48 protein-coding genes (1 of these 48 only partly in view) are annotated in these 57,671 nt (G+C 42.5%); 21 read left to right on the forward strand and 27 right to left on the reverse strand.

Going from position 1 to position 57,671, the window contains the following annotated elements; all coding sequences use genetic code 11:
* On the reverse strand, positions 1-1,239 hold the 5' portion of the coding sequence (locus tag AC1MCB_RS01390) for a glycosyltransferase family 4 protein (protein ID WP_479966954.1). 1,047 nt of this gene lie to the left of the window's left edge; only the first 1,239 of its 2,286 coding nucleotides appear in the window; the start codon lies at positions 1,237-1,239; the stop codon falls past the left edge of the window.
* A 296-nt stretch (positions 1,240-1,535) separates the two neighbouring features.
* Between AC1MCB_RS01390 and AC1MCB_RS01395 the strand changes: the two genes are divergently transcribed.
* Positions 1,536-2,459, forward strand: coding sequence for a DUF58 domain-containing protein (locus AC1MCB_RS01395; protein WP_479966955.1), 924 nt, complete (start codon positions 1,536-1,538; stop codon positions 2,457-2,459).
* 90 nt (positions 2,460-2,549) lie between these two features.
* Here the strand turns inward: AC1MCB_RS01395 and AC1MCB_RS01400 are convergent, their stop codons facing one another.
* Positions 2,550-5,999 (reverse strand): ThuA domain-containing protein, encoded by a 3,450-nt coding sequence (locus AC1MCB_RS01400; protein WP_479966956.1) that lies wholly within the window; start codon positions 5,997-5,999, stop codon positions 2,550-2,552.
* A gap of 174 nt (positions 6,000-6,173) precedes the next feature.
* Here AC1MCB_RS01400 and AC1MCB_RS01405 point away from each other — a divergent pair, with 174 nt between their 5' ends.
* Positions 6,174-7,040: an alpha/beta hydrolase gene (locus AC1MCB_RS01405; RefSeq protein ID WP_479966957.1), complete on the forward strand. Its 867-nt coding sequence runs from the start codon at positions 6,174-6,176 to the stop codon at positions 7,038-7,040.
* Between the two features lie 185 nt (positions 7,041-7,225).
* Positions 7,226-7,765 (forward strand): hypothetical protein, encoded by a 540-nt coding sequence (locus AC1MCB_RS01410; protein WP_479966958.1) that lies wholly within the window; start codon positions 7,226-7,228, stop codon positions 7,763-7,765.
* Between the two features lie 117 nt (positions 7,766-7,882).
* On the opposite strand, the gene AC1MCB_RS01415 is transcribed toward AC1MCB_RS01410, so the two are convergent.
* The 4 genes from AC1MCB_RS01415 to xseA form a co-directional block, all read right to left on the reverse strand.
* Positions 7,883-9,157: a DEAD/DEAH box helicase gene (locus AC1MCB_RS01415; protein WP_479966959.1), complete on the reverse strand. Its 1,275-nt coding sequence runs from the start codon at positions 9,155-9,157 to the stop codon at positions 7,883-7,885.
* Positions 9,158-9,405: 248 nt separating this feature from the next.
* Positions 9,406-14,196, reverse strand: coding sequence for a DUF4082 domain-containing protein (locus AC1MCB_RS01420; RefSeq protein ID WP_479966960.1), 4,791 nt, complete (start codon positions 14,194-14,196; stop codon positions 9,406-9,408).
* Between the two features lie 510 nt (positions 14,197-14,706).
* A complete protein-coding gene (gene xseB / locus AC1MCB_RS01425) occupies positions 14,707-14,922 on the reverse strand; it encodes an exodeoxyribonuclease VII small subunit (protein ID WP_479966961.1) in 216 nt (71 codons plus the stop codon).
* The gene (gene xseA, locus AC1MCB_RS01430; protein ID WP_479966962.1) at positions 14,922-16,319 is read right to left on the reverse strand and encodes an exodeoxyribonuclease VII large subunit; all 1,398 of its coding nucleotides are present in this window, start codon (positions 16,317-16,319) and stop codon (positions 14,922-14,924) included. The genes xseB and xseA overlap by 1 nt, the downstream gene beginning before the upstream one ends.
* Before the next feature lie 180 nt (positions 16,320-16,499).
* On the opposite strand from xseA, the gene AC1MCB_RS01435 reads away from it, so the two are divergent.
* Positions 16,500-16,901, forward strand: coding sequence for a GlcG/HbpS family heme-binding protein (locus AC1MCB_RS01435; protein WP_479966963.1), 402 nt, complete (start codon positions 16,500-16,502; stop codon positions 16,899-16,901).
* Positions 16,902-16,959: 58 nt separating this feature from the next.
* Positions 16,960-17,397, forward strand: a complete 438-nt coding sequence (locus AC1MCB_RS01440; protein WP_479966964.1) for a DUF1810 domain-containing protein — start codon at positions 16,960-16,962, stop codon at positions 17,395-17,397.
* Here AC1MCB_RS01440 and AC1MCB_RS01445 read toward each other — a convergent pair.
* The 6 genes from AC1MCB_RS01445 to AC1MCB_RS01470 all read right to left on the reverse strand — a co-directional run bounded on the left by AC1MCB_RS01445 (position 17,388) and on the right by AC1MCB_RS01470 (position 23,511).
* Positions 17,388-17,888: a hypothetical protein gene (locus tag AC1MCB_RS01445; RefSeq protein WP_479966965.1), complete on the reverse strand. Its 501-nt coding sequence runs from the start codon at positions 17,886-17,888 to the stop codon at positions 17,388-17,390. The genes AC1MCB_RS01440 and AC1MCB_RS01445 overlap by 10 nt on opposite strands.
* A 238-nt stretch (positions 17,889-18,126) precedes the next feature.
* On the reverse strand, positions 18,127-18,831 hold the full coding sequence (locus AC1MCB_RS01450; protein ID WP_479966966.1) for a hypothetical protein: 705 nt from the start codon (positions 18,829-18,831) through the stop codon (positions 18,127-18,129).
* Positions 18,832-18,839: 8 nt separating this feature from the next.
* Entirely contained in the window at positions 18,840-19,853 is a 1,014-nt protein-coding gene (locus AC1MCB_RS01455) for a hypothetical protein (RefSeq protein ID WP_479966967.1), read from the reverse strand.
* 36 nt (positions 19,854-19,889) lie between these two features.
* Positions 19,890-21,398, reverse strand: a complete 1,509-nt coding sequence (locus AC1MCB_RS01460) for a protein kinase domain-containing protein (protein WP_479966968.1) — start codon at positions 21,396-21,398, stop codon at positions 19,890-19,892.
* Positions 21,399-21,436: 38 nt separating this feature from the next.
* Positions 21,437-22,852 (reverse strand): PP2C family serine/threonine-protein phosphatase, encoded by a 1,416-nt coding sequence (locus tag AC1MCB_RS01465; protein WP_479966969.1) that lies wholly within the window; start codon positions 22,850-22,852, stop codon positions 21,437-21,439.
* 20 nt (positions 22,853-22,872) lie between these two features.
* A complete protein-coding gene (locus AC1MCB_RS01470; RefSeq protein ID WP_479966970.1) occupies positions 22,873-23,511 on the reverse strand; it encodes a vWA domain-containing protein in 639 nt (212 codons plus the stop codon).
* A gap of 459 nt (positions 23,512-23,970) precedes the next feature.
* Here AC1MCB_RS01470 and AC1MCB_RS01475 point away from each other — a divergent pair, with 459 nt between their 5' ends.
* The 3 genes from AC1MCB_RS01475 (at position 23,971) to AC1MCB_RS01485 (ending at position 27,693) form a co-directional block, all read left to right on the forward strand.
* Positions 23,971-25,206: a GAF domain-containing sensor histidine kinase gene (locus AC1MCB_RS01475; RefSeq protein ID WP_479966971.1), complete on the forward strand. Its 1,236-nt coding sequence runs from the start codon at positions 23,971-23,973 to the stop codon at positions 25,204-25,206.
* 201 nt (positions 25,207-25,407) lie between these two features.
* Positions 25,408-27,024 carry a peptide chain release factor 3 gene (locus AC1MCB_RS01480; RefSeq protein WP_479966972.1) on the forward strand — a complete coding sequence of 539 codons (1,617 nt, stop codon included), beginning with the start codon at positions 25,408-25,410 and terminating at the stop codon, positions 27,022-27,024.
* A gap of 90 nt (positions 27,025-27,114) precedes the next feature.
* Positions 27,115-27,693, forward strand: coding sequence for a hypothetical protein (locus AC1MCB_RS01485; protein ID WP_479966973.1), 579 nt, complete (start codon positions 27,115-27,117; stop codon positions 27,691-27,693).
* A gap of 52 nt (positions 27,694-27,745) precedes the next feature.
* Here the strand turns inward: AC1MCB_RS01485 and AC1MCB_RS01490 are convergent, their stop codons facing one another.
* The 6 genes from AC1MCB_RS01490 to AC1MCB_RS01515 form a co-directional block, all read right to left on the reverse strand.
* Positions 27,746-28,945 (reverse strand): aspartate aminotransferase family protein, encoded by a 1,200-nt coding sequence (locus AC1MCB_RS01490; protein ID WP_479966974.1) that lies wholly within the window; start codon positions 28,943-28,945, stop codon positions 27,746-27,748.
* Positions 28,946-29,007: 62 nt separating this feature from the next.
* Positions 29,008-29,424: a hypothetical protein gene (locus tag AC1MCB_RS01495; RefSeq protein WP_479966975.1), complete on the reverse strand. Its 417-nt coding sequence runs from the start codon at positions 29,422-29,424 to the stop codon at positions 29,008-29,010.
* 17 nt (positions 29,425-29,441) lie between these two features.
* On the reverse strand, positions 29,442-30,071 hold the full coding sequence (locus AC1MCB_RS01500) for a hypothetical protein (protein WP_479966976.1): 630 nt from the start codon (positions 30,069-30,071) through the stop codon (positions 29,442-29,444).
* A 30-nt stretch (positions 30,072-30,101) separates the two neighbouring features.
* Complete coding sequence (locus AC1MCB_RS01505) at positions 30,102-30,650, reverse strand: RNA polymerase sigma factor (RefSeq protein ID WP_479966977.1); 549 nt, start codon at positions 30,648-30,650, stop codon at positions 30,102-30,104.
* Positions 30,651-30,768: 118 nt separating this feature from the next.
* Positions 30,769-31,725, reverse strand: coding sequence for a transketolase family protein (locus AC1MCB_RS01510; protein ID WP_479966978.1), 957 nt, complete (start codon positions 31,723-31,725; stop codon positions 30,769-30,771).
* A gap of 74 nt (positions 31,726-31,799) precedes the next feature.
* Positions 31,800-32,645, reverse strand: coding sequence for a transketolase (locus AC1MCB_RS01515; RefSeq protein WP_479966979.1), 846 nt, complete (start codon positions 32,643-32,645; stop codon positions 31,800-31,802).
* Positions 32,646-32,829: 184 nt separating this feature from the next.
* Here AC1MCB_RS01515 and AC1MCB_RS01520 point away from each other — a divergent pair, with 184 nt between their 5' ends.
* Genes AC1MCB_RS01520 through AC1MCB_RS01535 form a run of 4 tightly spaced genes read left to right on the forward strand, consistent with a single transcriptional unit; the run spans position 32,830 to position 38,350 of the window.
* The gene (locus AC1MCB_RS01520) at positions 32,830-34,176 is read left to right on the forward strand and encodes a hypothetical protein (protein ID WP_479966980.1); all 1,347 of its coding nucleotides are present in this window, start codon (positions 32,830-32,832) and stop codon (positions 34,174-34,176) included.
* Between the two features lies 1 nt (position 34,177).
* On the forward strand, positions 34,178-35,377 hold the full coding sequence (locus AC1MCB_RS01525) for a T9SS type B sorting domain-containing protein (RefSeq protein WP_479966981.1): 1,200 nt from the start codon (positions 34,178-34,180) through the stop codon (positions 35,375-35,377).
* Position 35,378: 1 nt separating this feature from the next.
* Positions 35,379-36,359 (forward strand): PorP/SprF family type IX secretion system membrane protein, encoded by a 981-nt coding sequence (locus AC1MCB_RS01530; RefSeq protein ID WP_479966982.1) that lies wholly within the window; start codon positions 35,379-35,381, stop codon positions 36,357-36,359.
* A gap of 11 nt (positions 36,360-36,370) precedes the next feature.
* Positions 36,371-38,350 (forward strand): OmpA family protein, encoded by a 1,980-nt coding sequence (locus AC1MCB_RS01535; protein WP_479966983.1) that lies wholly within the window; start codon positions 36,371-36,373, stop codon positions 38,348-38,350.
* 27 nt (positions 38,351-38,377) lie between these two features.
* Here the strand turns inward: AC1MCB_RS01535 and bcp are convergent, their stop codons facing one another.
* The 4 genes from bcp to AC1MCB_RS01555 all read right to left on the reverse strand — a co-directional run bounded on the left by bcp (position 38,378) and on the right by AC1MCB_RS01555 (position 41,903).
* Positions 38,378-38,839, reverse strand: a complete 462-nt coding sequence (bcp, locus tag AC1MCB_RS01540) for a thioredoxin-dependent thiol peroxidase (RefSeq protein ID WP_479966984.1) — start codon at positions 38,837-38,839, stop codon at positions 38,378-38,380.
* A gap of 36 nt (positions 38,840-38,875) precedes the next feature.
* On the reverse strand, positions 38,876-40,591 hold the full coding sequence (locus tag AC1MCB_RS01545) for a M23 family metallopeptidase (protein WP_479966985.1): 1,716 nt from the start codon (positions 40,589-40,591) through the stop codon (positions 38,876-38,878).
* A gap of 25 nt (positions 40,592-40,616) precedes the next feature.
* Positions 40,617-41,228, reverse strand: coding sequence for a fumarylacetoacetate hydrolase family protein (locus AC1MCB_RS01550; protein ID WP_479966986.1), 612 nt, complete (start codon positions 41,226-41,228; stop codon positions 40,617-40,619).
* 126 nt (positions 41,229-41,354) lie between these two features.
* The gene (locus AC1MCB_RS01555) at positions 41,355-41,903 is read right to left on the reverse strand and encodes a T9SS type A sorting domain-containing protein (RefSeq protein ID WP_479966987.1); all 549 of its coding nucleotides are present in this window, start codon (positions 41,901-41,903) and stop codon (positions 41,355-41,357) included.
* A gap of 190 nt (positions 41,904-42,093) precedes the next feature.
* Here AC1MCB_RS01555 and AC1MCB_RS01560 point away from each other — a divergent pair, with 190 nt between their 5' ends.
* The 6 genes from AC1MCB_RS01560 (at position 42,094) to phoU (ending at position 48,374) form a co-directional block, all read left to right on the forward strand.
* Positions 42,094-44,049, forward strand: coding sequence for a KUP/HAK/KT family potassium transporter (locus AC1MCB_RS01560; protein ID WP_479966988.1), 1,956 nt, complete (start codon positions 42,094-42,096; stop codon positions 44,047-44,049).
* A 131-nt stretch (positions 44,050-44,180) separates the two neighbouring features.
* On the forward strand, positions 44,181-45,167 hold the full coding sequence (locus AC1MCB_RS01565) for a PstS family phosphate ABC transporter substrate-binding protein (protein ID WP_479966989.1): 987 nt from the start codon (positions 44,181-44,183) through the stop codon (positions 45,165-45,167).
* 9 nt (positions 45,168-45,176) lie between these two features.
* Positions 45,177-46,064, forward strand: coding sequence for a phosphate ABC transporter permease subunit PstC (pstC, locus tag AC1MCB_RS01570; protein ID WP_479966990.1), 888 nt, complete (start codon positions 45,177-45,179; stop codon positions 46,062-46,064).
* Entirely contained in the window at positions 46,057-46,920 is an 864-nt protein-coding gene (gene pstA, locus AC1MCB_RS01575) for a phosphate ABC transporter permease PstA (RefSeq protein ID WP_479966991.1), read from the forward strand. The genes pstC and pstA overlap by 8 nt, the downstream gene beginning before the upstream one ends.
* A complete protein-coding gene (gene pstB / locus AC1MCB_RS01580) occupies positions 46,920-47,690 on the forward strand; it encodes a phosphate ABC transporter ATP-binding protein PstB (RefSeq protein ID WP_479966992.1) in 771 nt (256 codons plus the stop codon). The genes pstA and pstB overlap by 1 nt, the downstream gene beginning before the upstream one ends.
* Before the next feature lie 30 nt (positions 47,691-47,720).
* Entirely contained in the window at positions 47,721-48,374 is a 654-nt protein-coding gene (phoU, locus tag AC1MCB_RS01585) for a phosphate signaling complex protein PhoU (protein WP_479966993.1), read from the forward strand.
* Between the two features lie 120 nt (positions 48,375-48,494).
* Here the strand turns inward: phoU and AC1MCB_RS01590 are convergent, their stop codons facing one another.
* Positions 48,495-50,204 carry an APC family permease gene (locus AC1MCB_RS01590; RefSeq protein WP_479966994.1) on the reverse strand — a complete coding sequence of 570 codons (1,710 nt, stop codon included), beginning with the start codon at positions 50,202-50,204 and terminating at the stop codon, positions 48,495-48,497.
* A 70-nt stretch (positions 50,205-50,274) separates the two neighbouring features.
* Between AC1MCB_RS01590 and AC1MCB_RS01595 the strand changes: the two genes are divergently transcribed.
* Positions 50,275-50,973 (forward strand): phosphatase PAP2 family protein, encoded by a 699-nt coding sequence (locus AC1MCB_RS01595; protein WP_479966995.1) that lies wholly within the window; start codon positions 50,275-50,277, stop codon positions 50,971-50,973.
* A gap of 23 nt (positions 50,974-50,996) precedes the next feature.
* Here the strand turns inward: AC1MCB_RS01595 and AC1MCB_RS01600 are convergent, their stop codons facing one another.
* The 4 genes from AC1MCB_RS01600 to yihA form a co-directional block, all read right to left on the reverse strand.
* Positions 50,997-51,647 carry a hypothetical protein gene (locus tag AC1MCB_RS01600; RefSeq protein ID WP_479966996.1) on the reverse strand — a complete coding sequence of 217 codons (651 nt, stop codon included), beginning with the start codon at positions 51,645-51,647 and terminating at the stop codon, positions 50,997-50,999.
* A 162-nt stretch (positions 51,648-51,809) separates the two neighbouring features.
* On the reverse strand, positions 51,810-53,513 hold the full coding sequence (locus tag AC1MCB_RS01605) for a M3 family oligoendopeptidase (RefSeq protein ID WP_479966997.1): 1,704 nt from the start codon (positions 53,511-53,513) through the stop codon (positions 51,810-51,812).
* A gap of 649 nt (positions 53,514-54,162) precedes the next feature.
* A complete protein-coding gene (locus AC1MCB_RS01610) occupies positions 54,163-55,023 on the reverse strand; it encodes a UbiA-like polyprenyltransferase (protein WP_479966998.1) in 861 nt (286 codons plus the stop codon).
* A gap of 122 nt (positions 55,024-55,145) precedes the next feature.
* Positions 55,146-55,760: a ribosome biogenesis GTP-binding protein YihA/YsxC gene (gene yihA, locus AC1MCB_RS01615; protein ID WP_479966999.1), complete on the reverse strand. Its 615-nt coding sequence runs from the start codon at positions 55,758-55,760 to the stop codon at positions 55,146-55,148.
* A gap of 441 nt (positions 55,761-56,201) precedes the next feature.
* On the opposite strand from yihA, the gene ubiE reads away from it, so the two are divergent.
* Positions 56,202-56,933, forward strand: a complete 732-nt coding sequence (gene ubiE, locus AC1MCB_RS01620; RefSeq protein WP_479967000.1) for a bifunctional demethylmenaquinone methyltransferase/2-methoxy-6-polyprenyl-1,4-benzoquinol methylase UbiE — start codon at positions 56,202-56,204, stop codon at positions 56,931-56,933.
* Positions 56,930-57,661: a type IX secretion/gliding motility protein PorT/SprT gene (gene porT, locus AC1MCB_RS01625; RefSeq protein WP_479967001.1), complete on the forward strand. Its 732-nt coding sequence runs from the start codon at positions 56,930-56,932 to the stop codon at positions 57,659-57,661. Before ubiE ends, porT begins: the two co-directional genes overlap by 4 nt.
* The last annotated feature ends 10 nt before the right edge of the window (positions 57,662-57,671 follow it).

The following is a 57,671-nucleotide window of genomic DNA, read 5'->3' on the forward strand; positions in this document are numbered from 1 at the left end:
CGTATCATCGGTAAGGCGTTTAACATGTGCAAGATTAAAGGCCGGGATGATTTCGGAATCGATGATCTCTTTCGGCTTTCTATGAAAATCAACCGGACTCTTCAGCGCCTGAGTCAGTATTTTAATATACTCCCTGCCAATCACCGGCCATCTTACATGAAGTCCATATTCATAAGCATTTTGTTTAATAGTATTTAATTTATCAGGATGATCCAGCAAGTCGAGAATCTGCAATGCTAATCCTTCTGAATCTCTGAAATCAAAGAGTCGACCTCTGTCATCCGCCAGAAGCTCAACAGCATGCCAGTAAGGAGTTGATATTACCGCAGCGCCTGCCCCGACTGCATAGGATAAAGTTCCACTGGTAATCTGCGCTTCGTTCAGGTATGGGGTAATGTAGATATCTGATGCAGTAAGGTAATTGAACAAATCTTCATCAGAAACAAATTTATTGATGAACTCCAGGTTTTTATCAACCTGCAATCTGCTGGCCAGCGATTTTAATCTTTCCCGATATTCTTCACCCGAACTCTTTTTCACGCCGGGATGGGTAGTACCCAGAACAACATATATAGTCTCAGGATGTCTGCAAGTCACTTGAGGAAGCGCCTTAATCACAGTCTCAATTCCTTTATTAGTACTAAGCAACCCAAACGTTAGCAAAACTTTTTTATCGCGGAATGGATACGAATTCTTAACCGGGTTAAATACTTTTGGCTCCATATCAGGAACACCATGCTCAATTATTTTGATCTTTTCCTCTGCCACTCCGTAGCTTTCTGTTAGAAACTCGATGGCTCTGCGGTTCATTACGACGATACTGGATGACTGGTTTGCAATTTCGCGAATGATTATGTGTTGTAAATAAGAAGGGGATCTCAGTACGGTGTGGAGAATTGTGATCAGAGGCTTTTGGAGATGGTTGAGCAGTGAGAGCACATAAACACCGTTCTGACCTCCAAATATTCCAAACTCATGTTGCAGGATGCAGACATCGGTATCACTTGAATTGATATAATTTGCGGCATTAATATAGTCTTCCTGATGCTCTTGCCGTATTGATAGATCCACCTCCGGGTACTTGTATCCATTGGCATCATCCGAATCAAGAATTTCAACCACATACCCTTCCTGAAGACCAATATCAAAGTGGCCGCTAATTGCTTTAAATAAATTATAATTAAAGGTAGCGATGCCACATCTTCTCGGCCTGCTAGTAGAAATATAAGCTATTTTCATCTGAATTCGGTTTAATAGAGATGAAGGTTCGCTTGCCTGAATTCGAAGGTCACGGTTGCAAATTGCGGGTCTTTAGGCTAAACAAGATTTTCAGAGCTGTAGATAGTATCTTAACTGTGGTTTATGAAACCCATCTCTATAGATTAAATAATGGTTCCCATCTTTGACATCTACATCGACTAAGAGGTATCGTGGTTGACCAACTGGATTGGCAGAAATACCAGATGCGGCCGCTAATCAAATGCCGAGTTTGCAGATGAAAACAAAATTGTATATAAATATAGTATTTTAGAACCATGCAACCCAACCTGAATAATTACAAAGAACTACAGGATTTCGGCAATCTTGAACTTCTGGCGCGGCAGGTGGTCGAAGGGTTCATCACCGGTTTGCACAAAAGCCCTTTTCACGGTTTCTCAGTGGAGTTTGCGGAGCACCGCGTTTATAATAATGGTGATTCTATTAAAAATATAGATTGGAAATTATATGGACGAACTGATAAGCTCTTTGTCAAGCGCTTTGAAGAAGAGACCAATCTGCGATGTCAGATCGTAATGGATGTTTCTTCGTCCATGTATTTTCCGGAAAAGGATTTTAATAAGATGCTGTTCTCGGTATATGCTGCGGCAGCATTAATATATCTTTTTAAAAAGCAGCGTGACGCTTTTGGACTAAGCTACTTCTCGGATTACGTAGAATTTTCTACACAGGCGAAATCAACAACGATACACCAAAAATACTTGTTTAGCGAGTTGGAAAGACTGGCGATGCAGCCTGCACGAGGGAAACAGACTGCGGTAGCATCTGCGCTGCATGATATTGCGGAACAGATCCATAAGCGCTCCCTGGTTATTATCTTCAGCGATATGCTTGAGGGAGGTAACTCAGATCAGCAGCTTAATGAGATCTTTTCTGCTCTTCAGCACCTTAAACATAATAAACATGAAGTGGTGATCTTTAATGTGTTGGACCACAAAAAGGAGCTGGAATTTGATTTTGCTAACAGGCCATATCATTTCATCGATATGGAAAGTGGAGAGGAGTTAAAATTACACCCGGCAAATGTTAAAGAAACCTATCTCCAGGCAATACAGAGCTATCATAAAGAGTTAAAGCTGCGCTGCGCACAATATCATATAGACCTGGTTGACGCAGATATACATGCAGGATTTTACCAGGTCCTGCATGCTTACCTGATTAAAAGAGGGAAGATGGTTTAAGATTTAATTTGTAATACTAAAGTACTCTGGACTTAATAGTCATGAAAAGATAAAAAGTTGCCCATTAATCTTTTCATGACCAAATCAAAGTTACTTTGTCCTGAACTGCGCCGACTGCAGCACTATACTATGGGGATCATCAGCTTTTAAAGCTTTGCTTACAAAATAAAGTGTATGAAGCTTCCCATCGATCACCGGTTGTAACTTAATGCTGATCGTCGTTCCGCCAAAGCCATTGACAGGTTTGGCAAGTGAGGCTGCAGCTAACGTCGCAGAGCCGACTTTTTTACCCGTACGGCTGTCAAGCCGAACTTCAAATGAATAATCCGATAGGGGAACTTTCTGCCACATGGCTGCCAGATCTATCGCTTGAATACCGGTAAGGTCAATCCTGTTTAACGCAAATGTTCCGCTCGCTTTAGGAACCATCAGAAAGTCCGTGTTATTGAAATTAACCTTTGTATATTCCTCCAAATCACGGGCTGCGCTAAGATTCACCTTGCTGTTTCGTAAAGAGACTGTTGATGAACCGGTCAGTGGTTTAATGCCAGCCCCGCCCTTATCCGTATAACTTGATGAGATAAGCAAAATTCCGTTTTCGGTTAACGTCTTATTGAGCGTCGGCTGAATGGAGCCTTGCACAGGTAGCGATTTTTTCAACTGGTCGCCTCCCGCCAATGTCTGTATCCATGCAACAATCTTGCGGGCATCTTCCTCTTTTAAATCAGGATGAGCAGCCATTGCCGTTTCACCCCAAACTCCGGATCCGCCTTTCTTAATTTTGTTGACTAGATAGGGCACCGCATTTTTGTCGTTTTTGTAGCGCTCAGACACCTGTAAATAGGAGGGCCCAATTGACTTCTGGGTTTCTTTATGACAGGCTTTGCAATCCAGGGAGAGTATCAGGCTTCTTCCTACCATTGCCTGCGAAATAACCTGATGGCCCTGCGAAGCTTCGGCTTTATCACTTCCTTCAACGTAATCCGCAGAAACAATGATCCCTGACTTATCATTGCTGGCAGAGGGATCATCTTTATCTGTCACACTGACACTATATTCTACCGGTGTATTGGCGAAATAGAAAACCTGGTTGCCATTGATTTTGATATTCACTAACGGTTGTTCATTGCCTGCATACAGAGAAACTGGTTGACTTACCATACTTGCACCATCTTCATCCCGAACTTCAACCGTTATATCGTAATCTCCTTTCTTGTTATAGGTATATTCCAGGCGGGGTTCGACTGTTTCTTTTTTAACACCATCGCCCAAATGCCACACATAACTTAGCTTATCATTCTCAGGATCGGTGGCTTCAACATTAGCGACAATCTTCATCGGCAAGGCACCTGATATCTTATCTGTCTTCAACTCAGTTATTTTTGGTGACCGGTTGCCTCCATTGAAGTCTATCCTTGATAAGCCGGCATCTGGATTCTTACTAAACCAACCGCTTCCATACTCTAGTAAATACAGTTTACCGTCCGGACCAACCTCCATATCAATCAGCCCGTTTAATTTCGTGTGCTCCATGAAAGGCTCCATCTTGTCGAAATCACCATTGGGTTGCATGGTTACCGCTTTGATCCAGCCCCGCATCCAGTCATAAATAAAAAGCTTGTTGTTATAGTAGTCCGGAAGTCTGGTTTCTTTATCAAACATATCGGTATAATAAACCGGGCCTGTCATTGCATTCCGTCCACCAGTACCGACCTGCGGAAAATCGGAGGAGGCCCCATATGGATACCAGATGAAAGCAGGTTGTGCAGGGGGCAGATTCTTTATACCGGTGTTATTTCTGGAATTATTGATCGGCTTAGAGGCGTCAAAGGTGGGACCTGATTTCCCCGTAGTATAATCATAATCGTGATAAGCGTAATTGTTCCCGACAAAAAAGGGCCAGCCGAAGAACCCGGCTTTCCGTGCCTGGTTCACCTCGTCGTATCCCCGTGGACCGCGAAGTTCGAGGCTGTCTGCATTCGCATCAGGCCCAACTTCTCCCCAATAGAGAAAATTGTTTTTCTGATCAATAGAAATACGGTAAGGATTTCGGTTTCCCTGCACATAAACCTCAGGTCTGCTTCCCTGTGCAGACTTGGGATATAGATTGCCATCGGGGATCTCATAACTACCATCTTCCTTAACGCGAATTCTCAGTATTTTTCCACGAAGGTCGTTCGCGTTGCCTGAAGTGCGCCGGGCATCATATTGTTCAAATCCAGGAGTCGTATTCAGGGGAGAATATCCGCTATTTACATAACGCTGTCCGGGTGCATTGAAAGGCGTAGAATTATCCCCTGTAGATAAATAAAGCAGTCCGTCTTTATCAAAAGCGATAGAGCCGCCGGTATGGCAGCAAATCTCCCGTTGAGAAAAAAACTGCAATACCACTTTCTCTGACTTCAGATCAAGCTGATCATTTTCATATTTAAATCTTGATAAGCGGTTAACCGATGTATCTGCAGGACTGTAAAAGATGTAGATGTAATGATTTTTAGCAAAGTTCGGGTCTGCTTTTATCCCTAAAATTCCTTCCTCGGCGTTCACATCAGGCGTGCTGGTTTTAAAGTAAACATTCAGAAATCCCGCTTTCTTTAAAATAGAATCACCTTTTTTGTAAAGCATGATTTCACCCCGGCGCTGTGCCACCAAAATATCCAGATTTGGGAGGACGGTCATTTCTGTCGGCTCAAAAAGCTGTCCGTTCACCAGGGCAGTTTTAGTGAAACGGTTTTCTTCGGGCACGCTTAACGTTTTTGCGTTGTCATAATCCAATTTGTCGTTGTCACCAATAGCATATTTTATACCTCCTAAAACATGTTTTAAAAACGCGTCGTCTGCATAGGATTCGCTTGTATGCCCTAATGCAGTATAAAAAGCTCGTCCGCCATCAAACTCATGGTACCACGCCATGGGATGTTCGCCCATCTTATGGCCGCCCTGATAGCTCTTCTCATCAAGCGTCATCAAGACCTTAACATCTTTATTAAGCTTTTTGTAACTGTAAAATTCATCTGTCTTCTTCCATTGCTTGGATAGATGACTGGTCGAAATATGACCGTTGTCAAGCACATTCAGGATGCCTGGCTGCACATTTGGAAATGTGTCATTTATGCCAGGATGGTCTAAAAAGTACCCCCCCGCCAGGCGTCCATACCAACCCCATTCATATTCCGTATCAGCCGCTGCATGAATGCCCGCGTAACCTCCCCCCGCCTGAATGTAACGCTCAAATTCCGCTTCCTGGTAATTATTTAAAACATCGCCGGTAGTACTCAGAAAGACCACTGCCGAATATTTTTCCAGACTATCCTGATTGAAATAGGAAGGATTAGTGGTAGTGTCAACATCGAAATTATTTTCCGCACCCAATTTTGTCAGGGCGGCCATACCATCGCTGATCGACTCATGGTGATAGCCAGCCGTTTTGCTGAACACCAGGATTCTGGCTTTGCCCGATCGACGTGTACATGAAGAAAAGATAAATAGAATAAGGAAGAAGGCAAGGATGGAGTTTGGGAAGGCTCTTGGGTAAGTCATTTAATTTAAGGCTGGTTTGGTTCGGGTGTGGTTGTGTATTGCAGACACAATATAGCACGTAATATCAACAACCTTAAGAAAATGGAAAATTATTTTTTGCCTGGCGGATTCCTTGTCGGCGGCTTGTTTACGGCGCGCGGATAGTCTATCTTTAATTTCTGTATTAAGCGGCATATGAAAAAAACTTTGCTAAAACTGACTATTTTCTTCCTTTTTACGCCGCTATTGCTGGCTGCTCAGACAGGTAAGGTCTTTGATAACCTTTCGCTTACCTCCAAAATCTTGAAGAGTGACAGGAAGTTTGCTGTTTATTTGCCGCCTGATTACGAAACTTCCAGCCGGAATTACCCAGTGCTTTATCTGTTACATGGCTCAGGAGATGATCAAACCGGTTGGATTCAGTTCGGCGAAGTGTTGAGTATTACGGACAAAGCGATCCGCGAGGGAAAAGCAACCCCAATGATCATCGTTATGCCGGATGCCGACACTGGTCGAAGGGGGTATTTTAATGACATCAGGGGGGACTGGAATTATGAAGATTTTTTCTTCCAGGAGCTGATGCCCTATATCGAAAAGAAATTCCAGGTAAAAAAGGATAAACGTTATCGTGCCGTGGCCGGTCTTTCTATGGGTGGCGGAGGATCGCTGATGTACGCTCTTCACCGGCCGGATCTGTTTTCGTCGGCCTGCCCGCTGAGTGCCTATGTTGGTCCCTTAAATCTGGGGGAGGCAAAAACACGGATGAAGAATAACGAGTTAAATCTTGCTGATTCGACAATTGAAAATTATTACCGCAAGCACAACGCCATCTCGCTTGTCCAGGCCCTTCCTGAAAAACAGAAAAAAGACATCAGGTGGTATATAGATTGCGGGGACGATGACTTTTTGTACGAAGGAAACAGCCTGCTTCACATTGCCATGCGTAAGAATGAAGTCCCTCACGAATTCCGCATCCGGGAAGGCGGCCATACCTGGACCTACTGGCGAACCGCACTCCCAGATGTTCTCGAGTTTGTTTCTCAGGGCTTTCATCAGTATTAAAAAGCAGTTTGCGTTTGTAAATCCACGGCTGTTAGTTTTAAATCAATAATTCTTATTCTAAACCCAACACCAGCTATTCTGTTATACTTCAACCTGCAGACCTGTACATATACAAAAACTGTTAATGTACTCCTGCACGTTTCAAGACCATTCGTGAAGATATTTTTAACGATAAAATAATCCCTATGGATAAGACACAAATAGTTCAACAGGCTTATGAAGCTTTTCATGTACTGGAAGATGACGGTACTTTTCCTAACAATAAAAATTACCCCCTGATGATCTATAAAGGAGCACTACTGCTTCAGCCGGGAGATGATGAGTCGGCCATCAAAAAAGTTTTTGAACAAAACGGATGGTCTAATGCCTGGGTCGATGGGGTATACAACTACCATCACTATCATAGCGTTACCCACGAAGTGCTTGGTGTATACTGCGGAGTTGCTGACCTAAAGCTTGGGGGACCTCATGGAGTTTGCGTAGAGTTGACCAGGGGAGATGTGATTATCATTCCGGCAGGTGTTGCCCACAAGTGTGAGAAAAGCTCTGAAGATTTTTCAGTAGTTGGTGCGTACCCCGATGGCAGAGACTACGATATGAACTATGGGAAAGATGGTGAGCGCCCAAAAGCCGATGATAATATACTGCACGTGCCTGCTCCCGATAAAGACCCTGTTTACGGTACAGATGGCCCTTTGAAACATAACTGGAAGCTCAGGGCCTAATTCAATCTGGAGCAAAATTCAGTAATAATAGAGGTAAGCAAGAAACCACTGCTGGAGATCCCGCAGTGGTTTTTAAAAATTCTAATTATAAGGAAGGCTAACGTGTAGATCGACTGCTTACCTGGCAGTATTACGACTTCCAAATCTTCTTTTACCTTCTTTGGTTCCTGACCCGCCCTGACTGCTGCGATGAGAGGCAGGTTTCTTAGCTGCGGCTTTCTTCTGCTTTGGCTGAGCCAAACGGAACTCGGCTCCTTTCATATGGTATGGCTGATCATCGATGACGGGGATAATTTGTCCGGTCAGTTTTTGAATATCCTTTAAGAAGTCCATTTCCTCATCATCACAAAACGAAAAAGCTTTGCCGCTGGCACCAGCACGACCGGTACGACCTATACGGTGAACATAGGTTTCGGGGACGTTTGGTAGCTCGTAGTTAATCACATGAGCCAAAGCGTCAATATCAATACCGCGGGCGGCAATGTCTGTGGCAATTAACGCTTTAGTTTTACCTGCTTTAAAATTGTTCAAAGCATTCTGACGGGCATTTTGTGACTTATTGCCATGGATGGCTTCAGCTTTAATACCTGCATTTACCAGATCTTTTACAATTTTATCGGCACCATGCTTGGTACGTGCAAAAACTAATGCCGTTTTAATCGACCGGTCATTCAAAATATGGATTAACAGTTTTTTCTTATCAGACTTTTCTACAAAATATATTCCCTGTTCAATGGTTTCAGCAGTTGAAGAAACTGGGGTAACTTCTACCTTCTGAGGATGATTTAAGATACTCTGAGATAACAGCTGGATCTCCGGTGGCATAGTAGCTGAAAAGAACAGTGTCTGGCGCTTTTGAGGGATCTTAGCGATCACTTTTCGCACATCATGAATAAAACCCATGTCAAGCATCCGGTCAGCTTCATCCAGAACAAATATCTTGATGTGGTGCAAAGAAACCAACTTCTGGTTCATCAGATCGAGTAAGCGGCCTGGTGTAGCGATCAAAATATCAACTCCGTGTTTCAACTTAAGAGCCTGTGGCCCCTGTGCAACGCCCCCAAAAATGACTGTATGCTTTAAGCTCAGATTTCTGCCGTAAGCTTTGAAACTTTCACCGATCTGGATAGCCAGTTCACGGGTAGGAGTTAAAATAAGGGTCTTGATTGTACGCGGATCTTTACCATAATAAGGATCAGCCTGCAGTATCTGAAGAATAGGTATTGCAAAAGCCGCAGTTTTTCCTGTTCCTGTTTGAGCGCAGCCCAGCAGGTCCTGACGGTCTAATATAATGGGGATGGCTTGTTCCTGAATAGGTGTTGGACTAGTATAACCTTCTGTAATCAGTGCTGATAAGATAGGTTTGATAATGTTTAATTTTTCGAATGACATTCTTTGCTTTTAATATTCCGGTTTCTATAAGCCGGTTTTGTTGGATGCAAAGGTAAGCCTTTAAAATTAAATCACTGTTTGTATAAATTGGAGTAAAATTATCATCTAAGTGATTAGATTTGATAACCTGCGAGACAAGAAAAAAGAAGTTGAGTTGATTTACCGATCTACAGGTAGCATTATAGGTAAGAAGCTGGTTGCAAAAATAGCCAAAACCCCCAGAGGGTTTTGGCTAGCACAATTGGTGATTACTCGGTCATGATCATCTTAAAGTTCTCTACATTTTTAGGCGTCGACAAACGTAGGAAATACATACCCGCTGAAAGATTCGAGCCATCGAACTGGAGTTCCATAGTTTGGTTTGCGAATGCTTTACCTTCATACAAACGCTTTAGCCTTGATCCTTTCAGGTCATATACATCCAGAATAATGTTCTGTTCATCGGTAGGCGTTGTGAAGGTGACGACAGCCTGTTTCCCAAATGGATTTGGATAGGCACTGAGTGTGATCTTTTCAACAGCCGGATACAATGCTTTTAATCCCTCATCGATCGCAGTCGGATTAATTTCCTGAGTTCGGGCCATTGCCGGAGGTGAGTTAATCACGCTAAAACTGATCTGTAAAAAATTGCCGGCTGTTCCACCAGTGGCTGTGGTATAAGGAGTTGCTTTTAAAGTATAATTTCCTACAGGGGTCGACCATATATTATAATTTCCGGCATTGTCCCCAAACAGAGAATAAGGCGCCCCTGTTTCTGTGACATTACGAACAACGGTTCCCGACAAAGCAAAAACCACCCGACCAACAGTTGCCGGACTGGTATTTGCCCGGATGTTTAGCTGGGTGCCGATGGTAGCTAAATTTAAGGTTTCGCCATTTACAATTGTCCGAATTGGTTGATCTGTTACCGCATTGATTAGTGTAAAGCTTGTTACCTGCTGTCCGATAGGGGCGGAATTAACGATCACGGTAACCTGATCGGGGCTGCTGGAGGCTAGCTGTTGATCTCTGGCAATTAACTGGAATACATAAGTTCCAGCTGAAAGGCCACTTACAGTTGGAGTTGCCGAAGTACTGTTGCTGAAAATCGCCGTGTTTGGTCCGCTTACCTGTGTCCATGCAAAGGTCACGTTGGTTCCGTTTTCCGGGTCAGAACCCGAGCCAGTTAGTTGTACGCTGCTGGTGGGCAATGTTATTGATTTATCCGTTCCTGCATTTGCAGTAGGAACCTGGTTAGTGCTCTCGTTAATCACGCTAAAACTGATCTGTAAAAAATTGCCTGCTGTTCCACCGGTGGCTGTGGTATAAGGAGTTGCTTTTAAAGTATAATTTCCTACAGGGGTCGACCATATATTATAATTTCCGGCATTGTCCCCAAACAGAGAATAAGGCGCCCCTGTTTCTGTGACATTACGAACAACGGTTCCCGACAAAGCAAAAACCACCCGACCAACAGTTGCCGGACTGGTATTTGCCCGGATGTTTAGCTGGGTGCCGATGGTAGCTAAATTTAAGGTTTCGCCATTTACAATTGTCCGAATTGGTTGATCTGTTACCGCATTGATTAGTGTAAAGCTTGTTACCTGCTGTCCGATAGGGGCGGGATTAACGATCACGGTAACCTGATCGGGGCTGCTGGAGGCTAGCTGTTGATCTCTGGCAATTAACTGGAATACATAAGTTCCAGCTGAAAGGCCACTTACAGTTGGAGTTGCCGAAGTACTGTTGCTGAAAATCGCCGTGTTTGGTCCGCTTACCTGTGTCCATGCAAAGGTCACGTTGGTTCCGTTTTCCGGGTCAGAACCCGAGCCAGTTAGTTGTACGCTGCTGGTGGGCAATGTTATTGATTTATCCGTTCCTGCATTTGCAGTAGGAACCTGGTTAGTGCTCTCGTTAATCACGCTAAAACTGATCTGTAAAAAATTGCCGGCTGTTCCACCGGTGGCTGTGGTATAAGGAGTTGCTTTTAAAGTATAATTTCCCACAGGCATCAACCAGTTATTATAATTTCCGGAATTATCTCCGAACAGAGAATAAGGCGCCCCTATTTCTGTGACATTACGAACAACGGTTCCCGACAAAGCAAAAACCACCCTACCAACAACTGCAGGACTAGTGTTGGCTCTAATATTAAACTGGGTTCCGCCTAAAGTCGCTAAATTTAGAGTCTCGCCATTAGCAATGGTTCTAATAGGCTGGTCGGTGGAAGCATTGATCAGCGTAAAACTGGTCACCTGTTGCCCCGGAGGAGCAGGATTAACTGTAATAACTGTCGTTTTGGTGGCTGCATTATAATTTACCGATGACGTAGCAGTCACACTTAAGGTATGTGTACCGGCTGTAAGCACCGTTCCGCTTGCAGGATTATAGGTCAACGCCCCCGGAGCCGAACCATTTGTTACACCTGTAACCGATGCATTCAATTGCGTAGCGCTTAGGGGTGTTCCGGTGGTAATGTCAGCAGGGTTTGCCCAAACGATAACCTGCTCGGCTTTGGCCACAGTGAAGGTTTGCGAAACCGGAGCTGCCGGATCAAAAGTATCGTTGCCTGTCTGGGAAGCTGTAACGGTTACTTCCCCGGCACCGGTAATCGTGATGGTATTCGCATTGATGGCTGCAGGACCTTCAACAGAAAAGCTAACCGGCAGATTCGAACTTGCGGTTGCAGACACCGTGAAAGGTTCATCACCATAGGTTTTGTTGCTCAAAGCAGCAAACGTGATCGTCTGGCTGTCCGATGTTACCACGATGCTTACCGTTTTAGTCGCCTCGTTATAGTTGTCGGTGGCAGCAGCTGTTACACTCAACGTATGTGTACCGGCAGGCAGGACTGTTCCTGCTACCGGACTGTAGGTGAGCGCACCCGGTGCTTCTGCGTTAAGTTGGGTAGCTGATAAAGGAGTTCCGGCGATGATGCCATTAGGGTTGGTCCAAACGATAACTTGCTCGGCTTTGGCCACAGTGAAGGTTCGTGAAACCGGAGCTGCCGGATCAAAAGTATCGTTACCTGCCTGGGAAGCTGTAACGGTTACTTCCCCGGCACCGGTAATCGTGATGGTATTCGCATTGATGGCTGCAGGACCTTCAACAGAAAAGCTAACCGGCAGATTCGAACTTGCGGTTGCAGACACCGTGAAAGGTTCATCACCATAGGTTTTGTTGCTCAGAGCAGCAAACGTGATCGTCTGGCTGTCCGATGTTACCACGATGCTTACCGTTTTAGTCGCCTCGTTATAGTTGTCGGTGGCAGCAGCTGTTACACTCAACGTATGTGTACCGGCAGGCAGGACTGTTCCTGCTACCGGACTGTAGGTGAGCGCACCCGGTGCTTCTGCGTTAAGTTGGGTAGCTGATAAAGGAGTTCCGGCGATGATGCCATTAGGGTTGGTCCAAACGATAACCTGCTCGGCTTTGGCCACAGTGAAGGTTTGCGAAACCGGAGCTGCCGGATCAAAAGTATCGTTACCTGCCTGGGAAGCTGTAACGGTTACTTCCCCGGCACCGGTAATCGTGATGGTATTTTGATTGATGGTCGCAGGACCGTCAACAGAAAAGCTAACCGGCAGATTAGAACTTGCGGTGGCAGACACCGTGAAAGGTTCATCACCATAGGTTTTGTTGCTCAAAGCAGCAAACGTGATCGTCTGGCTGTCCGATGTTACCACGATGCTTACCGTTTTAGTCGCCTCGTTATAGTTGTCGGTGGCAGCAGCTGTTACACTCAACGTATGTGTACCGGCAGGCAGGACTGTTCCTGCTACCGGACTGTAGGTGAGCGCACCCGGTGCTTGCGCATTGAGTTGGGTAGCTGATAAAGGAGTTCCGGCAATGATGCCATTAGGGTTGGTCCAAACGATAACCTGCTCGGCTTTGGCCACGGTGAAGCTTTGTGAAACCGGAGCTGCCGGATCAAAAGTATCGTTACCTGCCTGGGAAGCTGTTACGGTTACCTGCCCGGCACCGGTAATCGTGATGGTATTTTGATTGATGGTCGCAGGACCGTCTGTAATCACCAGCGTTACCGGCAAGCCTGACGAAGAGGTGGCAGAAACAGCAAATGGTTCATCACCAAATGTTTTGCTGCTCAGCGGATCAAAAGTTATGTTCTGAGTTGCTTTCACAACAGCTACTGTCGTAAATGACCAACTATAATCTGTTAGCAAGGAATTGCCTGCGGCATCACTGATGTGCGGAACTCCGGAACCGCCTTTAACGGTTACAGTATAAACGCTAGAATTAGCAAGAGCTTCGGATGGTGTTAATGTAGCGGTAAAGTCTTCCGGGTTATAACTGATTTCTGTTGCTACGGACTCATTTGCGGCATTCCTCATTTCTAAAGTTCCATCACTTATACTAGCCGGATCAATTGCCTCAGAAAATTTAACTGAAATTGATGCAGTTGTTGAAACATCTATAGCTGCATCAACCGGTGTGGTTGACAATACCGATGGCGCGGTTTCATCCGTCAACGCCGTTCTAAACACAACATCGACCCATACATTTCCTGAATTAAAGGCTGCTGCCGTAGGAAAGGTAGTAGAAGCCGATAGTGCATACACTCCATTAGGACCGTCGACGCCAGCAGCCAGGGCTTCCAGGTAAGGAGTGACAGTGGCACTATTGAAATAATTCGCATCAAATGAGTAATGTCCGGCAGTTGTATGATAGGATGCGACGTATGTAGTTCCGGCAGTGACGGCTACGGGAGCACTGAAAAGTACCTGTTGCCAGCCCGAGTTGGTTTCATCAGTAAAAGTAGCTCTGGCAAGATTGTCTCCGTTCAATGACCACAAGTTCCCAGTATGCAAACCAGTGTTTGTTTCGCTCTTGTAATAACGAATTCCAATGATATAGCCATCTATCAAAGGTCGGAATTTAACACCCAGCTCAATAGCTGAAGCATCCGGATCAGTAATGATTGCAGGTACCGTCGAGGCACTCCAGATTGTAAACGGACCATTGTCGGGTGTGCTTTGAGCCTGCAACCCTTTAGTACTTAAAATAAGCAATACGGCAAGAAATATCAGTTTTCTAATCATGATGTATTGATTTGCGAGCGTTGCACTCAGATTGTGGAGGAAATTTCTCTGTTGAATTAGCCGTCAAAAAGAAGGTAATCATACAGGGCATAGTCATGAAAATCTTGTGAGAATTAACCATCAGCGAAATTTTAAGCCTGACCAATTGGATAAGATCCAATTATCCTAATAATACATTAATTTACTTTGAAGATAGTGAAAGATACTTTTGAAGTGCCATAAATGTTAATAACTTTTTTAAAAAAGTTATTAATTCGATAACTGTGGAAATCATCTCCTGGTAGGAATTTTTACCCTTCAATTTGCTGGGAAACTCTGCGACTGAAATCAACAAAGACGGACTTGTTTTTCGGAATAATCCTCTATAACCGCCGATATGTTTGCTGCTACCGGTTACAAAACACAGACCGTCAAGTGCTAAGTAGAGGCTCTACACTGGGGGCTTCGGAATTCCTGCTTAATTACGCATCAGGCCGATGCCGCTGCCATCACAGGTTTTAGAAAAAATAGTTAATCCTCCTTTACCTCAGAATCCAATTCCTTCAATATTACATTTACATCTTCCTCCGTCGTGCTAAGCTTCGCTTTACAGATTTTAATCAGCAATGCAGCTCGCTTAACTTTCTCCGAAAGTTCATCAACAGAAATCTCACCCTGTTCGATTTCTGTTACAATGTGCTGTAATTCGGCAAAAGCTTCGGTATAGTTAGGAGTAGGGCCTTCCATTATTCAGGTTTTTGAGATGTTTTTACAATGCTAATTAAATTTCCTTCAAACAGCACGGTATCTACGGTATCTCCTTCGTTTACTTGTGCTGAAGTCCTTAGGGCACGACCATTAAAGCGGGTTATACTATAGCCCCTTTTAAGTACATTTTCCGGACTCATATTGTGCAAGTTTTTCTCTATCGCACTCAGTTGCTGATTCTGATTTTTCAGCATGGTAGAAGAATCCTTCCGGATGATGGTCGCCGAGTGGTTAAGGGTTAGGTACATGGTACCACAGTATTTGAAAACTGACTTCTTGATGTCTTCCCTTATTACTGATAAGTAGTCGCGTTGATTTTTAAAGAGGAAAATAGATTGTTGAAAGATCGAACGGGCATGGGTGCTGATGCGGGTTTTATTTTCTACCAATATCCGCTCGGTAACCGATTGGAATAACTTTAGTTCTGTCCGGAACCTTAATTTCTCATCTCTGATCAATCGTTTGGAATGGTCAACGATCTTATCCCGGGCTTTTTGTACCGGAACCGAAAAATTATGAAACTTCTGGATCAAGTCTTCAGCTATTTTGGTTGGGGTAATTGCATTGGTATGCGAGATCATTTCGACTACCGTCTCATTGGTTGCGTGGCCGATGCCGGTAATAACCGGAATTGGGAATAAGGCTATTTCTCTGGCCAGCTCATAATCATTGTAGCATGAAAGCCCGATATCGCCTCCGCCTCCCCTTATAATCGCAACTACATCAAAATGGCGGCGTACTTTTTTGATACGATGCAACTGCCCAATAATCGAAGCTGTAGCCTTTTCCCCCTGTAGTAGCGAGGGGAATAGAAAATGAAAGAATTTATAACCCCATGCATTATGATCAAGTACTTTCAAAAAGTCTGCATAGCCCTTGCTGGTTTCTACAGAAATGATGGCAAGTCGCTGCGGAAGTAAGGGGATAGGTAATAATTTATTTTTGCCAAAAATCCCTTCGGTATGAAGCCTTTTAATGGTTTGCTGCTTTTCTTTTTCAATATCGCCCAATGTATAACTCGGGTCTATATCCTGAATGATCAATGATAAACCGTGTGCCGGATCAAAAGTAATGGAAGCCAGGAAAAGTATTTTAATGCCGTCTTTCAAAGGTTCATTCAATACTTTCAAAAACCGGTAGTTAATGTTGCGATAGTCATCCCGCCAAAGGATCGACTTCATCTGGGCAATCACTTTCCCGTCTTTCTTTTCTACCAGTTCGGGATAACAATGGCCTGAGTGAGTGTAAAGGTTTAGCTTATTCATCTCGGCTTTAATCCAGTAACTGGTTTTATACCTCTCGGAAAGAGTTTTCTGAATACTTCGGGAGACCTCTAGTAACGTAAAGACAGTTTTATCAGTGAGTTTTTCAGGCATGAAGTTCCTTTCTAATACAGGTAAAGGTAATAACCAAGATCTAAATTAAGGGTTGACTCCAAAGATTGTGTTGTCAGGATAATTTGTCCTAAGCATCTATTCGGACATTTAAAAAACATTGAAGAAACTGATGTGTCTATATATCATCAATACCTTTTTTTATACCTTAAAAGTAATATCATGAGTATTAAACTGGCCGATGCCCGAACTATTATTTCTGCCGCTGAAAAGAAAGCTGAGGAAATAGGACAGCCAATGAATATTGCCGTAGTTGATGCTGGCGGAAATTTAGTTTCTCATGTGCGGATGGACGGTGCCTGGCTGGGCAGTATCAATATATCAATTAATAAGGCATTTACATCCAGAGCCTTCGATATTACAACGAAGGAACTAGGGGAAAATTCCCAGCCGGGACAGCAGTTCTTTGGGATCCATGCTTCTAACGACGGTAAGATTATGATCTTCGCGGGCGGCATTCCACTTAAAAGAGAGGGTAAAGTAATCGGGGCTATCGGTGTTAGTGGCGGCTCAGGTGAGCAGGATCATATGGTCGCAGAAGCAGGTGCGGTAGCCTGCTCTTAAACATTGATACCAGACTTGTCCGTTAATTTGCTGTCGCAGACTATAACATCAATCACTTATGTATGAAGAGCCAGCCAATTTGGATCGGTTTATCGATGCCCAGGAAAAGACATATGACGATGCCTTTGCTGAGATAAAAAACGGGCGAAAGCTAAGCCACTGGATGTGGTTTATCTTTCCCCAAATACACGGACTGGGATACAGTGAAATGTCTAAGAGGTATGCAATCAAAGACCTTCAGGAAGCGGAAGAATTTCTAAAACACCCAGTACTTGGAGAACGACTTATAAATATTTCTAACCTGCTGATCCGGTTTACCGATAGGACGGCGTACGATATCTTCGGCAGCCCGGATGATTTGAAACTAAAATCCTGCATGACACTCTTTAGTGCCATCAAAAAATCGCCGCCAGTTTTTAGACAAATTCTTGACCAATACTTTGACGGGTCACCGGATGAGGGGACCTTGAGAATAATAACCGGGAATCAGGTCTGATCCATAGGAGGCGGACCGACCGGATCGTTTTGATCCTCATTGAAGTTTTGAGGAACAACAGGTGCCGGAACTTTTGGCTGTTCCCTTCTTCGCATAGGGGTTTTTAAAGCAGCAGTAGCTTTAGAAGAGGGGGAACTAACCCTCGCACGGGCTGGCGCAGCGGTTCTTGATTTAGACATCCCCGACTGAATATTTCGTGCTGTCGCATTGCTTGCCATCGCAGGCGCACTACTCACCATTTCACGCCGAGGCTCTTGGTGATAGGCATTCTGCATAGTTTTTTTAATGACAGATTTGTCAACATTTGCCATTGGTGTCAACTTTTTGGCAAGGCTCTTTGAAGCTCGTGAAATTGCTTTTATGCTTTTCTTCGATTCATCCCCAAATTGATTAAAAACATCCTGAAGCTGAATGGCAAGTTGCCTGGATAATTCTTTTTTTATCCCTTTGCGTGCAGCCTTTTCTATTGACTTTTTTTTCTTACGACCCATAAGGAAAAGGTTAAAATAGTTTGTTCTCTATTATAAAAATACGCAAATAATCGTATAGGATTATTACCTGTTTTAATAAAATATTTATCTTCAAAACAAGCATAAAACTCGTCAAAAGTCTCTTTACTGCACTAAGGCGTTCCTGCAACATTCTTGCAGATTAAAAGATTATAAGAAAAAACGGTAAACGGTATTTAAAGAAAGCCGGATGGGTACGCGGTATACAAACCTAAAATTTCTAATCAAAATACTTTGATATTTTATCAAGTTCTGTCTGAATTTCCTTTTGCTTATTCTCTCCGGCAAGTAGAAAGGAGTTTTTAGTATTATTTAACTGATCTTTTGAATGATTGATTTCACCAGTAGCCTGGTTGATCTCGGCCTTCAAAATGTGGATTCTCTGTGAAAGCGCCTGCAGCTCCTCAACCTTTTTTTTCAAATCATGTTCTTTCTGTTGCAGATCTTTTTTATACTGCTGTGCATGGGCAGTTTGAAAAGCATTCAGATCCCGCCCGATAAGATTTAAATATTCCTGACCGGTAGCGAGTAATCTATCCTTATTTAATCCCGAGCTTTTTAAAATATTGAACGCAGTGGTGTACTTCAGATTTTCGTCAGTGATATCATCAATATCCACCTTAGCATCTATAAATTCCTTATAGTCGAGCCCTATAAACATCGGGTTCTCCTTATTTGCTTTGTCAATTAGCTTTTCAAAATAGTGAATATGCTCAGGCAAAGGCCCGTCACCAACTTTCATTACCGGATAATCAGGGGCATCAGGTTGCGGTTCCGGATTTGTTTGTTCATCAGTGATCAGCGGATGAGAGATCACTTCGGGTGGTTTAACAGCCGGCACTGCCGGAATCGCTTTTACCGCTTCCGGTTTCTTATTCTCATCAAATTCAATAAACGGATTTAACAACTGCTTTAAAAAACTCATATAAGGGGTTATTTCTTCAAACTCAGAAGGAAACCGATAGTGAAGTTTGCGTCCCAGTCAAAAACAAAGGTGTCAGTATTAGTGCCATCTACAACGGCCTTGTAAATGTTTAAACCCGATGCCATTTTCTTATCTGCAGCTTTGTATGCATTAGGTGCCTTCAGTACAGTATATCTTTCTTCACCTTTGCGATGTTGTTTGGCTAAGGTAAAAGGTACACCACCGATAATAAAGGCAACGTTCCGCTTGTCTTCCGGAATTTTGCTGATCGCATTTTTGACCGTAGTATACACTTCTTCATCCGCAGTTCCCTTTTCGTAATATTTGGCTCCTGGCAACTCAATGCTCTGCAAACTTCCATTTTCATCCCATGATATCTTAGTATTACCCGAACCAATATCAATCATAAACGAATTTTCTAAAAAAGAAGCTGGAACTGTCGATCGCAGGGCAAGCTTAGCTTCCTGGTCGGGGGTCACATTATTCACCACATAGCCCATTTTTTTCAGCTCGTTGCCAATCATCTTTGTTTTAGGCTCCTTCTGCGCTCCGGACGAGATTACAAAATGAATATCGTTTTTACCCACTCCTTTATCAAACATGCCGGCAATGTATCTCTTAAGTCCGGCTCTGATATCCTCGGTAGTTGCTAAACCTTCATAAGCCAATGATTCGCCAAAATCTTTCGATACAATCTCCCAGCGCTTCTGGCTATCCATATTAATAACGAAGGAATTAAAGCCAGTTGCGCCCAGTTCTACCACTCCGTTTAGTTTTCCGTCTACAGGCTTTTCGGGGACATAGTGAAACTCCCTGCCCTCTGTTTTTTCCGCTGTCCCGCTGGATGCCGCTGAGCCTGATTCTGATGGGGTAACAGGTGCATTCCTTAAACTTCCGGGACCGTTCGCACTTTCTGTCCGGCTGACGTCTGTAGCGTCATTTCCGGTATTCCGCACAGCGAAGTAACCCAGAGCGGCAATTAAGGCAACGATGATAAATATTCCTGCTGGTTTAAGTCTCATGGCAAAAGTTTTAGTGTTTTATTTAGATAGGTATACTTATTTGTTGGTCATCGTAACTATTACAACCCGGCCGCCTTCTTCGTTTGACAACAACAATCTTTTTCCGTCTGTAATATCTACCATCGCACCCGTAGGTATGTCTTTATTGTCAGTCAGGTCTCTTAAAGAGCCCAGCTTTTGATTCACAAGCACCCACTTACCATTATAATATGTAAAATATCCCACCGGTACTTTTTGTTCTTCCGTCAGCCTTTCATTTCTCACCACCTGCCTGTTTACATGCCATTGAAACAAGTATTGGTTGCTATAAACCATCAAACGGTGGTTTTCGGGCTTCCAGATGTCGGGTTTAAATTCGTAGTACAGATCAAGTATCGGTAGCGTACCCTTGATCTTTGTTCCGCAAAACGGACATTTTGGTGAGCTGGTATTGTCAAACACGAACCATTGCTGATCACAATCTTTATTAGAGCAGGGCTGCATCAGGTCTGTCGTTTTTAAAAGCGCGTGTTCCCAGGTATCTGCATTGGGTCTCGATTGCGGGTCATGAAGTCCCTTAAGAAATGCCTGCTCAAATAGAGCCTTCAAATATGGACCAGTAATTTGATAGGGTAATTTGCTGACATCAGCCCAAGGCAACGCCCACTTAGATACCTGGTCTAATTTAGGTCGGTTTGAAAGATCAGTAGGATGTTCAATAAACAATGCCTTTTCACCCATTGATAGAAGATCGTCCTGCTCGGTATCCAGCGAATTGATTTTACCGCCCTTTAGCGGATGTCTGTACAAAAGGTACATATAGATCATCACTGCCAGCGCATGCAGATCAGTGAGGCGGTTTGCATGTTTCCGGTTAGCATCACGCATGTCGAGGTGTTTCGTGCTTAATACCTCGGGAGCAATAAAATCTGCGGTGCCAATAACGTCAGGCGGATAAAGGCCGGGTACTACTAAGCCGTCAATATCAATGATGGTTGCATCTCTGCTAACCGGATCTACCAGCACATTTTTATACGAGAGATCCGAATGAGCTAAACCGGCAGCATGTAAACGTTTTACGCCCCTTGCTATCTTTACGCAAATTTGAAAGTAGCTAAGCCAATCCCCCAGTTCGCTTTCATCCAGCCGTAAATTAAATTGTTTATTCCTGAATTTCGCCGAGGCAAACCATAAGCCTTGCTTTTCCTTTCCTTTTATTCCATCGCTTAAAGCGTATCCCTTTGTAAAAAAAAAGTTCTTTTTGTACGTAGGAACAACCAAGCCGATCTGACCGTCTAACTGTACTATATCGGTAGGCCAGGAGTAGATGTTCTTATAGTAATCTCCACCCTCGCGGCTAAAAAAGCTATCATAATATTGATTAACCAGCTTCGTTAAACGCTCCTTTGAATTAAAATCTTGCTTATCGCGATAAAAGGCAATTACATACGACTTGTCAGGAGAAAAGTAGACATCTTTCATTCCTCCGCGCATAGGTTCTCCATTATCTACATACTGATATGTTTTACCAGGATGAATAACAGAAGAAGACGTTTTTACACTCATTATTTAGGCTTTGTGATAACCTGCTATTAAGAATTAAACTAAAAGACAATAGCCAATGTCCGGTCATCATGGTTGCCAGTGCTCCAGAAGTCCATCCATTTTGAAAACTGCTTAGTGATCTCCTTATTTTGTATGCTCAAATCTACTTTCACACCATCTTCATTTTTACCACCCAAATCCTCTAAAAACTCCTGCCACTTAATAACGTTCGGCAGATTAGCTTCCACAATAAACTTTGGATCGTAAACTCCGTCGGACATTAATATCAGATAGGAGAAGTCATCAAGAAATTTAAAGCTGAACCTGGTAGCAAATTTCTCACTCTGAAATATCTCGGGCATGGTAATAAATCGGGTTCCACCGCCAAAATCTCCCACATCAATCCAGTTTAGCAAAGTGACTTCAGTTACGTCCTTATTCAAAACAGCTATCGGACAATCACCCACGCCAAAAGAAAGAAAGGCATAACCCGAATCATACTTTTTAAATAAGGTAAATATAAGGGTGCAGCTTAGATCCTTCAATGGAACTCCTGCGGTTGAAGCAAAACTTTCCAACCTTTTGTGGACGGTGAAAACTGCTTTCCCCAGGTTGTTGTAAACAAAAAGATTTAAATTCTTGTCAGAATGGCCGGCCTGCTGCGCATGATGCTCCAATAACAGCTCATCAAATACAATCATATCGATCACCGACGATTCTTCCATGAAATGCTCCACAACGCTGTTGCAGGCAATGCTCGATCCTTTTCTGGATAGTTTTGCACTTCCCGCACCGTCACTGACGGCAACAATGTTCCAGCCGTTCTCTAACTCATGGAAGGCAAAATCATCTTCGCGAAAGGAGCCAACATTTGCGTGTGCACGACCCCGCTTCGATGAGACCAAGATATGTCGCGATCCCAGGGAAGCTAATACGGTGGCGTCATCCTCTTTCCACCACGGATCATTTTTATTGCTCTCCAGGTTTTTCCATAAGCTCCTTGGATTGGGATTAACAATAAGTGGAATGACTTTTTCATTAAACGGATCGCTTTCTGCCTGACCTTCAAGCTTAAATTTAAATATGATACTTATGTCTCCGCTCTGAGTTGGATTTCCGGTAATTTGTTTTTGCCGTTCATCAAATCTCAAGCCGGCTTGTTCGAGTCCCTCAAACTCGAAATCCCTGATATCCTCCCATCCAAATTTCTCGAAATCAAATCGCACTTCATATGATTTACCCACGTTTGCGTTCAGGATCTGGATTGGCTGGCCCTTAATTTCGGCAACCCTGTCCTGAAGTTTCCATTTGCTCATAAGCTTATCCTGAAGTTGGTCAATTATATTGAGGTCAGCTATGTTTTCCTGGTCCTGTATAAAGCGTTCAAAAATATCGCGCCGACTTGGGGGAATTTGTACATTATTGTGCTTAAAGAATCTGATTAACTGTTCTTTAACATCGCTTCCCCTTGTCATGATGTTTCAGTTAATCTCCTCTATGTAACAATATTTAATTCAGAAGGGGGAGGTGGTAATTCGCCCAGCCCTGTTACTTCCTGACCCGCATCTTCGACTTTTGTTGAGGTAACACCAATGGATGCAGAAACCCACGAAAAGAATTTAGCGATGCTTTGGCTGTCGGCCGTGTCCAGGCTGACAACATTCTCGGTAATTTGCTTCAGCAGATTAGAGTCGGCGCCGCTGCCGGCCGCGCAAGCTACAGTGAAAGCGGTTTTGCGTTTTTTAAATTCTTCCATACCACTTTGCCAGTCATCTGTTGGAATCCCATCGGTCATGATGAAAACCAGCGGTTTCCAGTCGCCCTTTTGTTCGAGAGTCGTTTTAGCCACTTCATTATCGATACAAGTTGACACCAGCTTTAAAGCTTCACCCAAACTAGTGGTGCCTGTGGCTTTAATATCAACCATCTGAAACGAAGCCAGATCGGTAAGCGGAACAACCTGTTGGGCTGAACTGTCAAAAGTGATAATACTGATAAATGCAGTTTCAATGGCTTGCGGATTCTGCCGTAGTGAACTAATCATTACCTGAACCCCGTTCTTAACGGCTTCAATGGGTTCTCCTGTCATAGAACCGGAAGTGTCAAGCAGTAAATACACTGGTAGTCTTCTCATATTTTTAGGTTTAGATGGAAGTGTATGGCTATTATAAAAGGCTAGCACAATAGAAAAAGGGCGGCCTTATAGGTTTTATAAACCCTGCCGGCGCAAAAGAGTTTTGAATTAATCGCAGGTGTTTTACCTTCTTGCCGTTTAACAGATCTTTTAAAGATCCACTAAAATCAGAGATGCTCTGGTAAAAATTCACTTGTAAAGGGAGGTCTAAAATGATCTGGTTTTGCTTCGGCTTTAACCATATGCTTACAGGGTGCTTACTATGTGCTAACTATATCATCCTTAGATCAAGATATAGTAAGTACCCTGGAATCACATAGCGAGAATATGGTTATTTGCGAACGAGTCCCACAGGGATGACCGGGGTGGTGGAATTACTGTATGCTAGTTAGGTGGCATTGATTAGGCAGGGCAATTAAAACGATATTTGTAAATTTGCGCCACTTACTGTGAAATAATATGAACGAAACATCTGCTGCCCGTATTCAGGCAGATATAGAGCTTGTTAAACGCATTCCCATTGTAAACGATCTCCTGGATATTATCTGTCAGACCACCGGAATGGGTTTTGCGGCCATTGCCCGCGTTACCGAGGAACGATGGATTGCCTGCGCTGTGGAAGACAAGATTCAGTTTGGTTTACTGCCTGGTGGAGAATTAAAAGTTGAAACCACTTTGTGTAATGAAGTCAGGCAGCATAGACAAGTTGTTGCTATTGATCATGTGAGCCAGGATGAAGTTTACGTTGATCATCACACTCCTGCCATGTACGGCCTGCAAAGCTACATCTCTGTTCCAATAACTTTAAAGAGCGGCAAGTTTTTCGGGACGTTGTGCGCAATTGATCCCAACCCGGCAGTAGTTAAGACGCCTCAGATCATGGGCATGTTCAAATTTTATGCGGAACTGATTGCGTTTCATCTGCAGTCTTTAGAGCAATTGGAATTATCAGCACAACAGTTAAAGGAGGAACGAGAGACGGCAGAACTTCGCGAGCAGTTCATTGCCGTTTTAGGGCATGACCTTCGAAATCCGGTAGGCGCTGTTGCCAACGTTGCCCAACTGATGTTGAGAATGCCTTTAGATGACCGGATGAGGCGACTTGCCAATATTATACAAGACTCCTCTTACCGGATGAAGGAGTTAATTGAAAACGTGTTGGACTTTGCTCGTGGAAGGCTTGGAGAAGGAATCAATCTCGAGAAAAAAGAGGATGAGCCACTACAGGAAATATTGTCTCAGGTGATCACTGAATTGAATTTGATATGGCCGGATCGTATTATTGAAACCAAATTTGATTTTCAATACCCCGTTGCCTGCGACGGGAAACGCATTGCACAGCTTTTCTCTAATATTTTAAGTAATGCACTCACTCATAGTATCTCGGGTAAACCCGTTACTGTGACAGCCCTCAGCGACCAGAGAAATTTTAAATTATCTGTTTCAAATTGTTGTCCGAAGATTCCGGATAATATATTGCATAATTTATTTAAACCGTTTTTTCGTGGGGATGCCAAACCCGGGCTTAATGGTTTAGGCCTTGGACTTTATATCTCTTATGAAATCGCCCGTGCTCATTGTGGGATACTTGAGGTTAGTTCGACAGATGAGCTGACTACCTTCACTTTAACTCTGGATATTAACAATGAACAGGAATCAACCCTGTTAAATGAGGAACAGTCAATTGCGGAGTAGTTTATAAGTTCAGTTACTATTGGCGTAGGCAGCTCACCTTTTGCGTATAAGGGGTATAACCTGTATATTTGTGCTGATGAATAAATTTTTTAAAAAGTGCAAGCCTTCAGCGCCCTAGCTTCAGGCAGCCGATCGATCATCACTCCCAATTAAATATCAATACATAATCTCTTTGCTGATTTATGTCAGCAACCCACTTTTATGACTCCACTTCAAAGCGAAATTACTAAAAGAAGAACTTTTGGAATTATTAGTCACCCGGATGCCGGAAAGACTACGTTAACAGAAAAGCTTTTACTTTTTGGCGGTGCCATTCAAAAGGCCGGTACCGTAAAGAGAAATAAGGCTGAGAAAACCGCCACTTCTGATTTCATGGAAATTGAAAAGCAACGGGGAATTTCAGTAGCCACTTCTGTAATGGGTTTCAATTACAAAGATCATAAAGTAAATATCCTGGATACCCCGGGGCACAAGGATTTTGCGGAGGATACCTACCGAACATTAACAGCGGTAGATTCGGTGATTCTGGTTATTGACTGTGTAAAAGGAGTTGAAGAGCAAACCAGGAAGCTGATGGCAGTTTGCCGGATGCGTCATACCCCGGTTATCATATTCATTAATAAGATGGACCGTGAGGGGAAAGATCCTTTTGTGTTACTTGAAGAGCTGGAGAAGGAGCTTAATATTTACACGAGACCGCTTACATGGCCTATCGGCATCGGTAATTCCTTCAAAGGGGTTTACCAGATATTTAATAAGAAGCTAAATCTTTACAGTGTAAATAAGAACTCAATAGCAGACGATTATTTGGAGGTGGAATCTTTAGAAAGTGAGGTATTGGACCAGACTGTGGGCGATACACTTGCAAATAAGCTAAGGGAAGATATCGAGCTGATTGAAACAGTAGTTGAGCCCTTTGATCTATCGTTATACCGCTCGGGTTACCTTGCACCAGTGTTTTTCGGAAGTGCAATTACCAGCTTTGGTGTTCAGGAATTGCTGGATACCTTCGTTGAGATCGCCCCTGAACCGCAATCACGTGAAACCGATCTGAGAACCGTAGCTCCGGATGAAAATAAGTTTTCCGGGTTTGTGTTTAAGATTCACGCCAACCTCGATCCAAATCATCGGGACAGGATTGCATTCTGCCGGATTTGCTCGGGGAAGTTCGAAAGAAACACGTTTTATCATCATACCCGCTTGGGAAAGAAATTAAAGTTTGCAAATCCGACCAGTTTTATGGCCGATAGTAAAAGCCTGGTCGAAGAAGCGTGGCCCGGCGATGTAGTTGGATTGTATGACGCCGGCAACTTTAAGATCGGTGATACCCTGACCGAGGGGGAGAATATACAGTTCATTGGAATCCCAAGATTTTCGCCGGAAATATTTAAGGAACTGGAAAACAGGGATCCGTTGAAAACGAAGCAGCTGGAAAAAGGTATTAATCAGTTAAGTGATGAAGGTGTTGCTCAGTTGTTTGTTCAGAATCCCGGTAATAGACGAATTATTGGCACCGTAGGAGAACTTCAGTTTGATGTTATAAAATTCAGACTGTTGAATGAGTATGGAGCTTCATGTGAATTCAGGACTTTGGGGATCTCTAACGCTCGGTGGGCTTCGTCCGCTAATGCGGAAGCTTTGAGGAAGTTTGTGCAGTATCATTCTTCCAAAATAGCTTATGACAAAGAGAAGAAGCCGGTGTTTCTTGCTACTTCTACCTGGGAGCTTGATTATACATTAAAACAGTTCCCTGAAATTGAATTTCATGATACTTCTGAATGGAGTATGCTGAAGGGGCAGGAAGGAGTTAAGGGTTAAAGGAAGAAGGAGCAACGAATAAAAAAGGGTTTTGCTACCTGATGCTATCGAATTGTAGGATATTTCTAAATACTGAATACTAGTTATTATATGAAGCCGTTAGTCACATTGCTATTGATCTTGATTTGTAACACAGCGATGTCTCAGGATGTTGTTGATCATTACTATAACTTTGGCGGAGCCATCACAGAAGGAAGAGAGTCATCGGCTTTTATGCTGGCAGAGAAAATTCTACCGGAGTCATCTTCTTTATCCCAAAAACAGCAGGCGATCTTTTTCTATAAACTTGCGGGTTTGTTTGAGAATCTGAAAAATACCGAACAGGCCATTAACTATTATCAAAAGTCTTTAGAGATCGAGCCGGATTATTATGTGCCGCATATGGCACTAGGATATCTTTATCTAAGTCAGGCCAATCTCCTTGCCGATCAGGTGAATCAGGAGAAGAACGATCTCGATCTTCAGGAAAAACATGTCGGCGCATATAACGCGAAGTTAAAACAGGCGCTGCCGCATCTTGAAAAGGCAATGGCATGTGATCCGAATGAACAGGTTCTGTCATCGATCAAGTTCGCCTATACTGCACTTAAGGACAGTGTTTCTGCAAACTCACTGAACTCACGGTTGAAGGTATTGGAAAAAGGATGCATTACCTTATTAACTGAGTAGGTTTTATCAATATTTCGACAACTCTTTATTTAAAAGCACAATTTTCTCAAAGCTAATTATAAGCCTCGATTGACATGTCGATAGCTCGAATAATGATTCTACAGGCCATCTTTATCTGATCTTCAGAAATAACAAGGGGTGGGGCAATCCGTAGTGAAGTTTCGTTATGCAAAAACCAGTCTATAATAACGCCGTCTTCCATACATATTTTACTAACACTTTCTACATCTTCAAAAGAAGATAACTGAAGCGAAAGCATCAAGCCTTTGCCACGGATCTCCTCAATATCCGGATGGCGGAGGTAACGGCGGAAAAGTTTTTCTTTGTTGGCTACGGTCTCTGTTAGCTGTTCATCCAATAGCACATTCAAGGCTGCTAATCCGGCTGCGCAGCTCACAGGGTGACCACCAAAGGTGGTGATGTGCCCAAGAATCGGGTTCTCTTTGAAAGAATCCATGATCTTTTTATCGGCTATAAAGGCACCTATAGGCATCCCGCCTCCCAAACCCTTTGCGAGAAGTAAAATGTCTGGTACGATGTTAAAATGCTCAAAGCCGAAGAGTTTTCCGGTACGACCCATGCCGGTTTGAATCTCATCTAAAACCAACAAGGTTCCGGTTTCATCGCATTGCTTTCGCAGGGCTGTCATGTATTCCTGAGATGGAACAATCACTCCTGCCTCGCCCTGGATGGTTTCTAAAAAGACGGCGGCGGTACCAGTGGCGATGTGGTGAAGGTCTTCGATTACATTGAAACGGATGAAAGTAACTCCGGGTAAAAGTGGTCGGTAAGCTTGTTTGTAATGCTCATTCCCCATCAAACTCAGTGCTCCCTGCGTACTGCCATGGTAAGAGTTTATACAAGAAATAATTTGCGACCTGCCAGTGAAACGTTTAGCGAGCTTCATTGCACCTTCGGTAGCTTCAGCACCCGAGTTAACAAAATACACGCAGTTTAAGGAAGATGGGAGAATGGAGCATAGTTTCTCAGCAAATAATACCTGGGGAGACTGGATGTATTCGCCGTAAACAGTTACGTGAAGATACCTATCAGCCTGGTCTTTAATTGCCTGTACCACCTTTGGATGGCGGTGACCGACATTGCTTACCGCGAAGCCTGAGACGAGATCAATATATTTTTCTCCGGAAGTGTCGGTAAGAAATACTCCTTCCGCACAATCGATTTCGAGGGATTTAGGTGAATTTGAAGTTTGAGCGGTATTTAAAAGAAATAACTGGCGTTGAGTGAGCATGCGCAAAAATACAAAAGGCCTCCATGTATTCTGAAGGCCTTCCGCAAATTCTTTGATGTCGTTTAGGGTTTTCGGCGATCTTTTAACTCTTTGATCATCTGTTCACGGAATTCGCGCTCAGCCTGGAAGAATTGAAGGACCTTATCAGAAGGAATAACCTTTGAAAATTCTTCTTTGTATTTTTTGCGGATATTAAGCAGCCTGGATTCGAAATCAAGTTCGTTATCTAGCTTATTGTTCGGGTTGCCTTCTTTATTTTTGCGAGCTTCCCTTCTTGCTTTAAATACTTCCCTTAGTTCTTGTTGATACTCGTTATATACCGGCCAAAATTTCTCAGCTTCAGAGGTATTCAATGCTAATTTTTGGGTGATAAAAGCAATTTTTACAGACTCTATCTGCTCCGAACGCTGACCTTTTTCCTGCGCCGAAACGGGCAGGGCCAACACAAGGCAAATAAAGAAACTCCAGATTAATCTCATATTTGTTCTTCTTAATATTAAAGGGTTGTATTTAAATAATCTTCAAGTTCATCATCAGTAAAGTCATCAACTCTATTATTAAGATTAACCGTCTGTATTGAGCTTTCCATGATTATGGGTGTATCGCTCATATCAGAATGCACTTGCAGGTAGTTGATAATCTCCTGATCGGGAATGCTACTTAATTGAGATTCAAGGCTGGTATTCTGACTATTAAAAATTAGTGCGAAACCGATAGCAACCGTTACACAGGCAGCGGCAGCATATTTAATCCAGTTTGATTTAATCGGCTTAATGACTATTTGCGCCGGCTCCTCCACACTTTGAGTTTTAGCTAGAATGCGCTCCTGCAGTGAAGTAAAGTATTCATTGGGAACCGTAAAACCATCGACAGGCGCAAGCTCACGCACTGTTTCTTCAGCTACACGACTTTCAATCTGGGAACGGAGAGAGTCGAAGTAGCCTTCCGGAACTGTAAATTCATCTTTATTATTAAACCGGGCATCTTCAACGAAACAACGGGTTATAATGTGGTCTTTTAAAGTGCTGAAGTAGTTCTCTGGTACAGTTAATGGATTTGTTTTGTCCATTGCGGCAAGCAAGGGAGCTTCTTCCTTCCAATCTTTACCGGTATTCTCTAAATCCATGATATTAAGATATGAAAATCGTCTAAAGGTTTAATCCGTATTCAAAAGATACTGTTCAATTTTCTTAACAGCGAGATGAAAAGAGGCCTTCAAGCCACCTACGCTTGTTCCTAATATTGCAGAGATTTCATCGTATTTCAGATCATCAAAGTACTTCATATTAAAAACCAGGCGTTGCTTTTCGGGGAGTGTTAACAATGCTTTCTGAAGTTTCATCTGAGCCTGGTCGCCGTCAAAATAGGTACTGCCTGCTAAAGTATCAGCAAGATCATAACCAACTTCGTCAAGTGAAACATTGTTTTTGAGTTTTTGGCGGTTAAGAAAAGTAATGCTCTCATTAGTTGCTATGCGGTACAGCCAGGTGTATAGCTGCGAGTCGCTCCTGAATTCAGCCAGGTTCTTCCAAACTTTTATGAACACCTCTTGCACAAGGTCGTCAGCGTCATCGTGATTTACCACCAGGCGGCGGATGTGCCAGTAGATCTTTTGTTGGTATTTATCTAAAAGCAGGTTGAAAGCTTCGTTCCTTGTCTTGGGATCAGCGAATTTTTTGAGTATCTCGGAGTCTTCTGCCTGCATGTTTTAGCGGTTGGGGTGGAGGGTTGAAGGTGGGAGGTCGGAAGGTTAAAGGTTCAAGGTTGAAGGCGGAGGTTGTTTTGTCCTCCTACCTTCAACCTTCGTGCCTTCTGCCTCTCTCTTATCCTTTCCTGCTAATTACTTTTTGTACAGCCTTAACAATATCCTCTGCTTCCAGTCCATATTTTTGCATAAGCTGGTCAGGAGTTCCGCTTTCGCCAAAACTGTCGTCGACAGCAATATATTCCTGTGGTAAGGGATTGTTTCTAGCGAGAACCTGGGCAATACTATCGCCAAGGCCGCCTATACGATTATGCTCTTCGGCTGTAACTACACAACCCGTTTTTGCTACAGATTCAAGAATGGCTTTCTCATCCAGTGGTTTAATTGTATGGATGTTTATGATTTCTGCGTTTATGCCCATTTCAGCTAACTTTTCTCCTGCCTCAATAGCTTTCCAGACAAGGTGACCTGTTGCGAAAATGCTGACATCTGTGCCTTCATTAACTTTCCAGGCTTTACCGATTTCAAACTTTTGATCAGGATCTGTGAAAACAGGAACAGTTGGTCGTCCGAACCGTAAATAAACTGGTCCTTCGTGTTCGGCAATTGCGATAGTAGCTGCCTTTGTTTGATTATAGTCACATGGATTTATGACAGTCATGCCGGGAAGCATTTTCATCAAACCGATATCTTCAAGTATTTGGTGTGTAGCACCATCTTCTCCTAAAGTAAGGCCTGCATGTGAAGCGCAGATCTTTACGTTCTTGTTAGAATAAGCTACAGACTGGCGTATTTGATCGTACACCCTTCCTGTAGAAAAATTGGCAAAGGTTCCAGTATAAGGGATTTTGCCGCCAATAGTCATACCTGCCGCCATACCGATCATATTGGCTTCAGCAATTCCGACCTGGAAAAAACGCTCGGGAAATTCTTTTTGAAAAGCGTCCATCTTCAACGAGCCGGTAAGGTCAGCGCAAAGGGCTACCACATCTGCATTATTCTTTCCAACTTCAAGCAAGCCGGCACCGAAACCAGAACGGGTATCTTTCTTTTCGCTATATGTGTATTTTTTCATGTGATTATTTAGTGTTGTTTAGTTAGTAATCTGGCGGTTCTGTCTCAAGACTAGATCTTACCTCTCAATACTACCTAATAGTCTTCTTTAGTATCCTCTAATTGTAAAAGCGCTGCGGCTAACTGCTCATCGTTTGGTGCTATTCCGTGCCATTTATGAGAATGCATCATGAAGTCAATGCCGTTGCCCATAACAGTCTGCATAAGGATCATGATTGGCTTTCCTTTCCCGGTCTTTGATTTAGCAAGTTCGAGAACTCTGACAACGTCCTGCATGTCGTTACCATTCATCTCTAAAACTTCCCAGCCAAAGGCTTCCCATTTACTACGAAGATTACCGAGCGATAAAACGTTTTCCGTAGAACCGTCAATCTGCTGACCATTAACGTCGATCGTGGAAATAAGATTATCGACCTTATTATGGGGCGCATACATAGCTGCTTCCCAGATCTGGCCTTCCTGTAATTCACCATCACCGTGAAGAGAGTAAACAAGGTTTGGATCGTTATTAAGTTTTTTAGCGGTTGCCGCACCTATTGCCACTGAAAGCCCCTGACCCAAAGAACCGGAAGCAATACGGATACCCGGTAAATGTTCGTGAGTAGTGGGATGACCCTGTAAACGAGTGTTCAATTTACGAAAGGTAGAAAGTTCATCTACATCGAAATACCCGGCACGCGCCAGCACACTATACCACACAGGGGAAATGTGCCCGTTTGAAAGAAAGAAAAGGTCTTCATCCTTTCCGTTCATGTGAAAATCGGGATTGTGCCTCATTACCTGAAAGTACAAGGCTACAAAGTAATCGGCACAACCTAATGAACCGCCTGGGTGCCCTGACTGGCATCCATGAACCATTCTCACAATATCACGCCGCACCTGGGTAGCAATACCTGTTAATTTTTCTATATCTGGAGTCATAATTATTTTTGCTTACAGCGGCGCTAAATTAGCCATTGTAGTTGAAATGGCGGTGCGTTCCCGCCAAAAATATTGAAGGAGACAATGTTAATAAGTTTGAAACTAAAATGTTAGATGTATCGTAATATGAAATTCAGTACTTTCAACCCCGAAATCAGCATTAATAATTTTAAAACGCTCGTTTATGATAAAAAATTTACCTTCCCTTTTTAGGTTTAAGAGTTTAGCCGGCAAATTTCTGGCCCTCACGTTGTTTTCTTGCCTGTTTCTTGGTGCGGATCTCTTCGCTCAGAGCGGTTCGGTAGGCATCGGGACTGAAACTCCAAACGATAAAACCGCCCTGGATATTGTTTCTGATTCCAAAGGTTTGTTAATTCCCAGACTGACTACCTCACAACGTGATGTATTACAAGCTCCCGGAACAAGTAATTCTGATATTAATGGGCTGTTGATCTATAATGTAACAGCACAGCGATTTAACTTCTGGCTCACCGATCAATGGTATGATATTTCAAATGGTCCGATAGGTCCTCAAGGTCCTCAGGGACTTTTAGGTCCAGCCGGTGCTACGGGTCCTGCCGGTGTTCCTGGTCCTGTCGGTCCGCAAGGTCCGGTAGGTAACGATGGCCCTGCGGGCGTTACTGGTCCTGCTGGTGTTCCGGGTCCGGTTGGCGCTCCTGGACCTGTTGGGCCACAAGGTCCGGTAGGTAACGATGGTCCTGCCGGTGTTCCTGGTCCGATCGGTGCACCGGGGCCCGTTGGTGCACCCGGCCCTGCTGGTACGCCTGGACCTGCTGGTCCGGTTGGTCCGGCTGGTGCTCCCGGTCCGGTTGGTGCTCCCGGTCCGCAAGGTCCGGATGGTCCTGCAGGCCCTCCGGGACCTAAAGGAGAGGATGGTGCTACCTGGTTAAGTGGGAGCGGTGCTCCAGCAGCTTCCGAAGGAGTTTTAAATGATCTTTATCTGGACAATGATCTTGGTGACGTTTATACCAGGAATGCTGGTGGCTGGGTTATATCAGCGAATATAAAAGGTCCGGTAGGTCCTACCCCGGATAACGTCTGGGTTAAAAATGGTAATATCGGCACTACCCCCGGTGCTTCAGGTGATTTTATCGGAACGCGTGATGCAAAGGATTTTGTAATCGCAACTAATCTTGTCGACAGGTTGAGAGTGACTTCCAGCGGGAATATTGGTATCGGTGTCATTGCACCAACAAGGAAATTGGAAGTGAATGGCACAGCCAGAATAGGGATGCAGGGAACAACGATCACTAACGTAATTAAATCAACTGTATCCGGAACCATCACCTTACTTGGAGCGGGATCCTCAGCAAAAACATCTTTCTCTGTCCCTAATGCAAAGGTCGCTTCATCAGTGTCGGTATCTCCCTCAGCTGAATTGCCGGATGGCTTAGTTATCGCTTATGCCCGTGTTTCTGTTGATGGAACTGTGGAAGTGAAGTTTACGAATACAGGAGCGGCACCTACAGCAGCAATTTCACAAAGTTTTCATATTACCATAATCGAGTAGTATGAAACGTGTTATATTGCTGATGTTGTTTGCAGCCGTAGGCTGCCTACACACGGCCCGCTCACAGGTAGTTAATCGTGGCTCGCAGATTAGTATTTCGTCTGGTGCGATATTCTTTGTTGACGGTGCTTTTACCAATCATTCAGGTAGTGTGCTTAACGACGGCCGATTGATCATAAAGGCAGACTGGTCGAACAATGATCCTGATTTTACCGTGTTCAGTAAATTGTCTACCGGAGTAGTTGAGTTGTCAGGAGATGATCAATTTATTGCCGGAGCGTTTAAAACCGAGTTCCCATCGCTTACTTTATCTGGAGGCGGAGCGAAAACCTTAGGGGTCGATACAGATCTCACCGGAAATCTTAGTTTAAACGACAGAGAACTAAAAACCGATGCATTTGTCCTTTCGGTATTAAATTCCAGTCCATATGCAATTGATCGCACTACCGGGTTTATCAGTACTGATAACAAAGGGAAGCTGGTTAGGATAATTAATTCTGTGAATTCCTACTTATATCCTTTGGGCAGCGCTGAAGGAGGAACGGTTCTATACCGTCCTGTTGAATTGGATCTGCTGGATGATGTACAGAATTACTTCTCGGCCTCATTCGTTAAGAAAGATCCTTCCGCTGATGGCTATAGCCGTCAAAGTAAACGAGCTGATATCGAAACAGTGTTTGAGAAATATTTTCATCTGCTTGACCAAAACGGTTCTTCAAGAGTAAATATTCGCTTTTTTCAAAACACCTCTGAAGATAACGCTCTGAAGCAAATTGTAAATTGGAACAGGTTCAATATTTGGGAAAAGGCAGCCCCTTCAACAGCTACAACTGGTTCGTTCGGCGACGGATTGAATCAGAATATCCTGTATAGTTCAACCGATGTAATTACCAATTTACCATTTACTCTAGCTGCGGTACGAGAAGAAGGGCCGTTTACTTTCTTCAATGCTTTTTCTCCTGATGGAGATGGTAAGAATGATACCTGGGAAGTGAAAAACCTGGATTTGTATCCTAACAATGAGCTTAGTGTATTCAACCGCTGGGGCGATGAAGTATTCAAGACGAAGGGCTACTCGTCTGCAAAAGCGTGGGATGGCGGAAACCTCAACCCCGGAACGTACTATTATATACTGAAGGTTTCTGTAGACGGAGTTCAGAAATCATACAAGGGATTCATAACTATGGTGAAGAAGGATTGATATGAAAAGATTTAGCATAGTAGTTTTAATAACTTGTTTAAGCGGCTTCACAGCACTTGCACAACAGGATGCCCAGTTCAGTCAGTATATGTTTAACAGTCTTGTCATTAATCCAGCTTACGCAGGTTACAGAGAAGACGTGAACGTTAGTTTGTTGCACCGAAATCAATGGGTTGGTTTGCCCGGCTCCCCCAAGACACAAACACTGATTATTGATGGGGCTTTTTTTAACAACAAAAATGTAGGGTTAGGCCTGAGCATTGTTAACGATAAAATAGGGCTTCAGTCGCAAACAGCGGCTTATGGTAATTATTCATATCGTCTTCCTTTCGGTGAAAATGCGAGGCTGGCTTTTGGACTTGCATTGGGTGTATCACAATACTCACTCAACGCAGGACAGGCAAATATTGATGATCCAAACGATCCAAATTTCAATAGCGGCGATCAGAACTTTATATCTCCGGATGGTAAATTTGGCGTTCATTTTAGCAATGAGAAATTTTACGCCGGAGCGTCCGTCACTAATATGATCTCGAGTTCATTGAATTATCAGCAAACAGGTAAGGATGTGATTGCCCGGCAGGGGAAGCATTTTTTCGTAACAGCTGGATATCTGTTAGATCTCACGGAAAATGTTAAATTTAAACCCTCGATCATGTTTCGCGACGATACAAAGGGACCTACTAACCTGGATGTAAATGCTTTCTTTCTTTTCAAAGAGGCTATCTGGCTGGGGGCATCTTATCGCAGCGGACTGAATTTGTGGGAAAAAACAGAATGGGAAAGCGGTTCTTTCAAAAAGAATGCAGTTGTTGGTGCAGTGGAAATGTTTGTTGCCAAAAAATACAGGTTAGGATATTCGTATGATTATTCCTTATCTGATATGGGGGATTATACGAATGGTACTCATGAAATTTCATTGGGCCTGATCATTAACAGTAATAAAAAAGTAACCGCGATGCCTACTCCAAGGTATTTCTAATAAATAATTCGATGAATTACAGAAAAATATTAATCGCATCGTCATTCTGTTTCTTTATTTATTTTCTGCCGCAGAATATATTCTCAGATAATATCGAGAAAGCGAATAAGTATTATGAGAAATACGATTACAAATTCGCAATCGATCTGTACGAGAAAATTCTGAAAAAGAACCCTTCACTGGAGGTAGCGCAGAAATTGGCAAACTGTTATCGGTTCATCAATAATACGGAAGCGGCTGAGCAAGCCTATCAGGCAGTTCTTTCTTTTGCGGATTTTGATCCCATCAACTACAAATACTTAGCTGACGCTCAAAAGCAGAATTCTAAATTCACCCAGGCAAAGCAGAATTACGTGCTTTACGCCCAGGCCGTCCCACAAAAGGCTGCGGCGGCTATGGTATTGGCAAACTCATGTGATGCGGCGAAAATGTGGGCCGAAAATCCGGAGCCTAACGTAAGTATTGAAAATCAACTGCCTTTCAATTCTGAGTATTCGGAATTCTCCCCCGTTAAGTACAAATCGGGGTATGTATTCGTTTCTGACCGTTGGTTTGTAAAGAGCGAAGCTACTAAAAAAGGCGATGAGGTTTACGGATGGACTGGCAATCCATACCTGAAATTATATGAGAGTACTGGTGGTAGCACTCCGAAGTTAAGTCTCTTACCTGATCCAATCAATAATGAGTTTCACACTGGTCCGGCAGTTTTCACTACCAGCGGTGATACGGTATATTTTTCAAGATCAGAAGCTGATGACTCGAAGAAAGGCAAGGGGAAAGTGATAGGACGTAATTTTATTTATTACTCAGTTAAAGAGGGGGAAACCTGGAAACAGCCTGTTGCTCTACCGTTCAATAGCGATAAAAGCTTTTCTGTTCAGCATCCGGCAATTTCTCCTGACGGGAATATACTTTATTTCACATCAGATATGCCAGGCGGTGTTGGCGGAAGCGATATTTACGCCTCCCGCAAAAATACTGACGGCTCATGGGGGAGTCCTGTAAACTGTGGATCTAACGTTAATTCAGCTGACGATGAAGGATTTCCGTCTGTAAGCTTTGATGGCGAATTACATTTTTCTTCGAAGGGACATGTAGGTATGGGCGGGCTTGATGTTTTTCGTGCAAAAGGCCGTTTCAACGAATTCGGTATGGCGGAGAACTTAAAATCTCCAATCAACTCACCTAAGGATGATTTCGGGATACTTTACCTTGACGGTCAAAATGGATTAATTTCCTCGAATCGTAAAGGTGGGCGGGGATTGGACGATATATATCGTTTTACAATTTCCACTCCTAAGGCAATTATTTACGCTCTAGCTGTAGAAGGACAAGTCATTGACAAGGTCGACGGTTCTCCTTTAACGGAACTAATTGTACATTTGATCAACATAAACACCGGTAAACAGACGTCTGTGTTATCTGATACAGCCGGGAATTTTAGATTCGAACTTGAGCCAGAACAAGACTACATCATCAAAGGCGACGATGGCCGCTATTTTACTCGTCAGGAAGGTCAGATTTCAACACGCAATGTAAAAGAGTCGACCACTTTCAACGTGAAGTTTGAACTGGAACGAAGTGACGCATCTTACCTGGTTCGTTTAAATAATATCCACTATGATTTTGATAGATGGAACATACGGCCGGATGCAGTGCATGAAATGAGTCGGGTGGTAAGCTTTATGAATTCAACCCCAAATGTAAATATTGAGATGCGCGCTCATACTGACGCCAGGGGTACCGCAGCTTACAACCAGATATTATCGCAAAAGCGTGCTGAATCAGCGGTTGCCTTTTTGCAAGCTAACGGGATAAGCTCGGAGCGGTATAATGCTGTTGGAGTTGGCGAAGCACAGCTTCTGCACAACTGTGGTGACTCGAGCAGGTGTTCAGAAGCGGAGCATCAGGAGAATCGTCGTACCGAATTTAAAGTTGTAAAAGTTAAGACAGCTACAACTGATCTTACTGCATCAGTAGTTAAAAAGTAGAACTTAGAGTAAGTAGTTTAAATATTTCTAACAAACGAGCTGGAGTACTTGTTGTGACGAGTTTTTCGTATCGACTTTGTCGATGACCTTTTTAATCATCCCTTCCTTATTAATAATGAAAGTCTTTCGGGCGGTGCCCATGTATTTCTTCCCGTAAAGATTCTTCTCTACCCAAACACCATAATCTTCCACTATGCTCTTATTAACATCTGATATTAAAGTGAATGGCAACTGGTATTTGTTCACAAATTTCTTATGAGATTTTTCATCATCTACGCTCACACCAATCACTTCAAATCCTTTACTTAATAACTCCTGGTAGTTGTCCCGGAAACTGCATGATTCAGCCGTACAGCCGGGAGTATCATCCTTTGGGTAGAAGTATAGAATAACATCTTTCCCCTTAAAGTCGCTTAACGAAACTGAATTTCCATTTTGATCATTGGCTGTAAAACCGGGTGCCTGATCGCCTTCTTTTAATTCCTCCATTGTAATTGATTTATTAAGATTTAATATTAGTAGGGGCTATCTTGTGAAGCTAGCATTAAAGGTCTGCGCATTTAATTTTATATCAGAAACAACCAGTTGGAGCTGATGGTTTCCCGGGCCTGTACTTTTGTCGAAAGTGTGCCATAGTAATGCTCTCTTCGCATCAAATTCCATTAGTACCCACCGTCCGTCAATAGTTGCCCTAAAGTTTCGAAGCCCTGAAAGATCGTCTGAAACCTTAAAACTGATTCTCGATATACCGCTTAATACCTTCCCATCTGTAATATTGACAGGGGTTATTCTTGGTGGGGTAGTGTCGATTTTTATGTAATAATTGCCAAAATCCCGAGCATTTGCCTTAATGAATCCGTCTTCGTAGACTCCTCCAATTGAACCACCTCTAACATTAGCGATGAGCGCTTTCTGTTGTAGCTCAGGTTTCAAAGTCGAATCAGGCTTTATCCAGATGGTTATTGCCTCATTGATCGGCATCAGTCGTGTGTGAACATGATGCATTTTAGAAAAAGCACCCGCTGGTTTGGCTGAAGTTTTATAAGTGAAATTTAAATTACTGTAGAAAGATCCTTTTGGAGCAGCTAACTTAAATTCAGTGGTCTCGAATTTGTTGTCCTGATCAAAGAAGAACTTGTTAGCTGATGATATAGTGTTATTAGCGAGAATAGACGGTGGATTAGTCTTTATCCGAAAACTCAAATTACTTGTATTACCAGCCACATCTTTAACAATGTATTTAACCTCATGGATTTCGCCATCGCTGAAATTTAAAATTCCATTGTTTTGGAGATTTTTGTAGAGCGTTAAAAGATTACCGGGTTCAATAAAGCTTTTCTGTATTCGCCTTCCAGCAGATATAAAGGCCGGATAATCCAGGTGTGAGTTTATTGACCGGGAATGTTCGAAAAAGAACCGTTCCCAAACAGAAGAATAAATGCTTTGGCCGTCTACTAAAAGCTCAATTGAATATACTCCAACCCTATTAGTCGAAGCGGAATTCTGGTCATGGGTCATAATTCCAAACCCTGCATCGCCTGAAAAGTTAATAACCGGATCCTGGCTTATCTTGTATGATCCTGCAGCGCCGGTGACCTGGAAAAACTGCTTGGTAGTTTCATGGCTGAACGGCTGATTCCCTAATTTGTAAAGATAAAGACCGTTGATAATTGGCTTTACATGATCAGGCACGGTTAGTCCAAAGAGTTGCGGATTGATTGTTTCCTCTGTCTGAGTGTCGCGAATCTCGAAATGCAAGTGCGGGCCGCCGGAGCTTCCCGAATTTCCTGACCATGCTATAATCTCACCTTTCTTAACAGGTATCTCAATAGGGAGCAGGGGGAAGTCTACATCAAATGATTCTATACGATACTGATAGTTCTTAACTGTTTGCGAGATTCGATCATTGAAGCGTTGCAAATGTCCGTAGACGGTAGTATAACCATTGGGGTGTGTCACATAGACAGCATTCCCAAATCCAACAGACTGGACACGCAGCCGTGATATGTATCCGTCGGCCACAGCATACACTGGGTAGCCTTCACGCTGATTCGTTTTAAAGTCCATCCCCGAATGAAAATGGTTGCCACGCAATTCTCCAAATGAACCTGATATAATTGGTGGTAGATCTAGTGGCGGCCTGAAGTCTGCCTTAGGATACCTTTTTGAAACTAATATATCCTGGGAAAAAACTAAACTGGAATTAAATAAAACGAATAGTAACAAAAAGTGACGCAGCATTTGAAGGATTTAAGTTTGTTGATATCTACCGGATGTCGAAATCCAGCAACTTTACATCTTCCAAATAGCCTGCCAACCGGTCTCCCTGACTAACCTTGCCGACACCCTGAGGCGTGCCGGTGAAAATAAGGTCGCCTTTTTTTAATGTGAAATACTTTGAAACAAATGCTATAATATATTCAAACGAAAATAGAAGGTTAGACGTATTGCCCGTCTGGACAGTTTGATCGTTAATATCCAAATGAAAGTTAAGATCATTCAGATTTTTGAAGTCACCTTTAGCAATAAAACGGCTAACCGGTGCTGAATTGTCGAAAGCCTTCGCTAACTCCCATGGCAGTCCTTTTTCTTTATGCCTTTGTTGGATATCACGAGCTGTAAAATCTATTCCTAGTCCGATCTCTTCGAAATACTTACCGGCAAACTTTTCTGAAATATGCTTCCCTTCTTTGGTGACTTTCAGAACAATTTCGATCTCATGGTGAATATCAGACGAAAAATCCGGATGGTAGAACGGCTTATTATCTTTTAAAACTGCTGTATCAGGTTTCAGGAATATTACTGGAGTAGTAGGTACTGGATTATTTAATTCTTTAGCATGTTCGGCGTAATTACGGCCAATGGCAATCACTTTCATTCTGAAATTTTTATATAAAGGAGTTTAACTGTGTAGCGGTTTTAGAAACCTGCCCGGTTTGAAAGCGCTAAGATATTAGTTGTTTTCTAATAGCTGGAGTCCGCAATAAAATATTTCTGCTATAATTTAGAGAACAGAAATCCGCTTGATAACGGTTTCATTGCCAACAATCAACCGGACAAAATAGAAGCCGCTTGTTAGTTTAGAAGCAATATTGAACGACTGAATTTGCTGACCAGCGGAAAGTCGTTCGGAAAAGAGTGTAGCTACTTCGTTTCCAAGTACATCCATAATCATTATCGTCACATTTGAATCTTTATTGACCAGAAATGTCAGATTAAGCAGGTTAGTTACCGGATTTGGGTAGACTTTAACATTGTTTAAAATCTTATTATCGTCTTTTTCAATAGTGTCGATCTCTTTTATTTTAGGGGGAACAGACGATGTGTTGCCGAACACTTTATCTACCTGGGGCTTGAACGGTACAAAGTTTACTTTGACTCCATTCTTCAGATAAGCTGGCTTATTTTTACGAGTGTCAGTAATTTTTGGCTTGCTTGAAATGGTTGTATCACCACTTGAGACCTGAGTACCTGCATGCACCTCACCGGACACCGACATGTACATGACGGCAATAAGTAAATAGAATACATTACGCAGGTAGTGTTCTTTCATGCTTAATATCTCACTCCAAAAATATAAATAATATTTTTATACTTTGCTACACAAATTTTCAATAATCAATTTTTAACATATTTTAACACCTTTGTTAATTGTCTCTAACAATTACAACATGAGACTGTACTTTAATCATTGAAGTAATATTCATGTCAAGATTGTACTTTTGTGGGATTAAAACTTAAAAATGTCTACAAATAAAAACCTGCATAAACTCACCGCTGGTGGGTTACTTATTAGTTTAGGAATTATTTACGGAGACATAGGTACTTCCCCTCTATATGTTTTCAAGGCGATTGTTGCAGACGGCATAATCACCACTGATCTTATTCTTGGCGGGCTCTCCTGTATATTCTGGACCCTTACGCTGCAAACTACGATAAAGTATGTAATCATCACATTACGAGCGGATAATAAGGGTGAAGGTGGCATTTTTTCTCTTTATTCACTGGTCAGGCGAAGGGCGAAGTGGCTCGTCATACCTGCGATGATCGGAGGCGCGGCACTATTGGCCGATGGAATGATCACACCGCCAATTACAGTGTCTTCAGCAATCGAAGGTCTTAGGGCATTCTATCCCAACCTAACTACTGTTCCAATCGTTATTGTAATCATCTCGGGTATCTTTCTGATTCAACAGTTCGGTACATCGTTCGTTGGAAAGGCCTTCGGGCCTTTAATGTTTTTATGGTTTGGGATGATGGCTGTTCTTGGGGCGGTGTATGTGTTTCAATTTCCGGAGATTTTAAAGGCAGTTAATCCTTACTATGCATACCACATCCTGCTCACCAATCCCAATGCCTTATTTATACTGGGAGCGGTTTTTCTGTGCACAACCGGAGCCGAAGCTTTGTATTCCGACCTCGGTCATTGCGGCCGTTCGAATATCCGTATCAGTTGGATCTTTGTAAAGATTTGCCTGTTGCTAAACTACTTTGGTCAGGGAGTTTGGCTATGGCAGCACCAGGGGACTGTATTAGGTGGTGAAAACCCGTTCTATAGTCTCATGCCTGAATGGTTTCTGATATTTGGAATTTGTATAGCCACCGCTGCCGCTATTATTGCCAGTCAGGCAATGATCGCAGGTTCATTTACCTTAATCTCTGAAGCTGTACGAATGAATTTATGGCCTAAGGTTAAAATTAATTATCCAAGTAATCAAAAAGGACAGTTATATGTGCCCTCAATTAATGCTTTACTCTGGATCGGCTGTATAATAGTAGTGTTGATATTTAAGGAATCAAAGAATATGGAGGGAGCTTATGGCCTGGCTATAAACCTGACGTTTTTAATGACTACTATCCTCGTAGCCATGTTCCTCAAACGCAAAAAAGTACCGAATTACTTGATTGTTCTTTTTGTATCTGTTTATGGATTTATAGAAATTGTCTTTATGGTTGGAAACTTAGCTAAGTTCCTCCATGGCGGTTGGTTTACCCTGCTTTTAGCTTGTATTTTACTATCAATTATGTGGGCTTGGTCATCCGCACGACGTATTAAAAACCGCTATGTCCGTTTCGTGGAGATTGATGATTATTATCCTATTTTAAGTGAACTTAGTGAAGATATCTCCGTTCCAAAATATGCTTCACAACTGGTGTATTTAACAAGTGCGAATTTCGCATCAGAGATCGAATCCAAGATCATTTATTCTATTCTACAGAAGCAGCCAAAACGTGCTGACGTTTACTGGCTGGTTCATGTGGATGTGATGGATGAGCCATTTACTAAGGAATACAAAGTTGAATTCCTGATCCCTAATAAATTGATCCGCATCGATTTTAAACTTGGCTTCCGCGTTGAGCAAAGTATAAATATATTATTCAGGTTGGTAGTTGAAGAGCTCGTAAAGAAAGGGGAGGTGGATATCACCAGTAAGTATACGTCTTTAAATAAACATAATATTGTAGGTGATTTCAGGTTTATCGTACTAGAGAAAGTACTCTCACGCTCAAACAAATTGACCTTCATTGAGCGGGTTATTATGGATTATTACTTCATCCTCAAAAAGTTCAGCTTATCCGAAGAATCTGGTTTTGGTCTGGATTCAAGCTTTGTTACCCTGGAAAGAGTACCGCTGATAGTATCTGTGCCTGATAATTCTGAGCTAAAGCGATTGGTTTACGAAAAGATCGAAAAATAAATTACATCCCCATGATTTGTTTACAGGATCTTAACGGGGCCTTAAAGTTGAGTTAACATTGAGTTAACATTAACTTTCAATCTTTGCCCGACGGTAACAATCCGGTAACGATTAATTTTCAGAAGGAACTAATGAAAGGAATAGTACTCAATAAGTTTATTTGGATATTGATTTGTTTAGTTTGTTCCTCATGCTTTAAGCACTATAAAGGGAGAATTAACATTGATGGTTCCAGCAGTGTTTACCCTTTGACTGAAGCTGCAGCTGAAGAGTTCCGAAAAATAGAACCCGACATCAGGGTGACGGTAGGTGTCTCAGGCACGGGTGGAGGCTTTAAAAAGTTTTTGAGAGGGGAAACTGATATCAGTAACGCCTCCAGGCCAATCAGTAAGTCAGAATTAGCACTCAGCCGGGAGAATAAAATCGAATTTATTGAAATTCCCGTATCCTACGATGGTATGGCCATAGTAGTGAGTCCAAAAAATGATTTTGTTGATTATATCACTGCCGATGAATTGAAGATCATGTGGTCGCCGGAAAGTCAAGACAAGATAAAGAGCTGGAAACAAGTTCGTAGCTCGTGGCCCGACGTACCGTTAAACTTATACGGAGCAGGTACTTCCTCCGGAACCTATGATTACTTCACGGAGGCTATAAACGGAAAAGCCAAGGCATCAAGAGGCGACTATACCGCAAGTGAAGATGATAATGTACTTGTCCAGGGAGTTTCTTCAGACATTGGTGGGCTTGGATACTTCGGCCTTGCCTACTATTCAGAAAACAAGGATAAACTTAAATTAGTCCCTGTCAAATTAACCAATGAGAGCGATGCTATTTTTCCCACAACTTCTACCGTACAAAATGGCTCTTATCAGCCTTTGTCACGTCCGGAATTTATCTATGTAAATGCAAAGTCTGCAGCTAAGCCAGCGGTGAAGCAGTTCGTTAAATTCTATTTGGAGAATGCAGGTAAGTTGGCGGAGGAAGTGGGCTACGTACCTTTGCCTCCTCAAGTCTATCAACTTTCATATAAGAGATTTAAGAACTTTAAAACCGGATCAGTACTGGAAAATAAATCTATAGTTGGTGTTAATCTTCTTCAATTACTCTCAGAATAACCCTAAGATATGGCAATAATAAAATTAAAGTCTGAAAGGGTCATTGAGTTCATCATGCTGCTCTGCAGCCTGGTTTCTGTACTAACCACCGTAGGAATTATCGTGGTTCTCACAGTTGATACAATCAAATTTTTCAAAGATGTATCAATCATTGATTTTGTTACCGATACACAATGGACACCTCTTTTCGAGGATAAACATTTCGGTATTTTACCCCTTTTATCCGGCACACTCCTAACAACCTTTATCGCCACCTTAGTGGCAGTACCGGTAGGAATTACCATTGCAGTGTATTTAAACGAGTATGCTTCGAAGAAATTCACCGCGATAGTTAAGCCCTTGCTTGAAGTGCTGGCGGCTATCCCAACAGTAGTTTACGGTTTTTTTGCACTTCAGTTTGTAACACCTCTGCTTCAGAAGTTAATTCCTGACTTAGCCGGGTTTAATGCGTTGTCACCGGGACTTGTGATGGGAGTGATGATCATTCCTTATATTACCTCACTGAGTGAGGATGCCCTTCGGGCGGTGCCTAATTCACTACGCGAAGCTTCCTATGGCCTGGGAGCAAACCGTTTTCAAACAGCCTTTAAAGTCATGGTGCCGGCTGCAAACTCGGGGATTATTGTTTCTGTGATTCTTGCTATATCCCGGGCTCTTGGCGAAACGATGATTGTAGCTATTGCTGCCGGTCAGCAGCCTAAGCTAACATTTAATCCCTTAGAGTCCGTTGAGACCATAACTACTTACATTGTACAGGTGAGCATGGGAGATGTTCCGCAGGATTCATTGGAGTATCGTACCATTTTTGCGGCCGGGATAACGCTCTTCCTTTTTACCTTTTTATTAAATAACATTAGTTTCTGGATCAGGAAGAAATATTCGCAACGCTATGAATAGACGCAGTTTACTTTCTGCAAACGCAAAAGATAAGATCTTCAATGTTTTTGCAATGCTATGCACCGGACTAAGTTTGTTGACCTTGGTTGTGTTGATAGGAGATATTCTTTATAAAGGACTGGGGAGAATCAACTGGTCGTTCTTCTTCAACCTGCCTTCCAGGTTTCCCGAACAATCAGGCATATATACCGCCCTGGCCGGCATGTTCAGCTTACTGCTTTTTACTCTTCTGGTTGCCTTGCCAATAGGTATCATGTCCGGAATATATCTGCAGGAGTATGGAGCAAAAAACAAGCTGGCGAAATTTATTGAAATCAATATTTCCAATCTCGCTGGTGTTCCATCCGTTATTTACGGTATACTTGGACTTACGCTTTTTGTAAGAACCGCAGGACTGGGAAACAGTATCTTGTCAGCGGCGCTAACCCTCGCACTTTTGATTATGCCTGTTATTATCGTATCGACAAGAGAAGCGATTAAGGCGGTGCCTGACTCACTAAGAGAAGCCTCATTAGGTATGGGGGCAACCAGATGGCAAACCATATCCCGAGTTATATTACCTGCATCCTTTGGAGGAATATTAACGGGGATAATATTATCAATATCACGGGCGATTGGAGAAACAGCCCCTTTAATAGTTGTAGGGGCACTAGCTTACGTGCCCTTCATTCCAGAAGGCCCAATGGACCAGTTTACTTCTCTGCCCATTCAAATCTATAACTGGACATCCCGCCCTCAACAAGGTTTCGTTACTAATGCAGCAGCAGGAATAATAATACTCCTTGTATTTACCTTTTTATTAAACGGCATAGCCATATACCTTAGAAACAGATGGTATAAAAAAACAACAGCATAATGGAGAATGAATTCGGCCAGTATAAGTTAATGACCAAAGACTTCAGCTTATTTTATGGACCAAAGCAAGCTTTAAAGAGTGTGTCGATTAAAATCTCTGCCAATACGGTCACTGCCTTTATAGGCCCCTCGGGCTGTGGCAAGTCAACATTCCTGAGATCTTTCAACAGGATGAATGACCTGATTCCGAATGTTACCATCAAAGGGGAGTTGATGATTGATGATGTTGATATCTATAAGAACATGATCGATGTGTATGCTTACCGTAAAAAGATCGGTATGGTGTTTCAGAGACCTAATCCTTTTCCGAAAACTATCTTTGAAAACGTCGCTTTTGGCTTACGGATCAACGGTGAAAAGTCAAAGCAGGTTTTGCAGGAAGCAGTTGAAACTGCACTCCACCAGGCAGCCTTATGGGATGAGGTAAAAGATAATCTGAATAAATCAGCGATGGCACTTTCGGGTGGACAGCAGCAACGTTTGTGTATTGCAAGAGCAATAGCTGTTAAGCCCTCCGTATTGTTAATGGATGAACCGGCTTCTGCTTTAGATCCGATCTCTACGGCTAAAATCGAACAGCTGATCTATGATTTGAAAAGTATTTATACCATTGTTATTGTTACTCATAATATGCAGCAGGCGGCTCGTGTGAGTGATAAAACCGGATTTTTCTACCTGGGAGAACTTATCGAATACGATAACACGGATAAGATCTTTACCAATCCGGCTAAAGATGCAACTCAAAATTATATCACCGGAAGGTTTGGTTGAGACAAGCTCTCTACCTAAAAATGTAGAATTATGACACATTTAGAATCAGAAATTAAATCCCTTAAAGCTGAAACCACAGATATGTGGAAGCTTGTTTTATCGCAAATGAAAAAGACTTTCCATTCTTTTAAAACTTTCGATAAGGATTTCTCAAGAGAGGTTGTAGCCAATGAAAAGCGGGTGAACTCTATGGAGTTGCAGATCGACAGGGATTGTGAGAATATTCTAGCCCTGCATACACCTGTTGCTGTCGACTTAAGATTTGTATTAGCCACTCTAAAAATTATCAACAACCTGGAACGTGTTGGAGATATAGCCGAGGGGATCAGTCTGTATATTATCAGTCAGAAAGAACCGTTCGATAACGAATTACTACAGGCCACCAAACTGATAGAAATGTTTGAAGGTGCAAATAATATCGTAGAAGACGTTCTGAACGCTTTCGAAACAGATGATACCAAGCTTGCCCGGAGTATCTTCCACAAGGATGAAAGGCTTGACGAGATCAATGCTGAAGCCAATAAAAATATTGCTGAATACATAACGAAATTTCCTGAGAAGACCGAGCAAGCCTTAAACGCCCTGTCTACTATTAGAAGGCTGGAAAGGGTTGGCGATCAGAGTAAGAACATCGCCGAAGAGATTATCTTCTCAGTTGAAGCCAAAGTGTTGAAACACAGGTAGTGCAGACCGAAATATTAGCTTGGCCTTAGCTAATAATACCTCAACTTTCCCTTTAATACAAATAGACCTCCTTTAATACAAATAAACCTCCTGCGTTAGAACACACAGGAGGTTTATTATCTAAACGATGTTTTTACTGTTCAACCGGCTTTTGTGATATCCGTAACTGAAGTAAATAACAAGCCCGATAGCAAGCCATATCAGGAAGCGTAGCCAGTTGATGTAGCCAAGTTCGGTCATTAAGTATAAACAGCTCAGTAAGCCAAGAACTGGTATCAGAGACAAGCTCTTGGTGAAAGAAAGGTAAGACATGACGGCTGCCGCAATGATAAACAGGAAATACGGTAATTGATCTTTATAAGTATGCCAGTCGCCACTATAGTCAAAGAGTGCAATGATCTGATTACGAAAAAAGAATACTCCAATGATAAACAATAGGGGTATTATGAACTTCGAATTAACATATGGAATCCGGAAGCGCTTCCGGTTCTCATCTGTAATTTCTTCCTTAGGTAACAGCAGCACCCCGGCGCACACCAGTACAAAGGCGAATAAAGTTCCAATACTGGTAAGATCGGTAACCTCCGTTAAGTTCATAAACAAAGCAGGTATGGCTACTACACAACCAGTTACGAGAGTAGCAAACCATGGAGTTTTATATTTTGGATGGATACTTGAAAACTTCTTTGGTAATAAACCGTCACGACTCATACTCATCCAGATCCGTGGCTGTCCCATTTGAAAAATAAGCAGAACGCTTGCGGTCGCAATAACCGCACTCACAGATATGATATAGCTGATCTGATCAAGGCCGATGCGTTTAAAAACAAAGGCCAAAGGATCTTCAACCTGAAGCTCTTTGTAGCTAACCATTCCGGTTAAAACCAGTGCGATAAGGATATACAATATCGTACAAATGATCAGGGAGTAGATCATTCCTTTAGGCAAATCGCGTTGGGGATTCTCACATTCTTCGGCAGTAGTAGAAATGGCATCGAAACCAATGTAGGCAAAGAAAACCCCTGACACCCCCTTCATCATTCCTGAAAAGCCATTTGGCAAAAACGGATCCCAGTTCTCTGGATTGACGTAAAAGAACCCCATGATAATGACTCCGATTACTACCGCCACTTTTAAATAAACCATGGCATTGGTTGCCCTTTTAGTCTCCCGAATTCCAATGTATACCAGCCACGTGATCAGGAAGACGATCCCTAAAGCAGGTATATCAGCAATTAGTTTAAAATTGCCGGATCCCGGTGCCATATTCCACGCTTGCAAAGCATACTGAGCTTTTTCGGAGAAACCAGTGGCGCTCCCGGCTGCCACAAAATCATTATGAGCCCGCGCGGCCGTCATGTAATCCATGGTTAGAAACGGTGGGATATGAATATTGAAACCTTCCAGCAGGTTGGTAAAATATTCACTCCATGAAATAGCTACAGCAATATTACCAATCGCATATTCCATCAAAAGATCCCAACCAATAATCCAGGCGATAAGCTCACCAAAAGAAGCATAGGCATAGGTATATGCACTACCGGATACGGGTATTCTTGATGCAAACTCAGCATAACACAATGCTGAAAAACCGCAGGTTACGGCGGTAATAACAAAAAGTAGACTTACTCCCGGCCCTCCCTGGAAAGAAGCATTTCCGATCGTTGAAAATATTCCGGCACCGATTACAGCGGCGATACCCATCAGGGTCAAGTCTTTCACCTTAAGTACACGGTGCAAACCAGCGATATTCTCGGCATCAGAAAATCCAGCTTCCTTATCTCTCATGATTAAAGCGATGGATTTTTTGCGGAAGAAATTTTTCGACATAGGAATTTTGTATTATTGAAGGTTAAGTTATTCCAAACATAGAAATATATTTAGTTTCGAAAAGAACACAATGAAAATAATGCCTCTAACGTTTTTAGGCCTGTTAAACAAGCACCGGATTTTTGTTGTAAGCTATCTGGTGTTTTTAATGCTTGCTTACTTTATTCAGATGATCTTCCCAAAGGCTGAATTTTTCCTGATGACTAACCGGCACCATCATGTGTTTTTTGATTATCTTTTTAAATTCATCACCATGATAGGGAATCCATCGACCATGGTACTTATAGGTTTCGGTATGGTGTTCATTAAATTTCGATACTGTGTAGTCACGGTTTTGGCGTATGCGTCGTCTGCATTGTTTGTCCAGATCGTTAAAAGAATTTTTAATTCTCCCAGGCCCACAAAGTTTTTTGAAGGACTTAATCCCATTCGAACCCTGGAGGAGTATCCGTTATATGAGTGGAACAGTTTCCCGTCCGGTCACAGCGCGTCGGCCTTTACGTTAGCGGTGGTGCTGACCTACATTTTACCCCATAAACAAAAGCATTGGGTTTTATTGCCTGTTGCAATCATCACTGCCTTTTCAAGGGTTTATCTTTCGCAACACTTCTTTCAGGATGTAGTGGCAGGCTCTGTAATTGGAGTGATACTAACTTTTCAGCTTATTTGGTGGCTCGAGAATTCGGATTGGTACCATTCTGAGGCGCTCGACCGACGACTGTTCGGCAAACCTAAGTTACCAAGGCAAAGTGATGAACCTGCCGCGTAAGAGCTTAAAAGTTCTTTTCCAGATCAGCTAATCGCCTTCTTCTTTCGCATGAATAAAAATGCTATCAAGGCAATGGCGGCCAGTATGGCGCCACCAACAATATAAGGACTTATTCCTTTTTTTTCATCATTCACTGCGGTAAACTGATCTGCAGGAAGAACCTGTTCGTTTACTTTTATTGAATTAAAAAACTTATCCGATTCAGCTGCAGCATACTCCTTATGCATCTCCTCGAACAGAAATTCAAATGCGTAAGTAGCATTATTTGCATGTAGTATTCGGAACTTCCGCATCTCTACACCACTGCCGGTATCAATCTGGAGCGTAAAATCCTTAACCCTTAGCTCTCCAAGTAGTGTATCTTTTTCATTGAGGATTTTACCATCTGAAGCCGAAGAAGATTTAACCCGTTCGATGTAGTCGTTATAATAATCGGTGAGATGTTTATCTTTTTCGATGTCGGGAGTTACAACCGGATTGTCATTTGCCTTAAAAATCAGGATCGTTCCGAATGCCGTGCTTGCACTAAAACTGCTGGCAGTATCTGATTTCACCTTCTTAAAGCCTGCCGGAAGCTGAAAAGAAATAGCAGAATCCAATTTAACGGTTTTCCATCCCTGGCCAAAGGTTTGAAGGCAGGAGAGGATAAGGACAACGAGTATTAGCTTCTTCATGTTAAGTTTTTTAACCTAACTCCAAAACCAAAAGAAAGTTTTGGTAGGAGGAAAAGCAAAGAGCAAAGAATAAGGATCAAAGATTACGAAAAGACCGCTGACAGGTTCAGATCTTTTCTTACTCTTTGTTCTTTGCTCCTTATTCCTTCAATCCTATTTCCTTCAGTCCAATTTCTTCAGTTCCGCTTTGACAAACTCAGCCAGCTCCTTTACGTAATGAGCGCTGAAATCAAATTCGATGCCCGCGGTTTCGTATATTTCTTTGATGGTTTTGGTGTAACCAAGCTTTAGGGCTGCAAGGTATTTCTCCAAGCCTTCTTTCGGATTCTCCTTGTAATTTTTCCAAACCGCAATAGCACCCAGCTGAGCAATCCCATATTCTATGTAGTAGAATGGAACTTCAAAAATGTGCAGCTGTTTTTGCCATAAGTTACCTAATGCATCCTCCTGGCCCGTCCAGTCGGCGAAGTTATTGCCAAACGGTTCAAATATTTTTAGCCAGGCCTCTTCACGCTCGGCGGGAGTTTGTTTGGGATTGGTATATATCCAATGCTGAAATTGATCTACCACGGCCACCCACGGCAGGGTCTTCAATACGTCTTTAAGCTGGTCGCGCTTTGCGCGCTTCAAATCCGCTTCATTATCAAAGAAAACGTCCCATTTATCCATTGAGATCAATTCCATACTCATCGATGCTAACTCAGCAACTTCAGAGGGCAAATGCTTGAAGTCATTTAGTTCCAGGTGCGATGAAATAAAAGTATGAAGCGCATGTCCGCCTTCATGCACCATAGTAGTCAAATCCCGGAAGGAGTTTGCCGAATTCATAAAGATGAAGGGGGCGCCTGTTTCTGCAAGCGGGTAATTGTAGCCCCCGGGTGCTTTTCCTTTCCGGCTATCCACATCAAACAGGTTGTTGGCCTTCATAATAGAAAGGCATTCGCCGATATAGGGGTCCAACTGGCTAAAACACTCAACAGACTTATCTACAAGTTCCTGACCGTTATTAAATGGTTTTAATGCCGGCTTTCCTGAAATGTCCACTTCCATATCCCAGGGCTTTAAAATCTTCAAGCCTAATGCCTTGCTTCGTTTTACAGCCTGTTCATGCATGATAGGAACGATTTCTTTCTCAATCGCCTCATGAAACTTGTAGCAGTCATGAGGAGTATAATCAAACCGGCCCATTGCCTGGAACATGTAATCTCTGAAGTTTTCGAAGCCCGCGTTTAGAGCTACCTGGTGGCGAAGCCTTAACAAGACCTGGAAAAGCTCGTCTAATTGTTCTTTGGCCTCAAGGCGGCGAGCCGTAATTGCTTGCCAGGCCTCCTGGCGAACTTCTCTGTTAGGATCCTTTAGAAATACCGAAGCTTGTTCAAGGGTATACTCCTGACCGTTTAAAGTAACAGACATAGAGCCGGTGATGCCCTGGTATTTTTGTTGTTCAACTTGTATTTGAGTCAGCAACGGAATATTCTCTTCGCGGAATAGTTCTAAAGCCTTTTTAATACTTCTGATTAAAACAAAATATTTTTTCTTATCGAGTTGCTTCAGGAATTCACTTTCAATGAACTTCTTATTTAGCTCATTGTGGATCGGAGCAATCTTAGGTTCAATCTCTGTGGCAAAATATTGAAAGTCTGCAAGCAATTTTTCGTCTGTCGTATCGCAGGTCATCCGGATGTATCTCCAGGCAAAATCCTCTTCCAATGCAGCCTCTAATTCACTCCGGTCTGCCAGCCATTTTTCCAGTTCTTGAACTGAGTTAATGCTACGATGTTCAAGTTCTTTAAATAAAGGTTCTAGAGTTTCCCAGGTAATTTCGAGGGTTGCTGGAATATATTTTCTGTCTTTCTTAACAATCATCTTGCGTTGAGTTTAATCCACGAAGTTAATAGAAATGTGTAGTATGTTCTTAACGCTAAGGTCAGGCAAGTTCAATTTTTGAAGCAGTAGAATAGCTCAAGCAGCTCCAAGTTTTCTACACCGCGATAAAACTGATGCCTAACCCAGTCTTAACCGGATCAGGAAACGTTGTTGTTATCCCATAATCAAATTAAGTGATCGTTAAGGTTTTGTAGTAGTTTCTTACTAGCAAACTACTAGGATACTACTAGGAAACTACTACGAAACTACTAGGAAACCTTTACAAGGGCGCTTCGTGACATGGCGATGCAAAGTCTCAAAAACCCTGTTGTGGGGGAGAGTGTAAGGAGAGTGGAAAATGAACTGTGTCAAAAAGTAAAAAATATACTTTAGCCACCGTTGTATGAAGGATGAAAACGGACTCGATTAGATATTGATCATTCGATTGCATAGCTGGCCACTATATGAAGGTTCAGAGATGCATTCACAGATACTCGACTAAGAAAAGTCAAATCAGGCTATAACTCTCAGTACGGCACTTTGGCTATGTTAATCAATGAAATTTGGATATCGTTAAAAGGGGATTGAGCGGGGAAAAAGCTTATCTAATAAAAGAATGTTTCCGTGTTACCAGCGCATTAAATAGTGTTTAAAACTGATTTCTAAGATACACGTCTAATAGGAAGAAACTGGCAAAAACAACAGAGGCAATGCCGTTGGTTGTGAAAAACGCCCGATCAACTTTGCTTAAGTCGTCTGGCTTAACCAGGCGGTGCTGATAGATCAGCAGAACGATGAAAAATAGAATTCCTGCGATGTAGAACCAGCTTAAAGGAGTGTATAATAAAGGAAGCGAAATAAACAGCACTGACAGCGCATGCAATAATGATGAAACATTTAAAGCCTGCTTTTTACCCAACCATGCGGGTATAGAGTTAAGTCCGTTCTCTCGATCAAACTCTTCATCCTGTAAAGCATAGATAATATCGAAGCCGCTTACCCAGCATAAAACTGCCAGGGAAAAGAAGATCGGCAATAGGTCAAACTCGCCGGTAACAACCAGGTAAGCGCCAATAGGGGCGAGTGCCAGTCCGAGGCCTAAAACCAGATGGCATAGCGGGGTAAAGCGTTTTGTATAGCTGTATCCCAATACAACCGCCAACGCGATAGGTGAGAGTACCAGGCAAAGAGGGTTAATGAAAAAAGTTGCGACTATAAAAAGCAGGGAATTAATAATAGTAAATATTAGAGCTTCATTTGAAGAAATGCGGCCCGATGGAATATCGCGAATAACAGTTCGTGGATTTTGAGCATCGATTTCCCGATCAAGGTAACGGTTAAATGACATGGCCGCATTACGGGCAAATACCATACATAATACCATCAGTACCAGTTTGAGCCAGGTGAATTCATGTTCAGTGGTAGTAACCGCCAAAAAAAAACCAATGAAAGCAAAAGGGAGTGCAAATACAGTATGGGCAAATAACACCAGCGAAAAATATTTCTTCATTTGGAGATTTGAAATATGAGATTTGAGATATTAGATTGGATAGATTGGAGATATGAGATTTGAGATTTAAGAAGTGAGTTGAAATCTAAGTGGTTGATCTTAATTCCTAATTCCTAATTCTCTTAAATCTTTTCTAACTTTTGAAACTTCTTGTTTAGATCATCAATAAAAGCGAGTACTTCATCCCGGCCTTCATCTGTTTCGGCAGAAGTAATGAATTGCGGAGGAGCCTCTTCGAACAACTCAAGAATGGCTTTTTTAAACTTGGCCATATTCTGGTCTGATTTTACCTTTGATTGCTTATCAGCTTTGGTGAAGACCAGCACAAAGGGAATTCCGTTCTCTCCAAGCCATGAACAGAATTCAAGATCTAATTTCTGTGGCGTCAGTCTGCTGTCAATTAGTGTAAAAACACATTGAAGATTTTCACGATTACGGAGATAGTAGCGGATAAATTTTTCCCAGTCGCTGCGGTTGCTCCGCGACGTTTTAGCGTAGCCATATCCTGGTAGATCGACCAACTGCCAATTCTCATTGATCAGAAAGTGGTTAATAAGTTGTGTTTTACCAGGTGTTTGAGACGTCTTTGCAAGCCCCTTCTTTTGCACCAGCATATTTATCAGTGACGATTTGCCGACATTGGATCGTCCGATAAAGGCGTACTCCGGCAATAGAGGCGGCGGTAACCTTTCGGTACGGGTATTACTGCATTGAAACTCTGCGCTTTTAATAATCATTAGGGCAAAGGTACTTTTAAGTTATAAATTTTGGCCTATTAGTGCTAAGTTTTGAACATTAAGCGATTAGCGAACACGCATCACGCCGTTAAATATTTTGTGGAAACAAGGTCTTGTAACTTATAATTTCCGAATTCTTACAAGACAAACTTATTGGAAATTGAGTTATCCTAAAAGTGAATTAATAGTGGTTGATTAAATATTGTTCAGTTTTAGCTCATAAACAAGTCCAAATAGGAGGAAAGAGTTTCACAGAACAGGAATGATATCTGTCTTTTACAATTTCTATTGTAAATCAGCTAACTTGCTTTGCAGAGTTTTCTTTGAATTAGTGGTGCTGTTTAACGTGTTGATCAAACCAGCGTCAAGTATTCAAAGTTTTAGTCATCAAGGGATCCAGGGGCTACTCAGTTTATCAAATTAACTATCTTTACCCGCTCTATGTCTAAACAAATTACTCCCTATAGCAATTCACAGGCTACAAAAAAAGAGCAGGTTGCCGATATGTTCAACAATATTTCGGGCACCTATGATTTTCTGAATCATTTTATGTCTATGGGGATAGATGTGATCTGGCGTAAAAAAGCAATTCGCGAACTGCAGGACATTAAGCCTCAGTACATGCTGGATGTTGCTACAGGTACTGGCGATTTTGCTTTTGAAGCTTTACAAATCTTGAAACCCGCGAAGATCATTGGAGTTGATATTTCTCAGGGTATGCTTGATGTTGCCCGTCAGAAAATTCAAAAGCGAAACCTTCAGGATGTTTTTGAAGTGCGTTTAGGAGATTCGGAAAAGCTCTTATTTGAGGATAACACATTCGATGCGATCACCGTTGCTTTTGGTGTGCGCAATTTCGAGAACCTTGATAAGGGACTTAGTGATATGTTTCGCGTACTAAAGCCTGGTGGAAAGTTGGTTGTTTTAGAGTTTTCGAAACCCCGGGTATTTCCTGTAAAGCAGGGCTATAATTTTTACTTCAAATATATTACTCCAACTATTGGCAGGGTTTTTTCTAAGGATTCCACTGCATACACCTACCTGCCAGAATCAGTTGCCGCTTTCCCTGATGGTGAGGACTTTAGGTTAAGAATGCAAAATGCAGGCTTTGCCGGTACCAAGGCAAGACCGCTTATGTTTGGGATCTGTTCTATATACACCGGAGTTAAATGACGAAAAAATTCAGTCTGCTGTCTTTCTTTATTATAGTTTTCAGTACTAGTACTTTTGCACAGCAGAGCTGGGGTGGTGGCGTTGATGATGAACCCTTTCATTTTGGCTTCACTTTTCAATACATTTCATCGGAATACAAGGTGATGAAAAAGTCTAACTGGCGGGAAATTTTCCCTGATCCCGACGGAATAGACAATAAGCCACCATTATACAGCATTAGTTCTCCGGTTTCTCCCGGCTTCGGGTTAGGATTCGTGAGCAATTATCGCCTCGGCAAAAACGCAGATATCCGTTTTACTCCTGGTTTGGTATTTTCAGACCGCCTTATCGATTATACGTATGGTTCGCCGGAAGATTTTGTGCAGCAAAAAGTGCAGTCTACCCTTGTGGATTTTCCGTTGGGAATAAAGATCAAGTCCGATCGTCGCAAGAATTTCAGGGCGTACTTTTTAGCAGGCGCTAAATACTCTGTAGATATCGTATCAAAAAAGAAGACTAACGATATCGATAAGATCTGGACTGAAAAATTAGTTAAGAATACCCGAAATGTATTATGGTATGAAGCCGGGGTTGGTTTCGACCTTTACTTCGAGTTTTTTAAACTCTCACCAGAGTTAAAGCTTGCTAATTCCTTTAAGAGTGTTTTAAATCCTGAGGATCATCCTTATTCCGGACCGGTTGATAAGCTTTTCCTCCGAAATCTTCAGTTTAGTCTTTACTTCGAATAACAGAAAAAGC

The sequence above is a fragment of the Daejeonella sp. AP26 genome (assembly GCF_056680515.1).

Bases quoted from the DNA above. Each gene is read 5' to 3' on its own strand.
- AC1MCB_RS01395 (WP_479966955.1), top strand. From the start codon at position 1,536: ATGCAACCCAACCTGAATAATTACAAAGAACTACAGGATTTCGGCAAT.
- AC1MCB_RS01400 (WP_479966956.1), bottom strand. From the start codon at position 5,999: ATGACTTACCCAAGAGCCTTCCCAAACTCCATCCTTGCCTTCTTCCTT.
- AC1MCB_RS01405 (WP_479966957.1), top strand. From the start codon at position 6,174: ATGAAAAAAACTTTGCTAAAACTGACTATTTTCTTCCTTTTTACGCCG.
- AC1MCB_RS01410 (WP_479966958.1), top strand. From the start codon at position 7,226: ATGGATAAGACACAAATAGTTCAACAGGCTTATGAAGCTTTTCATGTA.
- AC1MCB_RS01415 (WP_479966959.1), bottom strand. From the start codon at position 9,157: ATGTCATTCGAAAAATTAAACATTATCAAACCTATCTTATCAGCACTG.
- AC1MCB_RS01420 (WP_479966960.1), bottom strand. From the start codon at position 14,196: ATGATTAGAAAACTGATATTTCTTGCCGTATTGCTTATTTTAAGTACT.
- xseB (WP_479966961.1), bottom strand. From the start codon at position 14,922: ATGGAAGGCCCTACTCCTAACTATACCGAAGCTTTTGCCGAATTACAG.
- xseA (WP_479966962.1), bottom strand. From the start codon at position 16,319: ATGCCTGAAAAACTCACTGATAAAACTGTCTTTACGTTACTAGAGGTC.
- AC1MCB_RS01435 (WP_479966963.1), top strand. From the start codon at position 16,500: ATGAGTATTAAACTGGCCGATGCCCGAACTATTATTTCTGCCGCTGAA.
- AC1MCB_RS01440 (WP_479966964.1), top strand. From the start codon at position 16,960: ATGTATGAAGAGCCAGCCAATTTGGATCGGTTTATCGATGCCCAGGAA.
- AC1MCB_RS01445 (WP_479966965.1), bottom strand. From the start codon at position 17,888: ATGGGTCGTAAGAAAAAAAAGTCAATAGAAAAGGCTGCACGCAAAGGG.
- AC1MCB_RS01450 (WP_479966966.1), bottom strand. From the start codon at position 18,831: ATGAGTTTTTTAAAGCAGTTGTTAAATCCGTTTATTGAATTTGATGAG.
- AC1MCB_RS01455 (WP_479966967.1), bottom strand. From the start codon at position 19,853: ATGAGACTTAAACCAGCAGGAATATTTATCATCGTTGCCTTAATTGCC.
- AC1MCB_RS01460 (WP_479966968.1), bottom strand. From the start codon at position 21,398: ATGAGTGTAAAAACGTCTTCTTCTGTTATTCATCCTGGTAAAACATAT.
- AC1MCB_RS01465 (WP_479966969.1), bottom strand. From the start codon at position 22,852: ATGACAAGGGGAAGCGATGTTAAAGAACAGTTAATCAGATTCTTTAAG.
- AC1MCB_RS01470 (WP_479966970.1), bottom strand. From the start codon at position 23,511: ATGAGAAGACTACCAGTGTATTTACTGCTTGACACTTCCGGTTCTATG.
- AC1MCB_RS01475 (WP_479966971.1), top strand. From the start codon at position 23,971: ATGAACGAAACATCTGCTGCCCGTATTCAGGCAGATATAGAGCTTGTT.
- AC1MCB_RS01480 (WP_479966972.1), top strand. From the start codon at position 25,408: ATGACTCCACTTCAAAGCGAAATTACTAAAAGAAGAACTTTTGGAATT.
- AC1MCB_RS01485 (WP_479966973.1), top strand. From the start codon at position 27,115: ATGAAGCCGTTAGTCACATTGCTATTGATCTTGATTTGTAACACAGCG.
- AC1MCB_RS01490 (WP_479966974.1), bottom strand. From the start codon at position 28,945: ATGCTCACTCAACGCCAGTTATTTCTTTTAAATACCGCTCAAACTTCA.
- AC1MCB_RS01495 (WP_479966975.1), bottom strand. From the start codon at position 29,424: ATGAGATTAATCTGGAGTTTCTTTATTTGCCTTGTGTTGGCCCTGCCC.
- AC1MCB_RS01500 (WP_479966976.1), bottom strand. From the start codon at position 30,071: ATGGATTTAGAGAATACCGGTAAAGATTGGAAGGAAGAAGCTCCCTTG.
- AC1MCB_RS01505 (WP_479966977.1), bottom strand. From the start codon at position 30,650: ATGCAGGCAGAAGACTCCGAGATACTCAAAAAATTCGCTGATCCCAAG.
- AC1MCB_RS01510 (WP_479966978.1), bottom strand. From the start codon at position 31,725: ATGAAAAAATACACATATAGCGAAAAGAAAGATACCCGTTCTGGTTTC.
- AC1MCB_RS01515 (WP_479966979.1), bottom strand. From the start codon at position 32,645: ATGACTCCAGATATAGAAAAATTAACAGGTATTGCTACCCAGGTGCGG.
- AC1MCB_RS01520 (WP_479966980.1), top strand. From the start codon at position 32,830: ATGATAAAAAATTTACCTTCCCTTTTTAGGTTTAAGAGTTTAGCCGGC.
- AC1MCB_RS01525 (WP_479966981.1), top strand. From the start codon at position 34,178: ATGAAACGTGTTATATTGCTGATGTTGTTTGCAGCCGTAGGCTGCCTA.
- AC1MCB_RS01530 (WP_479966982.1), top strand. From the start codon at position 35,379: ATGAAAAGATTTAGCATAGTAGTTTTAATAACTTGTTTAAGCGGCTTC.
- AC1MCB_RS01535 (WP_479966983.1), top strand. From the start codon at position 36,371: ATGAATTACAGAAAAATATTAATCGCATCGTCATTCTGTTTCTTTATT.
- bcp (WP_479966984.1), bottom strand. From the start codon at position 38,839: ATGGAGGAATTAAAAGAAGGCGATCAGGCACCCGGTTTTACAGCCAAT.
- AC1MCB_RS01545 (WP_479966985.1), bottom strand. From the start codon at position 40,591: ATGCTGCGTCACTTTTTGTTACTATTCGTTTTATTTAATTCCAGTTTA.
- AC1MCB_RS01550 (WP_479966986.1), bottom strand. From the start codon at position 41,228: ATGAAAGTGATTGCCATTGGCCGTAATTACGCCGAACATGCTAAAGAA.
- AC1MCB_RS01555 (WP_479966987.1), bottom strand. From the start codon at position 41,903: ATGAAAGAACACTACCTGCGTAATGTATTCTATTTACTTATTGCCGTC.
- AC1MCB_RS01560 (WP_479966988.1), top strand. From the start codon at position 42,094: ATGTCTACAAATAAAAACCTGCATAAACTCACCGCTGGTGGGTTACTT.
- AC1MCB_RS01565 (WP_479966989.1), top strand. From the start codon at position 44,181: ATGAAAGGAATAGTACTCAATAAGTTTATTTGGATATTGATTTGTTTA.
- pstC (WP_479966990.1), top strand. From the start codon at position 45,177: ATGGCAATAATAAAATTAAAGTCTGAAAGGGTCATTGAGTTCATCATG.
- pstA (WP_479966991.1), top strand. From the start codon at position 46,057: ATGAATAGACGCAGTTTACTTTCTGCAAACGCAAAAGATAAGATCTTC.
- pstB (WP_479966992.1), top strand. From the start codon at position 46,920: ATGGAGAATGAATTCGGCCAGTATAAGTTAATGACCAAAGACTTCAGC.
- phoU (WP_479966993.1), top strand. From the start codon at position 47,721: ATGACACATTTAGAATCAGAAATTAAATCCCTTAAAGCTGAAACCACA.
- AC1MCB_RS01590 (WP_479966994.1), bottom strand. From the start codon at position 50,204: ATGTCGAAAAATTTCTTCCGCAAAAAATCCATCGCTTTAATCATGAGA.
- AC1MCB_RS01595 (WP_479966995.1), top strand. From the start codon at position 50,275: ATGAAAATAATGCCTCTAACGTTTTTAGGCCTGTTAAACAAGCACCGG.
- AC1MCB_RS01600 (WP_479966996.1), bottom strand. From the start codon at position 51,647: ATGAAGAAGCTAATACTCGTTGTCCTTATCCTCTCCTGCCTTCAAACC.
- AC1MCB_RS01605 (WP_479966997.1), bottom strand. From the start codon at position 53,513: ATGATTGTTAAGAAAGACAGAAAATATATTCCAGCAACCCTCGAAATT.
- AC1MCB_RS01610 (WP_479966998.1), bottom strand. From the start codon at position 55,023: ATGAAGAAATATTTTTCGCTGGTGTTATTTGCCCATACTGTATTTGCA.
- yihA (WP_479966999.1), bottom strand. From the start codon at position 55,760: ATGATTATTAAAAGCGCAGAGTTTCAATGCAGTAATACCCGTACCGAA.
- ubiE (WP_479967000.1), top strand. From the start codon at position 56,202: ATGTCTAAACAAATTACTCCCTATAGCAATTCACAGGCTACAAAAAAA.
- porT (WP_479967001.1), top strand. From the start codon at position 56,930: ATGACGAAAAAATTCAGTCTGCTGTCTTTCTTTATTATAGTTTTCAGT.